The organism is Clostridium sp. 10cd*, from assembly GCF_044336395.1.
Taxonomy (GTDB): domain Bacteria; phylum Bacillota_I; class Bacilli_A; order Erysipelotrichales; family Erysipelotrichaceae; genus Clostridium_AQ; species Clostridium_AQ innocuum.
The window spans coordinates 2,130,696-2,188,366 of record NZ_CP172347.1; the positions used below are offsets into that span (position 1 = coordinate 2,130,696).

Consider the following 57,671-nt stretch of genomic DNA (forward strand, 5'->3'; position numbering starts at 1 on the left):
ATACCTTTTACATGCAGGAAAAGGATTTGGCGGAAGCCGCAGCGATTCATATGGAGGATGCACAGCTTGAGCGGGTTGATCAGGGGATAAAGGCGCATTTTCGTAATGAAAAGGGGATGAATGCCTATCTGCAAGAGCTGCTGCGTCTGCATATTGATATCATGGATATCGTTAAGGAAAATGTGGATATTGAGTCTGTTTACCGGGAAGTATATGGTGATGGTTCATGAAAAAAATCATTCTGGCAGAATTAAGGAAAAGCTGGAGGGGAAAACGGGTTCTCGTGGCTTTTGCGGCCTTTCTCTGCTTTTTCTCGGTTGTGTATGTAAACTGTCTGCAAAAGGGGAAGGCATATGAGGATGATCTCATCATGCAGCTGCACTACCAGAATGCAATCGTAAGTACAAGGTGTGGAGATTTGATGTACACCTTGCAGAATACGCCTGTTGAGAAAGAAAACCCGGGTCAGCGTGAGGAAGCATACGGCTGGTGCAATGTAACGGATAATGTATCCAGCTGGACATATCTTCGACAGGCACCGGAATATTTCGACTGGCATAATACAAATGCCTATGCCATAGGGCGTGCCGAAACCCTTCTTGCGCTGATGGATCGCGGTTACTACCACGATGAGCTGAAGGGCTATGGAATCACAAAGAAAACCCTGGAAACGGACAGGGCGTATTACCGTTATTTTGAAGCACAGGATATACCGCCATACACAACACCGTATGAGCCCAATCTCTTAAACTTCATCCTTCAGATGTTTCAGCATGATACGATGCTGCTGCTCATGGTTGTTGTATCACTGTTAATGGCAGATCAGATTTGTCATGACTATGACAGCGGCACCTATAAAACTATATACAGTCAGCCGATTTCCAGAAAAAAGCTTATTATCGCAAAGGTATCCGCCGCTGCAGCTGTAATTCTGTTAACCCTTCCGGCTGCACTCGCTGTATTTTCCGTTGTGCCGCTGTCGGCCTATGGAATGGGAAGCAGTGCATATCCGTACATTGTACATACCTATGATGTCGTATCATGGACATGGCTGCTGCAGCGGATCCTGCCGTTCTCCCTTCTTGTAATTCTCTTTTATATGACTGTGGCCGCGCTGCTGGCCTCCTGGCAGAAAACGATATCCAACACCATGCTTTGTATCGGCTCTCTGCTGATCCTCATTTACTTCCTCATCCGTATATTCGGATATTCCATACCGCTGTTTTCCTGGATACCGTTCTTCTACATATATCCGATGGAAATCGCTGCGCATGATTTCACGTTGGACTTGCTTCCGTGTACAATTCTCTGCATTGCCGGCAGCCTTGTGTTTTTCCTGCTGCATATCTTTATCATAGAAAAACGGGATTTGGAAGGTGGTGTCCGCTCATGAAGCGGCGATTCTGCGTATACCGGCAGGACAGGGGGACTGCATGAGGGCGCTGCTGTATGCGGAAATACGGAAAAGCTGGAAAGCAAAGCGGTTTCTGGTATCCGTTCTCGCATTTCTATGTTTCTTTGCAGCAGTATATGCAATTGCTTTAAAGAAGGAAAGGGCATATGGGGATGCACTGGTCATGCAGCTGCATTATGAAAATCCTGTCGCAGATAATCAATGTCAGACACTGCTGTTCAATCTGCAGCGTACACCGAAAGAGGAGGAAGCTCCGAAGCAGCGGGAGGAGGCGTATTTGTGGTGTGATATCCAATACGCGACATCCTCCTGGACCAATATGCAGCAATCTCCTGAATATTTTGACTGGCATGATACAATTCGCTATGCGAAGGAGCGTGCACTGGGTTATCAGAATCTGCAGGAGCTTGGTTTATCCATGGACATGGTGAAGGAGCTGGGGATAACAAAGGATACGCTGCACCGAGATCATACCTATTATGCGTATTTTCTCAATCATGATATAAAGCCGTATACCAGTCCCTATGAGCCGACACTGTTAAACTTTCTTATGCAGATAGTTCAACAGGATACCATGCTGTTGCTGCTACTTGTTGTTGGCGTATTGATGGCGGATCAGATTTGCCATGATTTTGAGAGTGGGACATATAAGCTCATATACAGTATGCCAATCTCCAGAGGTACTCTGCTGATTGCCAAACTGCTGACAGCATCCTTTGTGATTCTACTTTCCTTTACGATTGCTCTGCTGCTGTTTTCCATCCTGCCCCTTCTGCAGCATGGACTGGGAAGCATGCAATACCCATACATCGTTCGCTCGTATGAGGTGAGTACCTGGTCATCCTTAATGATCAAAGCGGTGCCGCTTTCCATGCTTGTGGTTTTGTGCTATATGTGTGCGGCAGCATGGCTGGCATCTTGGCAGAAGACGGTGTCCAATACGCTGCTGTGTATCGGCTCCCTTTTGCTTGTGATATATTTCATGATGCGTATCTTTGGAAATTCGTCCCTTCTGTTTTCCTGGATTCCGTTTTTCTATCTGCATCCGCTGGAAATTGCTGCACAGGAATATGCAGCGAACAGTACCCTGTGTATGATGATGTGTGCGCTGTGGCTGCCGCTTTTATTTGTCGGGACCATACACGTGATTAACCGATCCGACCTGGAAGGAGGTATGCGATGATGCTGGAAATAAAAAAAATGCTGCGTAAGAGAAAGCTATGGATTGCCATGGTCTGTGTCCTGCTGTGCGGTGTGCTGAGCGCAGTGGATTTGAATGAGAAGGCGGCAACCGAGCACAGAGCGCTCTACGCTGATGCACTGGAGGCGGAGAACAAAGTGAAGCATCAGCTGTTCATGCTGATGACGGATGACAATGCCGCGTATTTCAAAACCCTGACACAGAAGAGTGAGCGCTTAAAATCAGCCATCCAGAATAAGGACTGGAGGGCTGTGAATAAAAATTATGCCGAAGTGAATCTGCTGCATGCAAGACGTGTTTCCGCTCTGTATGCTACACGGAACTTCGATTTGTATTATCGTGAATATGTAACGAAGGAGGATACGCTGGAGGCATTGCGCAAGGAACGAAAGCTTCCGGAATTTTCCGATCGTGAAATATCAGAGGATTGGGCGAACAGCTACATGGACAATGATGAAACTCAGATGTTTCCGTATTATCAGTTCACCGCCCGGTTTTATGATCAGCTGGAAAAGCAGGGGATTGCCACTTTGACCTATTCCACAACGGACAGCGCTACGCTGATCGTACAGTTCATGCGCTCCCTGTTTCCGATACTGCCGGTTATATTGATCACGCTTCTGTGCTTTGACTCCATTCATGAGGACCGGGATAGCGGGGTTATCAAAACACTGCTGTCACAGCCACGCAAACGCATTTGTTATCTGCACCAGAAAATACGCACCAATCTTGCGGCGCTGTGTGCCATATTCTTTATACCGCTTCTGCTGCTTTCCCTGTGCTTCGGCATCTTTGATCACTATGAGCGTATGCAGGCACCGGTGTTGTCCAATGTGCAGGGATTGACCTCTCTGGAACAGATGGAGAACACCCTGGCAGAAACAGAAGAAAATAATGCAATGACATATACGCTTGGAATTACGCGGTATTTTTCCATTCCTTATCAGACACAGAGTCCGAATTCCAAATTTGATTTTTTGCCGATGTGGCAGTTCACAGGCTGGTGTGTCCTGATGGCGCTGCTTGTCATCCTCTTCTGCATGCTGCTGAATATGCTGTTTAATGCCATTTGCAGAAACAAGATGACATCACTGGTTCTGACGCTTGCCATTCTGCTGCTTGGCATGGGAATTGCACAGCCGGCCAATACCGAGACATGGTATGCATGGCTTCCGTTCACCTATTTCAATCCCGTGGACATTCTCAGCGGCTATACGTCCTATACCTATCTGAATGGTATTCTGACGTTGGGAATATCCTGCGGACTCCTGTATGTTGCAACACGCTGGATCTTCCGGAAAAAGGATGCAGCATAAAAAAATCCGCTCACCTGCGGCAGCATCAGCCAGCTTCAACGTATGCGAAACAACATATCACAGCATACGTTGAGAAGCTTTGGCACAACGGTATCAGGTGTTCGGATTTTTTCTTTTTAAGGCCTCGTATTTATCACGGGCGATTGCGCGGTATATGCTCTCATGGCGGCTTTCCCACATCATCATCGCCCAGCAGCACCATAACAGATTCTGGAAATTCTCCCAGATATCAAGCTGCCTGCGCACGGTAGCATTCATTTCGTCGAAATACACGGCATAGAAGCGCTCCCGCAGGGCCGGATCCTCTATCTGGTTCTCACTCAGGAAAGACATCACATCAAACAGCGGATCGTTGTTAGCTGCATATTCATAATCAATCAGATAGGTCTTATCCTTTGTGAACAGGATATTCCCATCCACCCAGTCGTTATGACAGAGGATGCGGGGATTGTTTAAATGATAAACTGCCTGTATGGCATCTTCATACGGGGTCAGATCATACAGCGGCTGTCGGAGGCGGTTGCGATAGCCCTGCAGTCGACGAATCGGTTCAAAATCGGCATCCACACGCTTCTGCAGCGAATGGAACCGTTTCATAAGGGCAGCTGTCCGCTCCAGCTTGCAGGGGTCTTCGCATTCCCTGTAGGTTCTGGCATCCGGCAGATACCGTGTAACCTTATAGCCGCTTGCTTCATCATAATAAATCGTTTCCACATCGATATCCGCATCCCGTACAGCCTCCAGAGCCATCGTTTCGTGATGTCGGTTCACAATATGCTCGCTGTCTGCGCGGGGAATGCGCAGGACATATGTTTCCTGATTCATTTCCAGAAGGAAGTTCTGATTGGTCAGCCCTTTATGCATATCACGTATCGTAATATCCGGATCGAAAAACAGCGTATCCAGAAAATCCATTGCTTTCATTCATATCACCTGTTTAATCATAGCATATTTAAGTAAAATTTGTTAGAATAAATAGCGAGAAGGTGAAGAAGTGAAAAAAGTTCTGCTGACGACATGCAATGCTAAATATATACATAAGAATCTTGCTTTGCGCTGGCTGTATACGACAGCTCCGCATAAGGAATGCGTCACGATAAGGGAATATACGATAAAAGAGCAGGAGGAGTGGATCGCACAGGATATTTTATCCGTACAGCCGGAGGTGGTATGCTTCAGCTGCTATATATGGAATATCCAGCTGATCCGAAGGGTCATTCTTTTGCTGAAGCAGCAAAACAGCGATCTGCATATACTGGTTGGCGGTCCGGAGGTCAGCTACGAGTCCTATGATCTGCTGGATGAGGGTGTGGATGCCATCAGTATCGGAGAAGGGGAACAGAGTGTATGGGAATACATCACCATGCTGGAGGAAGCAAAAGCGTATCCGGTTTCAGGTATTTACACAAAGCAGTATCCCAATACGGAATATCGCAAAACTGACCTTGCATGGCTGGAGCGCTTTGAAGCACCGTATTTCATGGAAATGGATGAGGCAGGGATGGACAGGCAGTATTTTTATCTGGAGACAAGCAGAGGCTGTCCATACGGCTGCACCTACTGTCTGTCCTCCGCCGATCGAGCTGTCCGCATGTTTTCCATGGAGTATATCATGAGGATACTGCACAAGCTGAAGGACAGCAGGGTAACGCAGGTGAAGCTGCTGGATCGCACCTTCAATGCAGATCCCAAGCGCGCTTTGCAGATTGCACGCTATATGAATGAATACTGCACTCATCAGATTTTCCAATTTGAAATCGTTGCGGAAACACTGAGTGAGGAGCTGCTGCAGTTTTTCTGTGAGGAGGCTGTTCCCGGTCGCTTCCGCTTTGAAATCGGCGTGCAGTCCTTTCACACCAGGACGCTGCACGCAGTTGGACGCACCCAGAATAACGAACGTCTCATAGAGGTCATTCAGCGACTGAAGGCAAGTGGTGCTGTCATGCATGTGGATTTGATTGCCGGTCTGCCCTATGAGGATCTGAATTTGTTTCAGGTCTCCTTTGATACTCTGTTTTCCCTGCAGGCCAGTGAGCTGCAGCTTGGTATTCTCAAGCTGCTGAAGGGAACCAAGCTGCGAAGTCAGCGGGAAAGCTATCACTTCGTGTTTCAGGGAAATGCCCCCTATGATGTCCGGGCCAGTGCGTGGCTGAAGGAAGAGGAGATGCAGCGGATTCATGCGTGTGCAGAGGCGGTTGAAAAATTCTGGAACAGCGCAGCCTGTCGCAGTGTGATTACCGCAATCCTGAAGCTGCACTGGTATGAGAGTGCATTTGCATTATTTATGGATCTGGGACAGGAGTATGAAAAGCTGCCTCGTCCCTATCAGCCCTATGAGCTGTTTCGCTGCTTTTATCCGTTACTGAATACACAGGATGAACGTCTGGTGGATGCCATCCTGCTGATGCAGTATTACCGTAATTTTAAACAGAAGCCGCATCGCTTCACACGGCCATGGGTAACGCTGGAGAAAAAAAAGGAGCTGCTTTCCTTTGCCCTGAAGCAGGGGATTGCCAATCAGGATACGCTGTTTCGCTATGGTGTGGCGGATATCGGCTATTGCGGGGAAGCGGGCTATCAGCTGGTGCTGTACAATCGTCACCAGCAATATCCGAGACAGTGGTTTATCAATGAGAAAATGACAGAAATCAAGGAGATGACACGATGAAAGAAATCATGCTTGCAAGCGCCAATGCGCATAAGGCGCAGGAATTTGAAGAAATGCTCAGGCCGCTTGGATATACCGTGAAGACATTGCTCGATCTAAAGGAGGATATCGAGATTGAAGAAACAGGGACAACCTTTGAAGAAAATGCCCTGATTAAGGCAAAGGCAATTCATGAGCGTCTGGGAATCGAGGTGATTGCGGATGACAGCGGTCTTGCCGTCAATGCGCTGGATGGCGCACCGGGTATCTATTCCGCACGCTTTATGGGCAGGGATACCTCCTATGATGTGAAAAATCAATATCTGATCGATCAATGCAGGCATGCCGAGGATAAGGGCTGTCAGTTTATCTGTGCGATCGCCTATGTGCAGGCAGATGGCAGTGAGCATGTCTTTACCGGAGTCGTAGAGGGCATTGTGGCAGACCATATGGAGGGCGCAAAGGGCTTTGGCTATGACCCGATTTTCTATTATCCGCCTTATGGAACCACACTGGCAAATGTGAGTGAGGAACAGAAAAACCGTGTTTCCCATCGCGGGCGTGCGCTGGCAAAGCTGGTAGCCTTTATGGAAAAGGAGAACTGATATGCTGCACCTTGTACTATATGAACCGGAAATCCCGCAGAACACCGGTAACATGATGCGGACCTGTATGGCAACCGGCACCCGTCTGCATCTGATACAGCCGCTGGGCTTTTCACTGGATGAACAGCATCTGAAAAGAGCAGGTATGGATTATGTGAAGGAGCTGGAGTATACAATCTATAAAAGCTGGGAGGAATTCACTCAGCAAAATCCCAGTGATAATTATTATTATATGACGCGATACGGCAAAAAAGCACCTTCGCAGTTTGACTTTACCAAATGTGAGGGCGATATCTATTTTATTCTGGGCAAAGAGAGTACAGGAATTCCCAAGACGATTCTTTCCCGGCAGCTGGAGCACTGTATGCGCCTTCCCATGGTGGCCAATGCGCGTTCCTTAAACCTCAGCAACTGCGCGGCAATCATCCTCTATGAGGCTTTGCGGCAGCTGGATTATCCGGGTCTTTCCGGTGTTGAGGTTATTAAGGGAGAGGATTGGCTGACAACATGATTGAATGGCTCGATCAATTCGTCGATACACGGGCAAAGCGCCGGCATTTATTGTATTTAATTGCCTTATTCGCATGCATACTGCTCGTGCTGCCCTATCTGTTTCTCGGCCTTCGCCTGCTGCAGCTATCTAATTATCCCTCAGTATTCGCGTTGCTGAAGGAGCCGCTGATTTCACAGACCTATGTATCACGTATTATTCTGGATACGATTTCCCTTGCATCCTTTTCTTTTACAAAGGCGATCACAATTCTGCTGAAGGAGCTGCGTCCATTTGAGGTGGTAACGGCACTGCTGTTTCTGCTCGTCTTCCCGGCTGTAGAGAAAAAGCGGAGTACGACTGTTGTGCTGAGTGCCGCACTGCTTGCGGCAGGTGGTATCTTTTTCTGTACCTGGCAGGGACTTTCCAGCACATCGCTGGCACAGGCAGTCGTCTATATCCGCTGCATCGGCGGAATTTTGTGTGTTCTTGGCGGGTTGCTATTATGCTTTCTATTCTATTATACACGCAGGCAGCTGAAATCCTATTATCTGGCATTGCAGATACGGGTAGAAGAATTGGAAGAACAAGAAACTGGAGGCAGCTTATGATAAAGACAAAACGGCTGAGCATACAGCCCTTTCAGGAAGCAGACTGTACCGGCATGGTGAATCTGCTGTGCAATGAAGAAATTAAGAAAACCTTTATGATTCCGGATTTCGCAACAAAATCCATGGCAGAGCGCCTGTTTCATCAATTCAAGGAATGGTCATATGAGGAAGCGCGTTATGAGCGTGGAATCTATCTTGGTGATCAGCTCATCGGGTTTGTCAATACTGTGGAGGCAGAAAAAAGCTGCATTGAGCTGGGGTATGTGATCCATCCGGCACATCATAACCACGGCTATGCCACAGAGATGTTACAGGCAGTAATAGCAGATCTGTTTGAAAAAGGCTATCATGAAATCTGCGCAGGGGCCTTTCAGGAAAATACTGCAAGCTGCCGCGTTATGGAAAAGTGCGGTATGAAACGGATACAGAAAACAGCAGAGGTGGACTATCGCGGCCATCTGCATACATGTGTCTATTACCGTATTCGAAAATAATGACAGGAATTTTATAAGCGAAGTGATATGCGCAAGAAAACGGCAGACTGCCCATGCGCATCCACTGCTGCTTATATCAGAAAATAAAAAAAGAACATGTGCGATTGCCGATGGCAGCACATGTTCTTCTTTTGTACGCGTTTCTTAGAACTCTTTCAGGTTACGCAGGTTTGTGGATTCGTCTCCATCGTTGATTCCACGAATGTGACGAGCTCCGTCACGTCCTGTGAATGGAAGAGCGTTTTCGATCATACCCTGTTCAACAGCCTCTAAAGCCTGTTCGTAGTCGTAAGTCTTTCCATTGTTGTCCTTGAACTCGCTTAATGTACCATCACTGTTACGACGAGCTGCAACGAAACGTGTCTTTTTGCTTGTTTTTTCTTTTTTCATTTTTTCTTACCTCCTGACATTATTGTGAACACCAATCGCATATTTATACATAGGAGGGATACTGTGAAATTCTGGAAATTAAAAATGAATGACAGGAATTATCTGCTGGTGAGTGTGCGAAGAGAGCACATGCGGGATGTTACACTGTGCAGTGAACAGATGCAGCAGGAGCATCAAAGCTTTGCGGGGAGTATTGTAAGGGAGGATATCCGCTTTCAGATTGTGGAGGATGCAAATCCTGCAAATTTGTGCAGTCTGGAGGCGGTATGCTGTCTGGGGTTCTGGTATATGAAGCAGTTTGAGAAGGATACCTGCAATATCCGGATGCAGGAGCGGGAATGCCGCATGAAATGCTTTCGCAATCTGGTGACTCTTGAAATCCGGGAGCATGATACGTACCGCATGCCCGAAGCCTACGAAATACAGGATGATATGCATTTCAGTACGCCGGAGGGCTCAGAAACACTGATTCCGGTCTATCGCAAGGCATATCATGACGATCTTCTGCACAAAATAGCTGTAGGCGTATCCCGCGGCGGAAAAAGCCTTCTGCGCTGGTCCAACAACAAAATCTACCTTTCTGCACCGGTATATATGGATTATGAGGGCATTGTAAGAAAAATGTGACGGGTTCGGTGAAGATTGAAGAAGAATATAGTCGTTTCCATTGAAATTTTCCGATTTTCGTTTATAATATTGTCTATGGTGAAGAGTCTTTAACCATCTTTTTCTAAACGGACATACGGTAGGGAGTGGTAATTCTTGGATGGATCGCAAATATGTCTTCTCATCGTTTTACTTATACTGGTAGCTTTCAGTGCACTGTTTTCGTCAACAGAAACGGCATATTCCTCTGTGAATATGATACGTTTGAAGCAAATGGCGAAAAACGGAGATAAGCGTGCCCGTACAGCGTACAGCATTTCCAAAAACTTTACGGCTGCAATTACAACAATATTGATTGGAAACAACGTGGTGAATATTCTGGCAACCTCCATTGCGACAGAGCTGTTTACACAGATGTTCGGGAGTGCCGGTGTGGCAGTTGCCACAGGAATCATGACGGTTCTGATTCTGACATTTGGAGAAATTACGCCGAAAATTGTTGCGAAAGCAAAAGCGGAATCCGTAGCTTTGTTTATGGCAAAGCCGCTTTCCATCATGGTGCTGCTGTTTCGCCCGATTTCCTTTGTTGTGGAGTCGATCGAAGCGCACTGGGAAAAGAAAATGGAAATTGAAAACGTTACGGCAACGGAGGATGAGCTTCTGGAGATCGTTTCAACGATTGAACAGGAGGGAGTTCTGGAGCAGGAGGAGCGCGAGCTGATTGAAAGCGTCATTGAGTTTGATGATAAGAATGTACGCGATATCATGGTACCCAAGGATCAGGTTGTTTTTCTGTATGACAATGCCACCTATGAGCAGATGAAGCAGGTTCTTCATGATCACAAGCTGTCCCGGCTTCCGGTGATTTCCTATCAGACAACCGAGGTTGTCGGTATTCTGCGCGTGCGCGATGTACTGGATGCTCTTCTGGAGGATAAGGAAATCGTCATTTCTGAGATGATGCAGGAGCCGGTATTCGTTACACAGCGAAAGAAGCTGCCTGCGGTTCTGGAGGATATTCAGAAATCGAGGGAGCATATGGCGATTGTTGAGGAATCTTTGACTTCCCATGTTTTTGTCGGAATTGTCACGCTGGAGGATGTATTGGAAGAGCTGGTAGGAGAGATCTATGATGAATATGATCCTCTTCCCAATCACGTCGTGGAAATCGGACACCATACCTTTACGATTGACGGGAATGTGTCGCTCGTTGATTTCTTCGATACATATGTAGAAGATCAGGATGCGCCGAAAACAAAGGCGAGAACCTTCGCCGCCTGGATCTTTGAACTGAATAACCATCGCAAGGTCCGCAAAGGCCGTGAAATAGAATTTGAAAACTTTGAAATCAAGGTTCTGGATACCAAGGATGGTATGGCAGCCAGAATCGAAATGCAGATCTTGTCACAAATGGATGACGATTTAGACTAGGAGGAATACTATGAACGTATTTTTGAAAGCAGTAAAGCCTGCAAACGCACCAAAGGCGCTGGGGCCTTATTCTCCGGCAGTGAAGCTGGGAGACTTTGTTTACCTGAGCGGGCAGATTCCCTTAAACCCGGAAACAGGAGAGGTAGAAGGAACGACAATCGAAGAGCAGACTCACCAGGTCATGAAGAACATCAAGGCTGTTCTTGCGGACATGGGGCTTGATTACAAGCACATCGTTAAGACGACGATCTTTGTCAGCGATCTGAATGACTTTGATAAGCTGAACGAGGTATACGGCAGCTATCTGGAGGAACCATATCCGGCAAGAAGCTGTGTGCAGGTAGCACGTCTGCCAAAGGATGTTAAGGTAGAAATCGAATGCATTGTGATTGATACCCTGGTTTATGAACAGCAGATGGCAGCGCAGGAAAGCGGATGCTCAAGCTGTGGCGGCGGATGCGACGGAGGCTGCTGCTAGAAGAGGTCATATGGGAACGGAGTAAATCTGTTCCTTTTTTTATGCAGGAAATTCTCTCGTATTTGATTACTTTTTGTGCATTTTCCGATTTCTGTGATATAACGATTAGGTGAATGCTTTTTGGGAGGCGGGGAAATGGTTTATTATTTGCAAAGAATTGATGAGAGAAGCTGCTTAATGGTGCAGGAGAATCAGCAGCAGGCACGACTGCAGGAGCCTGTACTTGTCATATTACAAAGACTGTGTATGCGTCATGGCTCCACCTTTGAGGGGAGAAGAGCAGCAGCTGCACGCAATCTGGATATTCATCAGAAGGTGCCGATTCTGTTATCGGAGATTTACCGCGATGTATTATTTCCGACAAAAGCAATGCGCAATCCCGATTGTATCTGGATCAATTACCGTGCAGTAGATGAGGTGCGCCGTCTGGAAAAGGGCTGTGTGGTACAGTTTCATGATGAAAGTAAATTGTCTTTATCAGTCGATATCCGCTGTATTCGCAGAAGCATGCGTCTGTGTGAACGCTATTTGTCTTTTCTGAATTCCTGAGGTATATATATGGTATAATGATATCCGCAAGGAGAGATTATAAGATTATAAAAACATAGAAAATGTGTTTGTGAGAAAGGTGTCTTATTATGAACAAATCAAATACCGCAAATTATAAACCGAAAGATTTTGCAGAATTATTAGGTGTTTCTGTTAAAACATTACAACGCTGGGATAGGGAGGGGATATGAAAGGCAAATCGCACTCCAACAAATCGTAGGTATTACACTCATGACCAATATTTACAATTTAAAGAAATACATACATACAATGATATAAGAGATATTGTTAAATATGCGAGAGTGTCTACAGGAAACCAGAAAGACGATTTAAAAAATCAATCTGATTTTTTAAGGCAGTTTTGCAACGCAAGAAAGTATAAGAAGTTATGGAGAATAAAATTTCCAGTAAAGATAGCTTTATACGCTTTGGCTATGATTGGTTTGAAAAGCTCTGCCAAAAATTCAATACTAGAATCATTGTTGTAAATAATGAATCTCTTTCGCCAAACGAAGAATTGGTGCAGGATATGATATTTATCTTATATGGATTAAGGTAATGCAAGAAACAGATAAAGGAGGACAAGGAAATTGCTGAAGAGTTACAAAACGGAAATCAACCCAACTCTGGAACAAATACAGAAAATCAATAAAACGATTGGTACTTGCCGCTTTGTATATAACTTTAATCTGGCCCGTAATAAAGAAGTTTATGAAAAAGAGAAGAAATTCATATCCGGCATGGACTTCTCAAAATGGTTAAACAACATCTATTTAAAAGAAAATCCTGAGTATGTATGGATAAAAGAAGTCAGTTCAAAATCTGTAAAGCAAAGTATTATGAACTTCGAAAGGGAATTCAGGAGTTTCTTCAAAGGACAATCCGGGTTTCCCAAATTCAAGAAAAAAGGCAAATCGGATGGTAAGATGTAGTTAGTGAAAACAGATTCTAAAGTAACCATGCCATGCGATAGACATCGTATGAAAACACAGATGCTTGCATGGGTAAGATGAAAAGAAAAGGGCTGTATCCCTACGGACTCTAGTATTTACATTATTAAGAGCGGCGCTGTTACATGTAAGGCTGGACGATAGTATGTGTCAGTTTTCGTTGAACAACCGGAACAGGTAAGTCCACAGTTAAAAGATATCGGATTAGGAATTGACCTTGGTGTCAAGGACTTTGCCGTTATCAGAAGGGTATTGTAAAGAAGAACATCAATAAAACTGCAAAATTAAAGAAAGTAGAGAAACAGTTAAAACGAGAACAGCGTTGCCTTTCGAGGAAATACGAAAGCTTAAAGAAACGCAATAAAAATGAAGGAGGAAAAGCTACTCGACAAAATATCCGAGAGCAAGTAGTAAAGGTACAAGGACTTCATCATAAGATAGAGAATATCCGTACGGATTATATAAATAAAAGTGTTAATGAGATGGTGAAGACCAAGCCGTCTTATATCACGATTGAAGATTTGAACATATCTGGCATGATGAAGAACAGGCATCTTTCCAAAGCAGTTGCTTCGCAGAAGTTCTATGAATTTAGAGCGAAACTGGGAGCAAAATGCAGAGAATATGGGATTGAATTAAGAATTGTAGATAGATGGTATGCATCCAGTAAGCTTTGTCATGAATGTGGTTGTATCAAGAAGGACTTAAAGCTTTCTGACAGAGAATACGTATGTGAATGTGGCTATCATGCAGACAGAGATTATAATGCAAGTCTTAATTTAAGAGATGCTATATCCTACAAAGTAGCATAACCAGGGACTTGTAGGCATGTACCGATGGCTTTAGTCGGGAATTTACGACTGTGGAGTATACAAGAACTTGTGAGTAGTATCTGGATGTATCCAGTACAAAAGCATATACGGTGAAGCAGTAAGAAAGGTTCACAAGAACTTTCAACATCTCGGTATGGATATATTTGTCCATGTTTTGAGTAGCAGAGATAATTATGGAACTTTACGTGTTGATATTTTTAATTCTGTGTGTTGTACTGCTGTTTATCTTTCTGTTTCTGCAGCAGCGGCCGGCAAAATCAGCAGACAGTGAACGAGTGCTGCGGGAGCTGAACGCACAGCGAGAGGATATGGCAGCCATGCAGCAGCAATTCAACAATCAGCTGATGATGCTGCAGACGCAGATTTCCCAGCTGATGAAAACCGATTTGCAGTCTCTGCATGAAAATGTCGAGCAGCGGATGAGCCATCTGGAGCTTACGCTGAATGAGAATCTGCACCATGGCTATCAGACGACAACACAGGTTTTCGGCAAGGTGCTGCAGCAGATGGGAAGGCTGGATGAAAGTCAGCAGAGCATTAAGGAGGTCTCTGCATCCATCCTGCAGCTGCAGAATGTGTTAAATGATAAAAAGACCAGAGGCATCTTTGGTGAAATAGAATTGTACAGTCTTTTGGAAACGGCGATGGGGACGGATGAGCATCGTTATCAGAAGCAGTATAAGCTGAGCAACGGAACGATTGCCGATGCTGTTCTGTTCGCCAGTGAACCGCTGCGTATGATTTGTATTGATTCCAAATTTCCGCTGGAAAATTATAACCGTCTGATGTCAGCGGATACGGCGCAGGAAAAGGCCAGAGCACATGCTCAGTTTGTACAGGATGTGAAAAGGCATATCCGCGCAATCGCTTCCAAGTATATACTGCCGCAGGAAACAGCGGAATTTGCCTGCATGTTTCTGCCTGCCGAAGCAGTGTTTTCCTATATTTATGCGAGCTGTGATGAGGTCGTGCGTTACTCTTATGAAGAAAAGGTGTATATGGTCTCACCGACGACACTGATGGCATATCTGACCGCAATACGTGCGATCTATCTGGGCGTACAGCGCAATGAGCATGTGGAACAGATTCAGCAGGAGCTGAAGCATCTGCAGGTCGAGTTTGAGCGGTTTCATAAGCGTTATCAGACAGTCGGCAGTGATTTTGAGCGAACCTATCAGGATATGCGGCAGCTGCAGATTACAGCTGGAAAGATCGTGAAGCGCTTTGAAGAGATTCAGGAGGTGCAGCTGGATAAAAAGAAGGATAGCGCAGCATAATCCGCGTTCTCAAAACGGTATGAAAAAAAGAATGACAGATTGATTCTGTAAAGAAATAGCTTAACAGGAAATCTGGAATCGCAAGAGGGCACGGCAGTGACTCCTTTTGGTAGTATCATTGATGTAAACTATATATTGACAAATGTTGAATTCCACTATATGCTAAATCTGAAGAGTTAGAATACAGGAATAACGATATACATATATGAATCAATCATAGCCTGTTTCTTTCGCAATTACAGAGAAATTCAACCATTCGATTGGAAATAGGAGACACTTTATGGAACTACAGGAAGCGATTACCGCAAGATACAGCTGCCGCAGCTTTACAGAGCGTGCGATTGATTCAGCGCTGCTGAAAACATGTGTGGAAACCGCGGGGCTGGCACCATCCGCATGCAACTCGCAGCCTTGGAAATTTCACATCATCCAAGACCCGGCCATGGTAGCCCTGACACAGCCCTTTACAAAGCATGCAGCTTTTATCGTTGTTGAAGAACAAAAGCCGGTGGTTTCTGAGCGAATCGTGAATCGCATGAAGAATCAGGAATTTCATCAGGTGGATATCGGTATTGCGTGTGCATATCTGTGCCTGCAGGCTGCTGAGCTTGGTTTGGATACATGCATGATTGGATATTTTCACGAAAAGAAAATCAAAGAGCTGCTGCAGATACCGGATAAAAAAAGAATACGGCTCGTTATTGCTGTGGGCTACGGCAGTCAACAGAGACGAAAGACTGACAGAAAGACATTGCAGGATATTCTGACAATACATGAATCGCTATAGGAAATCGCGTCTTTTTATTCAATCGCTGTGAGTCTGAAAGGGAGGATGAGGATGGATATACTTGCTTACTGCGCTGTTATCGGTGCCTTGTTTCTGCTTGCTTCCATTGTTGATTTACTGAGAAGCTGTCTGAAGGAATTGCGGCAGATTCGGGACATGCTGCGCACCAGTCAGCTTGTGGAGCTGCAGAAGGTCATGAAGGAGGCAGGGGTGGAAACGGAAGAAGCGGCAGAATGAGATGCTCTGCCGCTTTTCTTATACTATTTTTCAATCGAGATATGCTTGGTAACGATCCATCGGTCAATCTGATACAGATAGGCAAGCAGCTGTGGTCCGCTCATAAGCTGACCGTACCATGGCAGCTGAAAGCTTTCCCCCTTTGTATCAATCAGCTCTTTTAATTTTACATCATCAAACAACTCATGCAGCGGGCTTGTCGGATCCTCATAACGCTCCTGCAGACGTTTGCTGACCAGCTCGGCGTATCGGGGATTGTGTGTCTTTGGAAACGGGTTCTTTTTCCGATGGGCAACACTTTCAGGCAGCTCATGTTCAAATGCCTTTCGCAGAATGCCTTTTTCCTCCTGCTTCAGAAACTTCATCTCCCATGGGATGTTATATACGTATTCCAGCAGCTTCACATTGGCAAACGGGGCACGGATATTCAAATGCGCTGCATCTCCCATGCATACCTGACGGGTAACCAGCGTCTGCATAAACCAGTGCAGACACAGCACGGTGTGAATACGCGCACGGCGGTCCTCATCACTGTCGGTATCCAGATATTCAATATCCTGTATGCTTTCCGCATAACGCTTTGCGATATAGTCCTCATACGGAAGACTCTGCAAATCCGGATGAAGCAAAGAGATTCTCTCTTTTGTGGAGCGCAGCCATGGAAAGGTATCCAAATCCTTTAACTCATCCCGGTAAAACCACGGATAGCCGCCAAAAATCTCGTCCGAGCACTCTCCGCTTAAAATGATCTGTTCCTTTTCAGCAACCTTACGGCACAGCCACAGCAAGCTGGAATCCACATCTGCCATACCCGGTGCCTCTCTTGCCAGCATAGCATCCTCCAGCAGATCACAGAGCTCTTGCTGTGACAGCATAAGCGGTGTATGCTCACATTGACAGAACTCACACATATCCTGAATAAAGGAAGCATCCAGAGAAACCTGATACATATTCCCCTTGAAATTTTCTTTATTCCCTTCATAATCCAGAGAATAGGTACGCCATTGCGGATTCTTTTTTGCGGCAATGCTCGTTATCAGGCTGGAATCCAGTCCGCCTGAGAGAAAGCTTGCCTGTGCACCAGACGCCTGTGCGTGGATAGAGGCACTCATCAAATCGTGTACCTTCGTGATGGTCTCCTGTAAGGTATCCGTATGCGGATGTGCGGAAAGCTTATAATATGTTTTTATCTCCAGCTTACCGGCGGATATACGAAGCAGGGAGCCCATCGGCAATGCATGAACATCCTTATACAGCGTCTGATTTTCACTGATGCTGGGGCCAAAGGCAAACAGCTCCAAAAGTCCCTCGCGATTCAGAACGGCCGGTGTATCCGAAGCATCCAGCAGAGGCTGAATCCGGCAGCTGATCCAAATGCAGTTGTCCTTGATCAGATAATAGATTGGGCGAAGCCCGAGCGGATCCTTGGCACAGAAGAGGGAATCACCTTTCCGTATAATAAAGGAGTAAGCACCCTCCATATGCTCCATCGCTTTTTCGCCCCAGAGCAGATAGGCATACAAGACGGCTTCCTCCAAACTGGAGGGATCAGGAAAACCAGCCTGTCGCAATTCCTCGTGTAATTTTTCAAGCTGATACAGCTCACCATCACACATAACAGAAAATTCCATTGCTTCATGCTGTACAGCTTTGAAGCCCTCGGTATATATCTTGACATCCCTGCGGGTATCGCAGTGCATTTCGACTGCCTCATTTAGGGCAGCTACGGCTAAAAATTGTTTCATAACAACTCTCCTTCCATATGCATTGTATGAATTTTTACAGCACAATAGTATCAGTTCAGCTAAAAAACAGCTGTAAGTGCTTGCGGGAAATCGTGTAAGACCTGATACGGCTGAATGAAAATTTACATAGAAAAAAGTAAACAGGTATCATCCGCAAAACGGTTGCATGTAGAAAAAAAGATAGTATAATTATGCATGACCAGAGGAAAAAGGGAGTAGAAGAATGAGATTAAAACCAAGTGTCAGAGATCTGATTACGGTAGGCTGTGTGATTATCGGATCACTTCTCTGCGCCATCAATATCAATACCTTTATCAATGCCGGGGGCTTATTTCCGGGCGGCTTTACCGGACTGACAGTATTCATTCAGCGATGCGCGGAAAAATATATGAACCTGCAGGTTCCGTATTCTGCCGTCAACTTTGCATTGAATGCCATACCGGCCTACATCGGCTACAAAACAGTAGGAAAGAAATTCACACTGTATTCCTGTGTGATGATTGTTTTAACCGGTGTGTTTGTTGAAATCCTGCCGGTTACCAATATCACGGAGGATATTCTGCTGATTACCATATTCGGTGGAATTTTACAGGGTGTCGCTTTGGGCATCGCCTTACGCGGGAATGCCAGCAGCGGTGGAACGGATTTCATCGCCATGTGGATTTCACAAAGGACCAATCAGCCAGCCTGGAATTATATCCTGGCTATGAATGCCGTAATGCTTGTGGCTGCCGGATATCTGTTCGGATGGAATGCTGCGCTGTATTCCATAATCTTTCAGTTCTGCTCCACACAGGTTATCAATTTTGTGCATACCCGTTACAAGCGGATGACGCTGTTCATCGTCACCAGCAATCCGGATATCGTGATTGAGGAAATTCAGAATTCCACACATCACGGTGTAACGCGGCTGGAGGGGATCGGTACCTATTACGGGCGGCCGAGAACCATGCTGTACACAGTTGTGGATTCTCAGAATGTCAAGGGGCTTGTCACCCGAATCCGTGAAATTGATCAGACCAGCTTTGTCAATGTGACAAAGACGGAAAGTGTTGAGGGGAAATTCTATCAGCGGCCGATTGAATAAAATCAGTTGATTTGCTTACTAAAACACCTGAGAGGGTGTTTTCTTTTGCTCTTCATAGCCTGTTCACAGAGTTATCACATGCCGCCTGTATACTGTAACCGTGAAAGGAGAATACTCATGTACATTTTAAAGAATGCATTGCGGAATATAACCAGGGCAAAGGGCAGAAATATACTGATCGGCTGTATCGCCTTTGTGATAGGTCTGTCAGCCTGCCTTGCATTGTCGATTCGCGAGGCTGCGGACAGGGAGCGTGAAAGCGGCTTATCCGATTTGAACATCACCGCAACCATCCGTGTGGACCGCCAGTCCATGATGGAGGATATGCGTAAGAATGCAGAGGAAACAGAGCAGGGTAGTATGAAGGATTGGATGTCTTCGATGAAAGAGCTGTCTTTGGAGGAATTAAAAACCTATGCACAGGCAAAATCCGTCCATGATTTCTATTATACGGAAAGTGTTTCCCTGAACGCATCCTCGATAGAAGCGGTTTCCACCTCCTCTGATACTACTGATACAGCCCCGGCAGACACATCCCAGGAACGTGGATTTCCCCAACAGGGGAAGGGCATTGGCGGTATGCAACATCAGGGGGATTTCACCATAACCGGCTATAGCAGCTATGCGGCGATGACGGCCTTTGCGGATGGCAGTGCCCAACTGAGTGAGGGAGTCCGTTTTACGGAAGGTGATGATGCGCTTACGTGTATCATCCATCAGGAGCTTGCCACACTGAATAACCTGTCCATCGGGGATACGATTACCTTTACCAATCCCGCTGCTGAGAAGGAAACGTACAAGGTCAGGGTTGTCGGTATCTATACCTCTACAAAAACCGCTGATTCTTTTATGGGGATGAATATGATGGATCCTGCCAATCAGATTTATATGTCCTATGAGGCTCTGCATGCGATGGTTGAAAAGAGTACCGCTGATACGGATACTGCCCTGCATGCCCAGACCCGTGGCACGTATGTGTTTGAAAATGTTGAGGCATATGATAAATTTGAAGCACAGGCCCGAAAGCTTGGGCTGAGTGATATGTATACCGTTTCCTCTGAGGATGTGGCTGCTTATGAACAAAGCCTTGCTCCGCTGGAAAATCTGAGTACGTATGCCGGATATTTTCTGGCGGTTGTATTGCTGGTCGGCGGTGTGATTCTAGTGGTGCTCAATATCTATCACATCCGGGAACGGAAATATGAAATCGGGGTGTTGGCGGCCATCGGTATGAACAAGCGCAGGATTGCTTTGCAGTTCATCTGTGAAATCCTCATAGTAACACTTATGGCGATTATGCTGGGCTGTGGAATCGGTGCTGCCGCAAGTGTACCGCTGACCAACACACTGCTGCAGACACAGACTGTACAGACATCTGCCGCGCAGGAAACCGATTTTCCAAAGGAAGGCGGTCCGCAGATAGAGTTTGGCGGCAGGAGCAAGGGAATGGAGAAAGAAACTGTATCCTATATACAGGAAATCAGCAGTGCCGCCAATGGAAAGGTCCTGCTGGAGCTGGGCGGTATTGCCATATTGCTGACGCTATTATCCGCCGCCCTGGCGGTACTGCGTATTCTGCGTTATGAACCGCTGAATATATTATCGAACAGAGAATAGGAGGAAGCAACATGCAGCTGGAATTACAGAATGTCGGCTACAGCTATAATGGTAAGGAATTGGTGCTGCGCCATGTGAATTATCGCTTTGAAGGCGGCAGAATCTACGCGATTACCGGTCGCTCCGGAGCAGGTAAGACCACTTTGCTGTCTCTGCTTTCACAGCTGACAAAGCCAACGGAAGGAAAGATTCTGTACAATGGATTGGATGTCAGCGAGGTGGATCAGTATCTATACAGAAGTCAGTATGCAGGTGTGATTTTTCAAAGCTTTAATCTGCTGATGCATCTGACTGCCGTTGAAAATGTGATGCTGTCCATGGACATCGCCGGAGTAAAAAAAGAAAACAACCGTGCATATGCAATGGAACTGCTGGAAAAGGTGGGGCTCAGTAAGGAAGAATCCCAACGCCGTATTTTAAAGCTTTCCGGCGGGCAGCAGCAGCGTGTAGCCATCGCCCGTGCAGTATCGTATGATCCCTCAATTCTTCTGGCGGATGAGCCTACCGGAAATCTGGACGAGGATACGCAGGATGAAATCATGGAAATCTTTAAAGGTCTTGCGTATGAGGAACAGAAATGTATCATCCTTGTCACACATTCACCCGTGGTTGCATCCCTTGCGGATGAAGTTTATGCATTAACCGATACAAAAAAAATCAAAAACAGACAAAAAGGTGTATAATGCGCCTTTTTCTTTGAAAAAATTTACTTTTCTTCTTCTATATACTGTATAATATAAGATATATGGACATCGAGGTGAGATTATGAAGCAAAAGGGAATACTGGCATGCATTGTTGTAATGTTTCTGTTTCTGCTATCGGCAGTACCATCAGTGCAGGCAGAGGAAAACAAGCGTGTCATACGAGTAGGCTTTCCTACGCAGCCAGGCCTGACAGTAAAAAATGATGATGGCACCTATACAGGCTACACCTATGATTATCTGAAGGAAATCTCACAATACACAGGATGGACATATGAGTTCGTTGAAATAGAAGGGGATCTGAATGAGCAGCTGACGACCATGCTGGATATGCTGAAAAAAGGGGATTTGGATTTACTTGGAGCCATGAGCTACAATGAGGGACTCTCCAAGATATACGATTATCCGACAGAGAATTATGGAAATGCATACAGCGTTATCGCAGTGCTTTCAAACGATGAGCGCTTCGATGAGTATAATCTGACAGAAAGTAAAGACTTTCGCATTGCGCTGGATAAGGATGCGGAAAATCGTAATATAGCATTTGAGCAGTTTGCGGAATTGAATGGTATGAAATACAAGACGGTATGGTGTGAAAATGCGAAGGAACAGCAAAAGGCCGTTGAGTCTGGAAAAGCCGATGCTCTGATAACCGTCGATCTTTCCATTGATGATAATTTTCGTTCCATTGCAAAATTTTCTCCAACACCATTTTATTTTGCGACCACAAAAGGCAACAGCGCATTGATCTCCGAACTGAATCGGGCCATTGTCAGCATAAGTGAAGTCAATCCGACGCTGCAGTCTACGCTGTACAATAAATATTTCACGAAATCAAGCAATCAGCTGCTCTTAAACAGCAGGGAAAAAGCCTATATCAACGAGCATCCTGCGTTGAAGGTGCTGGTACAGGACGGGTTTGGACCGCTGCAATATTATAACGGCAATCGGGAAATACAAGGTGTGGCAAATGATCTTTTGAAAAGCATCAGCAAAAAGGCGGGCTGGAGGCTGGAATATATATACCGACAGCTATGATGATTTTGCAAAGAAAATTGCAGATAAAGAAGCAGATATCGTATTGAACATACAGTATGATTATGATTTGGTGAGTCACAGTACCCTGCTGCTGAGTACACCATATCTGGAAACGGAGCGTGTGCTTGTCGCAGGGAATGATGTCGATGTAACGACATTGAAAGAGAAAAAGGCCGCAATCTACAAGGGGAATGTGACAGAAAAGTATGAGAATACAAAAAATGCAGTCTATTATGATTCCATCGAGGAAGCACTGCGTGCAGTCGATGAGGGCATATGTGATTACACGTATACGGACAGCTATGCTGCATCCTTCTATCAGTACCGGGATGATTTCACGCATTACATTATTTATCCCCAGGCGAATTCCTCCTCGATGAAATACAGCATGGGTATTATCAACAGCAGTGAGAACACACTTGCGACAATTTTGAATAAGGGTATCCGTACCATTGATACCAGTGAGCTGGAAAGCTATATCTATGAAAATGCACAGCAGCAAAAGCCGTTTACCTTCATGACATATATTCAGGAAAACCCGCTGAAATTCATGATGCTGATCGTGGCAGCAGCCTCGGTTCTGTTGATGCTTGGATATGTGTACTATCGTAATCAAATGAAAATGAAAAAGCAGATCGAGCTGGAAAACACGCGTTACCGCTATCTCTCGGAAATTATGAAGGAAGTAATTTTTGAGTATGATTACAGGAGTGATATGCTGCGTCTTACCAGTGAGGCTGTGGAGATTTTCAAGGTACCTGAAGTGATTGAGCATTTTTCTTCCTATCAATCCGAGATTCTGGTTGTGGATGGTAAGGGGAACAATCCGCTTTATGAACAGCTGATGAAGAAGGTGGATACGGATGCGGACGTAAATCTGATTTTTCACGGGTCTTCCTTATGGTATCATATATATATCAAGGTGATTTATGATGGGGCACAGGCTGTTTCCGCAATCGGACGTGTGCAGAACATCCATGCTGAAAAGATGGAAAAGGAGCAGCTGCGTAAAATAAGCATGCTGGATTCTCTGACGGATATTCTGAATGCAGCATCTGTGAAGAAGCAGATTCAGGGGGTACTGAATGCAAAGAGTACACCGCATGCGCTGTACATTATGGACTTGGATGATTTCAAGGAGGTAAATGATGTACACGGCCATTATATGGGAGATCAGGTGCTGATTCAGACAGCAACCGCCTTGCAGGAGGTCTTCCGTGATTCCGCAATTGTAGGACGGCTTGGGGGAGATGAGTTTGTCGTCTTTATGAAGCATATCAGTGGCAGAGAACAGGTGAAGGAGAAGTGTCAGCTTCTGACAGAGAATCTGCGTTATAAAAGAGAAACCACCAAACTGCCGATTCCAACCATCAGCATCGGGGTATCGCTGAGTCGCACCGGTGATGATTTTGTCAGTCTGTATCAGCGTGCGGATATTGCGTTATATGATGTTAAACATCAGGGCAAGGATAATTATGTCATTGATAAAGAATAAAACAGCAGGCAGAATCATTATGGTGGTTCTGCTTTCTCTTCCGCTGCAGGGGTGCAGGAAGGGACAGGATGAAGTGAAAATACCCTGGAAGGTGGAGCAGCTGGCAGAGCAGATCGATCAGACTCGAAAAACGGAAGCCTACAAACTGCCGGCAATGCCTAAAGAGAAATCCAGCCTGCAGAAGTACTGGAAGGCACTGGACTATGCTTTGGAAAATCAGCATGCCTCCTCACCCTCCCGCACACTGACGAAGAAAGAGGCGCGCGAGGATACAACGGCATTGTTTGCAATGCTGAAGGAGCTGTATGGCTGCTATGCCTATTTTAATCAGAGTGATGCATTTGCGCAGGCAGAGGAGGCAATCCTGCAGGACATCGAGAGAATTCGGGAGCTGGATTATACGGCCTATCGTTCCTGTATTCGAACACATCTGCGCTTTCTTGAGGATCAGCACTTTCTGATTGACCAGATGCCGCTGAAACGTCCCATGGTAACCTTTACGATGCAGGATACGTTTGAAAAGAGAAAAGACGGATTTTATTTCAAAGATAAAAGGGTAACGGCAATAGATGAAGAAACAAAGCTGGAGACTGTTCTGAAGGAGGATGCTCTGCATGCGGGACGCTATGTATATTATCAAAAAACAAACGAGCAGAAAACAGAAGTTACCCTGCATTTTGCCAAGGAAACGGTACAGCGGCAGAAGGTGCTGCCTCTTACCGCACATCCTTCGGATAAAGCCATTCTTGAAAAGGAGATTCAGGGTGTTCCCTATGTTCATACGGCACGGATGTTTTATGCAAAACGTGAACAGGAGAAGGCGGATGCATTTTTTAAAACGGCAGAGAAGTTCAAAGACAGCAAAGCAGCGATTCTGGATTTGCGGGGAAACAGCGGTGGTGATCTGCTGGTGGCAGAAAGCTGGTATCGCAGCTTCTCGGGGACTGCAAAGGGCGGTCATATGCAGACACTGTTGAAGCTTCCTCTGGAAAACCCCTTGCTGGAGGAGAAATTTCATGCAGAAGACTTCGCACAGTCCTTATCGGATTTGCGAAAGAAAGAAGCCTGGAAGCAGCTGGATGAGCTGCATGCTGTGGTGGAGCGCAGAAGCGAGAAACAAATAAAGAATGATACACTGCTGTTCGTCTTACAGGATGATCAGACCGCATCCGCAGCGGAGCATTTGATCGATCGGCTGCACAGCCTTGATCATGTTGTGTTCATCGGTACACCGACGGCAGGCATGCTGCGTGGTTCTTCCTTTCTGACAGTGTATCTGAAGCATTCCAGTCTGGAGGTCAGCTTTGGCAATATGCTGACGCAGTTTTCGGACTCCTATGCTAAAGAATATTACGGTATAGAGCCGGATATCTGGACAAACGATGCCTCCGCTCTTGTAGAGCAGCTGCTGACACAATAGGTCTGTGATCTTATGGAAAAATGATATTGCAATGAAAAGAAGCCTGCGCATATCCGTGGTTCTTCCTCAATTGCGGGTGAAAAAAATAGGGAGAATTCCATTTGAATTCTCCTTTATGCAGGCACCTCTATGTAGGAAAGAATGGTATCTGCAGGTTTTTTATGATATGAAAGAGAGCGCAAAGCTTCCGGAAGAAAGCGGCAGGATATCCCGTTTATGTTTTCAGACCGGAGCGTCCGGATAAATAATTGATGAGCTGCTGTGCGGCACGCCCGCTGTTTCCGCCATGACCAAGCCCCCATTTTCTGGCCTCTGCCTGCAGCTCCTCCTCACTGAGCGTGATTTCCGGATACTGCTTGGCAAGCTCCGTAACGATTTCAAAGTAGTTCTTCTGATTTGGGCGCTCATAGCAGATGCTGAGACCGAAGCGTGCCACAAGCGAGAGCTTCTCCTGCATGGTATCGGAATGATGCAGCTCGTCATCGTCATTGATATCGTTGCGGTCCTTCCATGTTTCCCGTACCAGATGGCGCCGGTTGCTGGTGGCATAGATCAGGACATTATCCGGCTTTGTTTCCACGCCGCCCTCAATGACCGCCTTTAAAAATTTATATTCGATTTCAAATTCCTCAAAGGACAAATCATCCATATAAATGATAAAGCGGTAATTGCGATTTTTGATATGCGATATAATGGTTGAAAGATCCTTGAATTGATGCTTATAAATTTCAATCATGCGCAGGCCATCCTTATAGTACTCATTGACGATGGCCTTGATGCTGGTGGACTTTCCGGTTCCGCTGTCTCCGTACAAAAGAGCATTGTTGGCGTTGCGTCCCTCAACAAAGGCCTGTGTGTTTTCCCGCAGCATATCCTTTTGCATCTGATAGCCGATGAGATCATCAAGAACCACGCTGTCCATATTGTTGATGGGAAGAAATTCCACATCCCCGTTTTCACAGGAGCGGATGCGAAACGCCTTGTTTAAGCCAAACATCCCAACACCGTACTCCTGATAGAAGGTGGTGATGATTTGGAAGATTTCCTCCTCATCGGCGGCAGTCTCAATGCTGCGGGAGATACGTTGTACCATTGCGGAGACATTCCTGTTGTACATGCGCTCCTTTTTGGCAACGGCTTTATAATTGCTGATCGTTGAGAAGCAGTCGATGCCGAGTGCTTTTTCAATCGGGTGAAAGTCAAAATCAAAGAGACGCTTCACTACCCTGAAATCATTTTTGGCGAAATGATGCACACTGCCATCCTGTACCGGACTCTTTTCACTGACGAGGCTGAATGAATTTTCATTCATCAGAAGCAGAAAGGTCAGATAATTGTGCCAGAGATTTTCATCAAAGCCATAGCTGGTCGCCAGATCAAGCAGTGCCTTGATCTGTGTGTATATACGTTCAATCAGCTCTGCGTCCTCTGCCGTTTTTGCATCAAAGTCATGAAATATCTTGGAAAGCTCTGATAAAATGCTGTGATCACCAAAGCTGCGGTATAAAATAAGTTTTGCTGTTTCCTTATACATGGGGATACCTCCGTTGTCTATGCCTTTTATTATAAAGAAGGAATGGCGGAATGAAAAGGGTTTTGTGAAAATAAATATTCGTTTTCCACAGTGTATGTAACAGGATTGTAAAATAAATGAAAATATGACTGAAAACTATTGACAAAAGTGTGAAAAAGTTTTATTCTAATACCATCACAGTTGGAAAGGAAGTGGACAAGTGATGGCACTATACATTATCGTCATTATTATTATTCTCATAGTCCTAAGCAAGTCTGTTTTTCTTTCTAGTGAGTCTCATACGTGAGATTTCCATAACAGAACACTTTCGTTGTATAAACACTAAGGCGTGAGGATAGAAAGAAAAGCAGCTTATCGTTGGATATGCTGCTTTTTTACGAAACAGGAGGAAGAGGAATGGAATGTAAAGATGTAGAGCAGGCGGCCGCCAGACTGCAGGGGCAGATTCACAATGTGAAGGTGACCAGCTCGCGGACATTTTCGGAAATGAGCAGCTGTCAGCTGTTTCTGAAATGTGAGAACCGCCAGAAAACCGGATCTTTCAAGGTTCGCGGCGCCTTCAACAAGCTGGCGAAGCTGAAGGAAGAGGGGAAAACGAGCGAGGTTATTGCCAGCAGTGCCGGCAACCATGCACAGGGCGTCAGCTATGCCGCAAGCAAGCTGGGCATGCATGCGACCATCGTGATGCCGAAGAGCACACCGATCGCCAAGGTGCTGGCAACCAAGGGCTATGGTGCCGATGTGGTGCTGGCAGGGGATAATTATGATGAGTGCTATCAGGAAGCGCTTCGTCTGCAGGAGGAAAAAGGGGCAACCTTTATTCATCCCTTTGATGATGAGGATGTCATAGCCGGTCAGGGAACAATCGCCTATGAGATCTGTCATGATCTGCCCAATGTGGATATGATCGTCGTACCGGCCGGGGGAGGCGGACTGCTTTCCGGAATCAGCTTTTATGCCAAGCAGATCAATCCGCGTATCAAAATCGTTGGGGTTCAGGCGGAGGGAGCCAATGCCATCGTGCAGAGCTTTCAGAAGCAGAAGCACTGTGCGATTAAACATGTAAATACGATCGCGGATGGAATCGCGGTGATGAATCCGGGAAAAACCACGGTAAAGCTTATTCAGGAAAATGTGGATGAGATGGTAAGTGTCAGTGACAGTGAAATCGCAGCGACGATTCTGCTGCTGCTGGAAAGAGAAAAGCAGGTCGTGGAGCCGGCGGGGGCAGCGAGTCTGGCAGCTGTGCTCAACGGAAAAATCAATGTTGCGGGAAAACGTGTTGTCTGTGTTCTGTCCGGAGGAAATATCGATGTTTCCTTTATACACAAGGTTGTTGAAAAGGGACTGGTAAGCCGCGGCAGAAACATGAAATTCAAAACACTGATGCTGGATGTACCGGGTGCTCTGGAGCATTTCACGCATATCCTGTGTGAACAGAATGCGAATATTATTGAAATACAGTATGACCGTATCCAGGCTGATTTGAATCTGAATGAAACCATACTCCATCTGGCTGTTGAGGTCAGCAGCAAGGAACATGGGGAGGCACTGATTAAGGTGTTAAAGCAAAAGGGATATGAAATAACGATGGAATAGGGAGGCTGTTTTATGAAAATGAATGGTTCGCAGATACTGATACAGGCATTGATCGACCAGGGTGTGGATACCATCTTCGGATATCCCGGAGGATCGGTGCTGAATATCTATGATGCGTTATATGAACGAAGTGAGGATATCCGTCACATTATCACCTCACATGAGCAGGGGGCAGCCCATGCGGCAGACGGCTATGCGAGAAGCACCGGCAAATGCGGGGTCTGTCTGGCAACCAGCGGACCGGGCGCTACCAATCTGGTTACCGGTATTGCGACAGCCTATATGGACTCCATTCCCATGGTGGCCATTACCGGCAATGTTCCCAATGATCTGCTGGGACGTGATTCCTTTCAGGAGGTTAATATCACGGGGATCACCATGCCGATCACCAAGCATAACTTTATCGTGCAGAATGTCGAGGATTTGGCGGCGGTGGTACGCAAGGCGTTTGTCATCGCCAATTCCGGACGAAAGGGTCCTGTTCTGATCGATATACCGAAGGATGTTACCGCAGCGCACAGCGAATATGTCAAGCTGCCGCGCTATCGCATCCGCAAGCTTCCAAAGGTGGATGATGTCGTATTTGAACAGGCGCTGGAGGTCATCCGCAGGGCCGAGCGTCCGATGATCTATGCCGGAGGAGGGATTATTTCCTCCAATGCGACCAGAGAGCTAATGAATTTTTCCAGGCATATGGATATTCCTATCTGCTGTTCCATGATGGGACTTGGCAGTGTGCCGTATGACTATGATTTATATATGGGTATGCTGGGGATGCATGGGACACCGGTCTCCAATTACGCAACCCTGAATACCGATCTGATTATCGCAATCGGCTCCAGATTTTCCGATCGTGTTGCGGGAAACCGGGAAGAATTCGGCAGAGAGGCGAAAATCATCCATTTCGATATCGATGCCTCTGAAATTTCCAAGAATGTGGCCAGTGACATTTCCATCGTCGGAGATGCCCGCTATATTCTGAAGAAAATGATACAGCGCATGCCGGAAACCAAGCATGATGACTGGACGGGAACACTTAAGGATTTTAAAACCAAGCTAGGGCTGCCAAAGCCGAAGCCGGGAGAAAATGTCGATCCCAGAGATCTTGCCCTGACCCTGCATGAAATCGTCGGAGAGGATGCGATTATCGTTACCGATGTCGGACAGCATCAGATGATCATGGCACAGTATTATCAGTTTTCCCGTCCGCGCAGCTGGATCAGTTCCTGCGGTCTGGGGACGATGGGCTATGGTATGGGAGCGGCGATCGGTGCCAAGGTTGCCAATCCGCACCGTCCGGTTATTCTGGTTACGGGGGATGGAAGCTTCCATATGAATATGAATGAGATGGCAGCGGCTGTCAGTGCCAATATTCCCATCGTCGTGCTTGTCTTCAACAATCATGTTTTAGGCATGGTGCGGCAGTGGCAGACTCTGTTCTATGATCACCGCTATTCTCATACGACGATTGACCGGCAGACGGACTTTGTGAAGCTGGCAGAGGCGTTTGGCGGAAAGGGATTGCGTATCCAAACGAGGCATGATATTAAAGGTGTCATGAAGGAGGCGCTGTCCAGCAGGGTTCCCTGCATTGTAGACTGCTGGATTGACAAGGATGACTGTGTCTATCCGATCATACCTCCGGGAAAAAGCGGTAAGGATATTATTCTATATGGCAACTAGGGAGATGAGAGCATGAATCGAGCGGTATTATCCATTCTGGTATCCAATCACTTCGGGGTACTGACAAGAGTGACGAATCTGTTTTCCCAAAGAGGATTCAACATAGATTCTCTGGCTGTAGGAGAAACGGAAAATGAAAATTATTCCCGTATCACGATTACGACGAGCGGGGATGCAGCGAGTGTCAATCAGATCAAGCTGCAGCTGGATAAGCTGGAGGATGTGAAAATCGTGCAGGAAATACCGGACGAACAGCTGTTTATCCGGGAGGTCATGCTCGTTAAGGTGGCCCCGCGCGTCAATCAGATGGAGGCATTTGAAAAATGTGTGGAGGACTTTAACGGACGGACGCAGATTATCGAGGATGGCTGCTGTATCGTGGAGCTGACGGATACACCGGCTTCTGTAAATTATTTTCTGGAGGAGCTGCGCGAGTATCACATTAAGGAAATCAGCCGCACAGGCGGAGCTGCGCTGCAGCTGAGTACGGAAACTGTTTATTAAACGTAAGCACTTACGTTTTGATAGAACTGGAATTACCAAAAACAAGGAGGAAAACGAAAATGGTAAAAGTTTATTATGATGCAGATTGCAATATGGATCTTCTGAAAGGAAAGACCGTGGCAATCATCGGGTATGGAAGTCAGGGACATGCACATGCACTGAACCTGAAGGACAGCGGAGTGAATGTGGTAGTCGGTCTTCGTCCGGGCTCCAAGAGCCGTGCAAAGGCAGAGGAAGCAGGATTAACGGTATTGGATACGGCAGAGGCTGCAAAAGCAGGTGATGTTATCATGATTCTGACACCGGATCAGGATCAGCCGGATATCTATAAAAAAGATATTGAACCAAATTTGGAAGAAGGAAATATGCTGATGTTTGCACATGGCTTCTCCATCCATTTTAATCAGATCGTGGCACCGGCTGGTGTCGATGTTACAATGTGTGCACCAAAGGGTCCCGGACATACCGTACGCAGTCAGTATCAGGAGGGCAGAGGTGTTCCATCACTGATCGCCGTACATCAGGATGCAAGCGGAAAAGCACATGATTATGCTTTGGCATATGCCGGAGGTATCGGTGCCGGACGTGCCGGAATCATTGAAACAACCTTTAAGGAAGAAACGGAAACCGATCTGTTCGGTGAGCAGGCTGTCTTATGCGGCGGTGTCTGCGAGCTGATGCAGGCTGGCTTTGATACGCTGGTGGAAGCAGGCTATGAGCCGGAAATGGCATATTTCGAATGTATCCATGAAATGAAGCTGATTGTCGATCTGATCAACAGCGGTGGCTTCGCAATGATGCGCTATTCCATCTCCGATACAGCAGAATACGGTGACTATGTGACTGGAAAACGTCTGATTACAGAAGAAACGCGCAAGGAGATGAAGAAGGTTTTAACAGAGATTCAGGATGGAACCTTTGCCGGAAACTGGATTACGGAAAACAAGGCCGCAGGACGCTCCCACTTCCTGGCAATGCGTCGCGTTCATGCAGCACACCCATCGGAAAAGGTTGGCGAGAAGCTGCGTAAAATGATGAGCTGGCTGAAAAAATAAGGAGGCATTCAATATGGGTAGACCAAGTGATTCTGTCGTTCGAGGAGATGCCTGTGCACCGCAGCGTTCGCTGTTCTATGCACTGGGACTGACAGAAGAAGAATTGAATCAGCCGCTGATCGGTGTGGTCAGCGCCTATTCCGAGATTGTTCCGGGGCATCTGCATCTGGATAAAATCACAGAAGCGGTCAAGGCGGGAATCCGCATGGCCGGCGGTACCCCGATTATGGTGCCTTCCATCGGTGTGTGCGATGGTATCGCCATGGGACATATCGGTATGAAATATTCTCTTGCATCCCGTGAGCTGATTGCGGACAGTGTGGAAACAATGGCAAAGGCACATGGCTTTGACGGTCTTGTGCTGGTGCCAAACTGTGATAAAATCGTTCCGGGAATGCTGATGGGAGCCTTGCGTGTCAATGTGCCAAGTGTTGTCATGAGCGGCGGTGCCATGCTGCCGGGAAATGACAGAGGAAAGGCGATGAGTCTTTCCACCATGTTTGAGGCGGTCGGTGCAAAGAAAGCAGGTCTGATCGATCAGGCGGAGCTGACGCATATCGAACAGAATGCCTGTCCGGGCTGCGGCTCCTGCTCCGGTATGTTTACTGCCAATTCCATGAACTGTCTGTGTGAGGTGCTGGGGATTGCATTACCCGGCAACGGTACGATTCCTGCAGTGTATTCCGCACGAACCCAGCTGGCGAAGAAGGCCGGTATGGCGGTTATGGATATGGTGGAAAAGGATATCCGTCCAAGGGATATCGTAAACGAGAAATCATTACGTAACGGACTGGCCTGTGATATGGCACTGGGCTGTTCCTCCAATACGGTACTGCATCTTTTGGCGATTGCCAAAGAAGCCAAGGTGGAGCTTGATCTGGATATGATCAATGAGGTTTCACAGAAAACGCCGAATCTGTGCAAGCTGGCTCCTGCCGGACCGGATCACATTGTGGATCTGTATAATGCAGGCGGAGTGCAGGCTGTCATGAAGGAGCTGTCAAGAAAGCAGCTGATTGATACCGGCCTGATGACCGTTACCGGAAAGACAGTCGCAGAGAATATCGCGACTGCCGTGAATATGGATACGAATATCATCAAGGATATCGAGCATCCGAATTCTGCCACCGGCGGTATTGCCGTATTGTTTGGAAACATTGCACCGAAGGGCTGTGTTGTAAAGCGCTCTGCTGTGGATCCGAAAATGATGACTCATACCGGACCTGCCCGTGTGTTTGACAGCGAGGAGGCTGCGATCGAGGCAATCTATGCCGGCAGTATTGTAAAGGGGGATGTTGTAGTCATCCGCTACGAAGGACCGAAGGGTGGTCCTGGTATGCGGGAAATGCTGAATCCGACAAGTGCACTTGCCGGTATGCAGCTGGATAAGGATGTGGCACTGATCACAGACGGACGCTTCTCCGGGGCAACCCGCGGTGCTGCCATCGGGCATGTTTCTCCGGAAGCTGCGGCACAGGGACCGATTGCCATTATACAGGAAGGGGATTCCATCACAATTGATATTCCCAACGGCAATATCAGCCTGAATGTGGACGCAGCAGAAATCGAGCAGCGCCTGCAGGCATGGGAAAAGCAGGAGCCGAAAATCAAAGAGGGATGGCTGTACCGGTATTCCCGTCTTGTCGCCAGTGCGGATGAAGGCGCTGTGCTGAAATAAGACATGCCTGAATAGAAAAATATAAAAAGATACGAGGAAATGAGGCAGCTCTGATACCTTATCCAATCGTATCTTTTTTGCATCTTATATGTCAGTCAAAAAGAAATAGTCATTCTCCAATATACGGTAAACGCCTATATAAGCCTCAATGAAAGCTTTGCTTCAGCACAGTATCAGAATAAGCTCTGTAACCGCATGTCATTCCGGCTTTTGCTCATCAGTCGCTCATAGCGCACAGGCTCCTCGAAGCCGGAAACAAGTCTTCTATTTGCATAGCATGCTTCTATGACGGTATCATGGTCACGATACAGCTTCATAACGACATGCAGTGTTATGCCAGAAGTGATTTCACTGGTACCCTCACTTGCAAAGACATCATGTTCAAAGGAATAAAGGATGGGGGTGAAGGCCTGTTTTACAACAAGCTCATCATACAGCAGCTGCTGTACATGCTGACTGTCGAATGTATGCTTTGCGTATTCGCAGGGGATTTCATAGGACACCAGTTGAATTCTGCCGTTCGGTTGTGCATGATAACGGTAAAGGTGATGCAGCTGGGTGACATGATCATCATAATGGTAATAGGTTTCATCGATAACAAAGACATCTTCAAAATTCTCGGGCAGATTTTTGATACGTTCATTCACCGGTGTGGTGATATGGACAGCCTGTGGCAGCAGGGGATTTTCGGTATGCTGAGCTTTATTCGAATAGGTTTTGTTGATACGGCTTAAAAATATATCCAGTGTATTCATGTGAATTTCCTCTTTTCTCATGCACATAGTATAGAGCATTTCAGGTAAACCAGAATACTCATATGCTCATGGATCGTAACCTACGTATTCCAATTTCTGTATCCGAATTTTTATGAAAGTACTCGCTGCATACGAATATGGCTGCATGTGGCCATGCAGGCTTCAACGCTTCAACATTTTTCAAATGTAACCGTTGACAAACACGATATCCATCTGCTATACTTTGGGTAAAGTAAGGATAGTTATTGTGAAAACAAGCTCGACCTGCTAATCAATAGATCACGGATTTCGTGTTTTTTGATATGCAGGTCTTTTCTTATGAGGAGGCGAGAAGTATGATTTTCAAGAAACGGCTGAATAACAACGTGGTCATTGCTCTGGATGAAAACGGACAGGAGAAAATATTATGCGGGAAAGGCCTTGGCTTTCAGATGAAGGAACAGGACACCGTAGAGGAAAGCCGTGTTGAAAAGGTGTTTGCATTAGCGGATCAGGTAATGAACCGCCGCCTGCAGGAGCTGCTGGAAACGATTCCCATGGAGCATTTGGAGCTGGCGGAGGAAATCATGAACTATGCCAGAATTCACATTGATGAAACTGTGAGTGAAAACGTAATTGTGGCGCTTTGTGATCATATGTATATGGCGGTGGAGCGGAAAAAACAGGGGATTGAAGTGAAGAATGTACTGCTTTGGGATATTCAGAAATTTTATCGGGATGAGTATAAGGTTGGACGGTATGCGATAGCACTTATCCGGGAGCGCTTCGGTGTGGAGCTGAGTGAGGATGAAGCAGGCTTTATTGCATTGCATATCGTCAACGGACAACTGCATCTGGAAACAAAATCCGTCAGGGAAATCACAACCCTGATGCAACAGATTGAAACGATCGTCCGCATGCGCTTCGCGATTACGCTGGACCCGGATTCTGTTTATTATTATCGGTTCATCACACATTTGAAATTTTTTGCGGAACGAATTTTCTCGGAAAAGCAGATTCCAACAAAGGAAATGGACGGACTGCTGGAGCTGATCAGGGAAAAATATCCGCAGGATGTGGAATGTGTGTTGGATATTGCTGCCTTCTTAAAGCAGCGCTATGGCTATACGCTGAGTGAAGAGGAGATTCTGTATCTCAGTATTCACGTATCAAGGATACACCAGGTATCTGTGAAGGGCGGTGAGGCCGTTTAACAGGACGTTAAGAGCTTTAAAAAACAGGATAAAGGATAGTTACATTTAGTTGGCTTGACCTTTGTTTCACGTATGCATAAGCATCAGAAATGGAGGACGAAAACATGACTGTTTATGAAACTTTAGCAAAAGAAATACTGAACTATGTAGGTGGAAAGGATAATGTAAATTCGCTGACACACTGCATTACACGGCTTCGCTTCAAATTAAAGGATGAATCCATAGCACAGGATGAGGCGCTGAAAAACCTGGAGGGTGTTGTTACGGTTATGAAGAGTGCCGGACAGTATCAGGTGGTTATCGGCAATCAGGTACAGGATGTATATGAGCAACTCGTGCCGTTATTACATGCAGAGCAGCCGCAGACGGTGCAGGATGCTGAGAAAGAGAAGCTGCTGGATCGCTTTGTGGATATCATATCCGGTATTTTCCAGCCGATTTTAGGTATCATGGCTGCGTGTGGTATGATCAAGGGATTGAACATGCTGTTTATGACACTGGGTCTGTACGCGGAAACCAGCGGCGGCTATATGATCATCAATGCGATTGGTGATGCATTGTTTACCTTCCTTCCCCTCTTTCTGGGATATACCTCTGCCAGGAAGTTTGGTTTGAAGCCGATGGTGGGACTGGTCATCGGCGGAATCATGTGTTATCCGGGCATTCAAAGCAGTGCGCTGTCCGGCAGTCTAAAACCCCTGTATACCATGTTTGAGGGAACGATGTTTGCATCGCCGGTATACATTGATTTCTTCGGTATTCCCGTGATATCCATGGACTACACCAGCACCGTAATTCCTGTGATCTTTATTGTATATTTTGCCAGCAAATGCGAGAAGCTGTTTTCAAAATTCGTACCGGATCTGGTGAAATTCTTCTTTGTACCGATGCTGACGCTGCTTGTGGCACTTCCCATTGGCTTCCTGCTCATTGGACCTGTCGCAACCTTCGGCTCGAAAATAATCGCGGAAACCATCATCAGCATCCGAAATGTATCCCCGATGCTGGCGGGCGGTCTGGTTGGTCTGACATGGCAGATACTGGTGATTTTCGGACTTCACTGGGGCTTTATTCCTGTCTATATCAATAACATTGTGACAAACGGCTATGATAATGTCATGATGCCGTTCTTCGCCTGTACCTTTGCGACCTCAGCGGTGATTCTGGTCATCATGTTGAAAACCAGAGACCGTAAAATGAAGGAGCTTTGTCTGCCGAATTTCATTTCCGGTATCTTCGGTGTGACGGAGCCCGGTATTTATGGGATCCTGCTGCCTTTGAAAAAACCATTCATCATCAGCTGTATCGCCGGGGGAATCGGCGGGGCATTTTATGGCTTCTGTAATTTCCGTAAATTCAGCATGGGAGGTATGGGAATCTTTGAATTTCCTGCCATGATGGAACCAGACGGCTCCTGGGGAAACCTGCTGGTAGCGGTATCCGGTGTTCTTTTAACCATGATTGTCGCGGTCATCTTAATGCTTCTGTTTTATAGGGAAAAGGAAGCAGGTCAATCGGACAAAACGATGTTGGATACAAAGGAACAGGAGGAATCCGTTGAGGATACGCCTGCCCTGCTGGAGGACATTGCGATCTGCTCACCCCTGAAGGGCGATGTTCTGGAACTCGCACAGGTAGAGGATGCAGCATTTTCTGCCGGTATTCTTGGGAAGGGGTGTGCCATCGTACCTGCCGAGGGTGAGGTTTATGCACCGGTTGACGGTGTCCTGACTACGCTGTTTCCTACAAAGCATGCTCTTGGCATCACCTCGGATGATGGTGTGGAGGTACTGATTCACATCGGATTGAATACCGTGCAGCTGAACGGTGAGGGCTTTACAGCTCATGTTCAGCAGGGAGAGCGGGTAAGTCGTGGACAGCATCTGTTAAGCTTTGATCTGGCTGAATTAAAGGACAAGGGCTATTGTCTGCAGACACCGGTTATCATTACGAATACGAATGACTATCTGGAAATACTGAGTACCATGCAGAAAGAGGTCATGTCGGATGATGTGCTGCTGCATGTCATGAATTCCTAGGAGGCTCGCGCATATGAAATTTCCTGAAAACTTTTTATGGGGAGGCGCACTCGCGGCAAATCAGTGCGAGGGGGCCTGGCAGACAGCGGGAAGAGGGCTGGCCAATGTGGATGTGTGTCCGCGCGGTGATCACCGCAGTGCCATAATCACAGGGAGAGAAAGAAGGACGAGCTGCCTGCTTGATGAGGTATACCCATCTCATGAGGGAGTGGATTTCTACCATCATTATAAGGAAGACATCGCACTCTTTGCGGAAATGGGCTTCAAAATGCTTCGTATCAGCATTTCCTGGACACGTATCTATCCAAAGGGAGATGAGATGGAGCCCAACGCTGCAGGGCTGCAGTTCTATGACAATGTACTTACAGAATGTGAGCGGCATGGAATGGAAGTAATGATAACGATTGCACACTTTGACTGTCCGATGCATCTGATCCAAACGCTGGGCGGCTGGAGAAGCCGTGCTATGATTGAGCATTATCTGCGTTTGTGCAAAACCCTGTTTCTGCATTTTAAGGGACGTGTCCGCTACTGGCTGCCGTTTAATGAAATCAACATGATACTGCATGCTCCCTTTCTCGGTGCAGGCATCTGCTTTGAAGCAGGAGAGAACAAGGAGCAGGTCATGTATCAGGCTGCACATCATGAGTTGATTGCAGGCGCACTCGCAACAAAGCTGGCATATGATATTGATCCGAAGAATCAAATAGGCTGCATGTTCGCTGCGGGCAGTGTCTATCCTTACAGCTGTCATCCGCAGGATGTATGGCAGGCACGTATGGAGGATCGCAAAAGCTATCTGTTCTGTGATGTACAGGTGCGGGGAGCCTATCCCTCCTATTTTCATCAGCTGCTGAAGGAGAAGCAAATCGACCTGCATATGGAAGAGGATGATGTGAATATTTTGAAGAATACCGTAGATTTCATTTCGTTCTCCTATTACAACAGCCGCTGTGTATCTTCCCGGCAGGAGGCGAAGAAGCAGAATAAGGGAAATCTGTTTGCTTCGGTAAAAAATCCATATCTGACATGCAGTGACTGGGGCTGGCCGATTGATCCACTTGGATTACGCATTACGATGAATGATATATACGAACGCTATCAGAAGCCGCTGTTCATTGTTGAGAACGGCTTGGGAATGGCGGATGAAATAGAAGAGGACGGAAGCATTCGTGATGATGGGCGGATTGCTTATCTGCATGATCATATCAAAGCGATGCAGCAGGCGGTATGTGAGGATGGAATCGAACTGCTAGGGTACCTTGCATGGAGTCCGATCGATCAGGTCAGTGCCTCGAGTGGAGAAATGAAAAAACGCTATGGCTTCATCTATGTTGACCGACAGGATGATGGCAGCGGCAGCTTTGTACGCAAAAGGAAGAAGTCCTTTTCCTGGTATGCCCATGTGATAAACACGAATGCTGTTGAATCATAGAATACCGCTGTGCGTTCATGTGTTCATCTCATCATATTGCAGGAGAATGTATGAAGCGGATACGCGCGAAGGCAAGGAAAGGCAAGTGTACAAATTATTCAGACAAGGTGGTATCATGTAGCAAGCAGGGCAGAGAATACAGGTTCTCTGCTTTTCTTGTGCTGCCATACCTTGCATAGTAGAATCAGACAAATCGTTTTGCTGAAACAGGAGCCATACACCGATCCCTGTAAGCAGTGCTAACAGAAAGCTTAAGAAGAATGAACGGTGTTCATTGACTGCGGTCATGAAACTGTTATACTATACCTGTAGGTGATGTTATGGGACAAAGAATACGGACAAGGGTTGTGAAGGACCCGGCAGAAAGAAAACGGGAAATACTGGATGGCGCAATGGAGCTGTTCGCTACAAAAGGATACGAGCAGACATCCATGCGTGATATTGCCCGCCATCTTAATATTTCACTGGGCCTGTGCTATCGTTATTATGACAGCAAGCAGAAGCTTTTTCAGGAGGCGATGCAGCAGTATGTAGAGGATATTTGCGCGGCGTATTTCACCATACTCCATGATGAAACAAGGGATTTGACGGAAAAGCTAGACCTGCTGTTTCACATGCTGAAAGAGGAGGAACAGCAGATGCGCTACCATGATTTCTTTCATCAACCGGAGAATATCGGCTTTCATGAAGAACTGGCGGTGAAGCTGTGCAAGTACATGCAGCCTCATCTGCAGCAGGAACTGCAACGGTATGCAAAACAGAATCATCTGAAGATACAGCATGAGGAATTGCTGCTCAGCTTTCTGACCTATGGACAGATTGGTAGCCATGCATCTGTGAGCTCACCGGACACACAGCAGCTCCATCAGCTGCGGGTGTATATTGATTTGCTGCTGAAGCAGGAATGTATCCCTGATGATACCATTTGATCAGGGATTGCTTTTTAATATATGAATGAACATTGTTCATTAAGGAGGCCTTTTATGAATAAAACTGAACAATCAAGAATTGCATTTGATCAACAGGCGGACACCTATGATAGCGATTTTCATGGTAAGCATGCAAGGGAACTGTATCCGTTCATGCTGGAGCTGATGATACAGCTTCCTGTGCGGGATGTACTGGATCTTGGGTGCGGTACCTGCGCACTGATGAAGCAGCTGTATGATGAGGATTGCGGACGCCGGTTTACAGGAATCGATCTGAGTGAAGGCATGCTGCATATCGGAACACAGGTCATGAAGGAGCGAGCCACTCTGCTGTTGGGGGATGCGGCAAATCTGCCCTTTGCCGATGCGAGCTTTGATCTGGTGTACTGCAATGATTCCTTTCATCATTATCCGGATCCCTGTAGGGTATTGCAGGAAGTGGTGAGGGTATTGCGATACGGAGGCTATTTTGTAATTGGTGATTGTACACAGGGGACAGTGTCCCGGATGCTCATGAATCTGTTTTTCCATTTTCAAAAGGAGGGGGATGTGCATATGTACAGTGAAAAGGAGATTCGTATGCTGTTACAGAAGCAGCTGCATGATGTACATGTTCAAAGAGTGAATGAGCGCAGCTTGATTGCATGGGGTGTGAAATGATGCTCACTGTCTCGCAGCAGAAATATCTGCAGGTCATCGATATACTGGAACAGGAGCAGGGGGTCGTACGCCAGATTGATGTCGCTGTCTATCTTGGATATTCCCGTGCCAGTGTCTGCCGTGCGGTTAAAAGCCTGAAAGCAAAGGGGCTGATTGTGCAAAGGGCGCATGAAATCGAGCTGAGTGCATATGGCAAGGCACTTGGGAGGCAGTTGAATGAAGTAAGAACCCGTATGCAGGAGGCCCTGTATGCGTCTGGATTTCCGAAAGGGCTTGATCCGGTGTCAGCTTTGCAGCTTCCCATCTGCTTCAAGGAGGAACTGTCAACGATTGCTGGTCAACTGCCTGCTGCTTCTGGTATAATAAAGCAAAAGAAATGAGGATGAGAAGATGGAGAAAAAACGCTGTTTCTGGGCAGAAAATGTCCCTGAGATTTATGTCCGTTATCATGATGAGGAGTGGGGAAGAGAGGTACATGATGACCATAAGCTGTTTGAAATGCTGCTTCTGGAATCGTTTCAGGCTGGTTTGTCATGGCTTACCATTCTGAAAAAGCGGGAGGCGTTTCGGGAAGCCTTTGATGCCTTTGATGTCGCGAAGGTCGCAGGCTATACCGAGGAAAAGCAGAAAGAGCTTATGCAGAATCCCGGCATTATTCGCAACCGTCTCAAAATCAGGGCCGCAGTGAAAAATGCTGTTATTTTCCAGCAGATACAACGGGAATACGGCAGCTTTTCCGCTTATCTTTGGGGCTTCACCGAGGGTAAGGTGATATACAGAACACAAAAGGAGCTGCCAACCCACACCGCGCTTTCCGATGAAATCAGTGCAGACCTGTATAAGCGTGGAATGCGGTTTGTCGGAAGCGTTATTATCTATTCCTATCTGCAGGCAGTCGGTATTGTGAATGACCATGAGCCGGACTGTTTTCTGCATACCAGTTCAAAAGCATGCGGATAAGAAAGAGCTAACCATATCAGCACCAGCCGAGCTTGAGCTCCTGAAAAAGAAAAGCTGTATCGTCCGTGAAAATCTTACTTCTTTGGATTCATTCAGAAGCAAAATGATAAGAAGCATCAGCTTGCTCAACTTTCTTCTACGGATGATTCACCCTGTAAGAACCTTAGGAAGCTATACAGCTTTTTTTGTATTATTCGATGCGGTATACAGAGGTATGCAATGTAAAGATATCTGAAGGCCGGCAGGGCAAGATTGATAACGCAGAAATGCAGGAAACCTGCTATACTTTTGCAGAAAAGCTAGGAGGTAACGACATGAATGAAAAACAGGAGCTTGTCATAAGGACGCTTTCCTATCTGGAGGAGCATCTGCAGGAAACGCTTTCCCTGCAGACAGTAGCTCAGCTTATGCAATATTCCCCCTATTATCTGCACCGCAGCTTTACACAGCTGTGCGGCATGCGGATGCATGATTATGTGAAGCGAAGAAGAATAAGTGAAGCAGCACGATGTCTGTGTGAAACAGATGCATCTGTACTGGAAATCGCCATATCCTACGGTTATGAAAGCTCACAGGCATTTTCTCAGGCCTTTAAGCAGCTATATAAGATGACATGTACACAGTTTCGCAGAGAACAGCAGTATTATGCGCTACAGCATCCTCTGCAGCTGCATGAGCTGAATCAGACGGAATCTGCAATGCGGGAGCTGCAGATCCGACAGGCAGTACCAAGGGATATGGACACATGGATGCAGCTGATGCGTCAGGCTGTGGATTTCTTTCCTTACCTTGAGGAAGCAGCATATGAACAGCAGCTGCTGAAGTGTATGAAGCAGAAGGAAGCATTTCTGGCTTCCTTTGAAAAGACGGCGTTTGCGGCGATCCAGCTGCAGCTAAAAAGCGGGCAGATTGATGTTCTGGCAATTCATCCGCAGCTGCGCTGTCTGGATGCTGTGAAACAGCTGATCGAATGGATGCAATGTACCTGTGCCCCGCATACCGATCTGGTAATTACCTGTTTCCGCGCTGCTGATCGAGCAGATGCCGGATATCGCAGGCTTTTGCTGGAAGCCGGCTTTGTATGCGGTGAAGAGCTGGTGGAGCTTGGCTATCCGGTGCAGAGGCTGTATTACAGGAGAACACAGGATGCGTGAGAATACACTGGATACGACCCGTACGCTGCCGCAGCTGCTTCGCTTTGTGGCTCCATCTATTGTGATGATGCTGGCGATGGGTATTTACACGATAACCGATACCCTGTTTGTTTCGCGTCTGGTGAATACCGATGCGCTTTCCGCGATCAATATCGTCTGTCCCATGATCAATCTGATCATCGGTTTATCCTCAATGCTGGCAAGCGGCGGTGTTGCTGTGCTGTGCCGCGACATGGGGGCGGGTCTGCTGGAAAAGGTGCGCAAAAATGCGGCCTTGCTTTGTGTCTGTACGATCGGTCTTGGCTGTGTGCTTGCTATTGGCGGTCTGCTGTTTACGGATGAACTGCTGCAGCTGCTTCATGCCAAGGGTAGAATATTGCCATATGCAAGAGGATATCTGTCCATGCTTCTTCTTTTTACTCCCTTCTGCATGCTGCAGGTATTGTATCAAAGCATGTTTGTAGCGGCGGGACGTCCGCTGCTGGGAATGCTGCTGGCAATGTGTGCCGGGGGAGTCAATGTTGCATTGGATCTGGCCTTCATGTCCGGCTTTCATATGGGAATCGAAGGCAGTGCCCTTGCAACCGGGATTGGCTATATGGTTCCGGCTATATATGGAACGCTGTATTTCCTGCAGAGAAAGGAAAGGGAGCTGCATTTCGCACGGCCAGCTTGGGATGCTTCCATGCTGAAGGAAAGCTGTCTTAACGGCTCCAGTGAGATGGTGAGTCAGCTGGCATCAGCACTGACAACTCTGCTTTTGAACACGATTCTATTTCGTCTGCATCAAGAGGATGGTGTTGCCGCAGGAACGATTATCGTTTATACACAGTTTCTGCTCACCAGTTTGTATATCGGATTTTCCATGGGCGCTGCCCCGTTGATCAGCTATCAATATGGCAGAAAGGATACTGCGCGTTTATTGCAGCTTCTACGTAAATGCATCGGAATTGTGGTAATCAGCTCCCTTGCCATCTTTGTCACAACCATTCTGTTTCAAAGACCTCTTGTCACTTTGTTTACCGACAAGGATACCAGTGTATATAGGATTGCCCTGCAGGGCTTTGCCATATTTACCTTCAGCCTGCTGTTTAGCGGCTTCAATATATTCTCTTCGGCAATGTTTACCGCATTGTCACAGGGCAGATTATCCGCCTTGATCTCATTTTCCAGAACCTTTGGCTTTTATCTGCTGTTTCTGCTCATTCTGCCACGCTGGCTGGGAAGCAGAGGCGTGTGGCTGGCAATCGTGCTGGCAGAGGGCTGCTCCCTGCTTGTATCTCTGCTAAGCATACAGCGGCATACGCTTACCTGTCACCTGGCAGATAGAAAAAAGAACCGTCTGTATTAGACGGTTTTATGATGCATATCCGGATGCCTGTGCATCCTTTTTTGCAGGAGAGGATAGGCTGCCAGTGCAATGACATAGCCTGCTGCGGCCTGTACCAGATTCCCCGGGATACCGGTCAGTGAAAGCTGCCAGCTTTGATTGATATATGCATCCGCAAGAAAATATCCGCCAACCATCAGTAAACCACCCAGTATATAGGCAACATAGCGAAATGAGGATCGTCCCCTGCAGACAAGCCAGGAAACAAGAACAGCCTCCATCCCTTTAATGAGCAGGGTGAAAAGGGCATACATGCCATATCCGCCGGTGATATCTGCCAGCGCACTGCCGACACCGCCCACCATAAAGGCAAGAAAGGGGTTCAGTACTGAGGCGAACAGCAGAAGAAAGCCGTCACCCAGATTGAAATATCCCTGTATGCCGTTTGGCACCTTAAGCAGCCATGTTGCCAGAAATACAAGGGCTATACCTAGTGCGGCTGTCACGATATCGTTTACCTTCATTGTTTTCATATGTGCTACTCCCTTCGTTTCTGCCGTTATTCTATCAGCTTTCTGTTCATTTAAAAATATACAGATTTATTATAAATTTAAGGTACAGTATGCTATACTGAGGATGGTGATAACAATGAAATTAAAAACGATAAATTTTGAACGAACCACAGGTAAGGCATTGTATCTGCAAATTTATGAAAAACTGCGCTCGGATATCCTTTCCGGCTATCTGGTAAAAGGTGACCAGCTGCCTAGCATACGGAAATGCGAGGCTTTGATGAAGGTGTCCAAGACGAGCATTGAGCGTGCCTATGAAAAGCTGTTGGAGGAGGGCTATATCCTGTCAGTCCCGCAGAAGGGTTTTTTTGTGGATGTCGAGCCGGAGAATGTTCAACTGCGTAAGGCGGTGCTGGCGCAGGGGGCGGCGCTGCAGGATGAAAAAATCCGCTATGACTTCCGGTCGCAGACAATGGATGTCAGCTCATTTGATCTGACTTTGTGGAAGAAGTACCTCAAGGAGGTCCTGGACGGTCATTATGAGATAGCGACATACGGAGAGGCAAGAGGAGAGCTGCGGCTGCGGATGGCACTGCAGAAATACGCCTATACCGTGCGGGGTGTATTGTGTACAAGCGATCAGCTTTTCATCGGCTCCAGCTTTCAATCGCTGCTGTATGTATTGTGCGGCTTGCTGGATAAACCCGTCGTGATCGGGTTGGAGGAGAGTGGCTTTCCGCAGGCAGAAGCCGTCTTTCATGATTATGCATTTCCTGTACGCAGATTAAGCAGGGAAGCAGATGGTATCTGCTTGCAGGAGCTACTGGCAAGTGATGTCAATCTGCTGTATGTAAACAGCGCGTCTGCGGGATACAACCATCAGCCTCTGGATAAGAAAAAACGCAGGGAGCTGCTGGCCTGGGCGGCACAGCGAAATGCCATGATCATCGAGGATGACCATAACGGGGAGCTGCGCTATCATACGCGTATGACGCCTGCCATGCAGGGCTTTGATACCGGGGGACATGTCGTATACATCGGCTCCTTTTCAAAAATTCTGTTGCCGTCTCTGCGAATCAGCTATATGGTGATTCCACAGGCTTTGCAACACCGCTATGATCAGCGCGCAAACAGCTATTCACCAACCTCCAGCAAAATCGAACAGCTGGCTTTGGCAAGATATATTGCGGATGGGCATCTGGAGCGACATGTACGGCGTCTGCGCAGACACTATGAACAGAAGAGCAGTCATATGCGGACACTGCTGGAACAGTGGTTTCCACAGGCGGATATATTGCTGGAGGAGGCCGCTTTGCAGTTTATACTGCGCTTTCCGTATTTGCTGCCGCTGGAATCGCTTATACAGGAAGCCAGAAAGCACAGCATGATGCTGCAGAGAAATGCGCAGGGAGAGCTTGTTCTTTCTTTTGCGGCAATCAAAATGGAGGATATGGAGGAGGCTGTGCGGCTGCTGCATTCCCTACTGGAAGCTGCGACGGGAAGGAATCACTGAAACAAAGAGCTGTACCGTAAGAAAATTGTAAGGTGCGCATAAGATTTCTTAAGATTCTTGGTACTGTGCGGGTGATATACTGGTGTTGTAAAAGATTATATTCTGAAGGGGGCTATGTCATGAAAAAGAAAATCGCCATTGCAGTCATCTTTGTTTGCGGAATCCTCGCTTTCTTCGTACCGTATTTCTTTTCCAATTCATGGAGAAATGTCGAACTCAAACGGGAAGTGATACAGTCTGATATCTATGAAAGAAAGGATGTTGAACACGCTATGACACTGGTGGAGCACACATTTTCTCAGGAGCTGCAGGAGTGTAAACTGACAAGGATCAGCTATGATGAATCAGCATACAGGCAGTTTGCGGACGGCTTTAAGAAACAGAAATCCGATGAGGTGATGGTTATTTATACGGATTTTATTACGGTGTCCAATGTATTCCATGCGGGGGATCATACGCTGGAGCCCAATGCGGAGTATACTGCGTATCCATGGGTATTGCGGCGCTCATCCGCTCAGAAGGAGTGGACTATCATCGGTTCGGGATATGGTTTTTTATATACCTGAGAGGCATCGAGAGATAGACGTTGATAAAGCTTTTCGTTTGCCGTTTTTCTTGCGTCAGCATATACGATTCACACAAGGTGTTGTATAATATAAAGAAGGATACAGAAGAAAGAAGATGATAGTATGATGAACATCATGCAGCTGGAAACACAGATGGAATTTCTTGTTCGGATCCTGCTTGCGGGAATCTGCGGAGGTATCATCGGCTATGAACGGAAAAGCCGCAATAAGGAGGCTGGCATTCGCACGCACCTGATAGTGGCGAGTGGCGCTGCCTTGATTATGATCGTATCCAAGTACGGATTTTCTGATATTCTGGGAGATAAAGGTATCGCACTGGATCCCTCCCGTATCGCGGCACAGATTGTGACCGGAGTCGGCTTTCTTGGAGCCGGTATGATTTTCATGCGGAAAAACACGATCAGCGGACTGACGACGGCGGCAGGCATATGGGCAACCAGTGCGATCGGAATGGCGATTGGCAGCGGCCTGTATGCACTTGGGATTCTTACAGCAGTGCTGATTGTATTTGTGCAGATCATCCTTCACCGGAATCATCGCTGGCTGCGGGAGTCATATAAGGAGGAGCTGTCCTTTGTGATTGACCAGAATAAGGAGGCCTTGCAGGATTTGCAGGAACGCTTGAAGCGTATGCAGATTGAGATACTGAATGTGAGTCTGACACAGGAGCATAGCTGCTATCAGGTGGATTTGATCGTTGTTCTGCCGGATACGTATCAGGCTGCCAAGCTGCTGGATATGTTTCATGATGTGGCATATATTCATGAAATTGATGCATAGGGTATTGCCAAATCCTGATTTTTATATTAGAATGATGTCAACAACCAAATAGGTTTGAAAAACCTCCATTTTTTCTATTTTCATGTTTCCAAAATAGATGAATGGAGGTTTTTTGTGAGAAGAGGAGGTTTGTCATGCAAACAATTGAACAAAACAAAATGGGTTATAAGCCTGTTTTACCATTGCTGATGTCAATGGCTTTTCCTCCGATGCTGTCCATGCTGATACAGTCGCTGTACAACATTGTAGACAGTATGTTTGTGGCACAGATTGGAGAAGATGCACTTACGGCTGTTTCCCTGGCTTTTCCGATACAGACGCTGATTGTAGCCTGTTCCGTGGGAATCGGTGTAGGGGTGAATTCCTATATAGCAAGAAAGCTTGGAGAGCAGAATCAGAAGGAAGCAAACAGTGCTGTGGCCCATGGTCTGCTGCTGTCGCTGATCGGATATCTGCTGTTTGTCGCAATTGGCAGCTTTACGATTCGTCCGTTTTTTGAAATGTTTACAGATTCTGCGGCAATACTGGATGACGCCTGCATGTATACGTATGTCTGTGTATTTCTGTGCTTTGGCTGTTTCTTTCATATTTTGATTGAAAAGGTATTTCAGTCCATGGGAAAAATGATCTTCCCCATGGCGATACAGGCGGCAGGAGCAATCACAAACATCATCCTGGATCCCATCATGATTTTCGGTCTGCTGGGCTTTCCTGCAATGGGGGTAAAGGGAGCGGCAATCGCAACGGTTATCGGACAGATTTTCGCTATGTCGCTATCACTGTTTATATTCCTGACAAGAAAATTCGATGTGAAGCTGGATTTGAAGCAGTTTCATTTCTCCTGGGATACCATTCGCCGCATTCTTTCTGTGGGGATTCCCAATGCCTGCATGAATGCACTGGGCAGTGTTCTTGTGATTGGTTTAAATTCCATTCTGATTCAGTTTTCCAATACGGCTGTTTCCGTATATGGGATTTATTATAAGCTGCAGACCTTTGTCTTTATGCCGGCGAGCGGTCTGACGCAGGGAGCGATGCCGATCATGGGCTACAATTACGGAGCAGGCAGCCATGAACGTCTTTTGCAGACATTGAAGTATGCCATCATGGTGACGCTTGCCATCATGGTTTGCGGCTGTGCGATTTTCCTGCTGTTTCCAACACAGCTGCTGATGCTGTTTCATGCCAGTGAGGATATGCTGCGTATCGGTGTTCCGGCCCTGCGTATCATCAGTATCAGCTTCCTTCCGGCAGCCCTTGGGTTTATTCTGCCGACATTATTTCAGGCAATGGGGCTTGGCTTGCAGTCCCTGATTGTTTTCCTGCTTCGTCAGCTTTGTATCACTCTGCCGTTATCCTGGCTGTTTGCGGACTGGTTCGGTCTGGATGGTATATGGTATTCCTTCCTAATCGCTGAAAGTATCGCTGCCGGTGTGGCGGTTCTGCTGTTTATACGCATTCGCAAGAAGGATAAGGTACTATCCAGTACCTTTGTACAGCAGCCATCCGCTTCGCAGGAAGCAGTGTGCTGAAACAGACACCGTGGTTTGTAAAAATTGCGGTGTTTTCTTTCCGCGTGTAATTTTGTGCGTTTTTCGGTTAATATTTTCCATTTTTTTATGTTACTGAACAATGAAATATGTTACACTTGATTTGGATAAAAAGAGTAGAGGAGATTAGCGTATGAAACAAGATATGATTGTTATTCTGGATCTTGGCAGCAGTGAGAATACAACACTTGCCAGAGAAATTCGTGCATTGGGTGTATACAGCGAGATTTATCCGCATGATATCACAAAAGCGGAGCTGCAGAAGCTGCCGAATGTAAAGGGTGTCATCTTAAACGGTGGGGAACACCGCAATGTCGACGGTAAGGATATCGATGTCTTGCCGGAAATTTATGAAGCGGGATATCCGGTGATTGCGATTGACCATGCACCGGCATTATGTGAACAGAAGCTGGAGGAATGGCCGTCAGAGGAAGTGTTAAAAACGTTTGTTTTCACTGTCTGCAAGGCAGAGGCAAACTGGAATATGAAGAATTTTGTGGCAGATCAGGTGGAACTGATTCGCGAACAGGTGAAGGATCGCAAAGTGCTGCTTGCATTGTCCGGCGGCGTGGACAGCTCTGTAGTGGCAGCATTGCTGTTAAAGGCAATCGGTAAGCAGCTGTATTGTGTGCATGTCAATCATGGGCTGATGCGCAAAGGGGAATCGGAAAGTGTAATTGAAGTGTTTAAGAATCAGATGGATGCGAATCTGATTTATGTGGATGCAAGCGAACGGTTTCTTGGAAAGCTGAAGGATGTGGCAGAGCCGGAACAGAAGCGTAAGATTATCGGTGCGGAGTTTATCCGTGTGTTTGAGGAAGAGGCTCGTAAGCTGAAGGGTATCGATTTCCTGGCACAGGGGACCATTTATCCGGATATCGTGGAGAGCGGCACCAAGACAGCAAAGGTTGTCAAATCTCATCACAATGTCGGTGGATTGCCGGATGATCTGGCGTTTGAGCTGGTAGAGCCATTGCGTCAGCTGTTTAAGGATGAAGTACGTGCGTGTGGACTGGAGCTGGGATTGCCTCATGATATGGTGTTCCGTCAGCCGTTCCCGGGACCTGGTTTGGGTGTGCGCTGTCTTGGAGCTATTACAAAGGATCGTCTGGAGGCGGTGCGTGAGTCGGATGCGATTTTACGCGAAGAGTTTGCGACAGCGGGTCTGGATCAGAAGGTTTGGCAGTATTTCACCATCGTTCCGGATTTCAAGTCTGTCGGTGTGAAGAATAATGCGAGAAGCTTTGAGTATCCTGTGATTCTGCGTGCGGTGAATACGATTGATGCAATGACGGCTTCGATAGAGGATATTGACTGGCCGGTGCTGCATAGGATTACGGATCGTATTTTGAAGGAAGTTGCGAATGTGAATCGTGTGTGCTATGATTTGACACCGAAACCGTGCGGAACGATTGAGTGGGAATAATACTAAAAACCTCAGAAAACCCTATTGATAAAGGGAATTCTGAGGTTTTCTTTTTTCTAAGATTCTCAAATGATACTATAATCTTTTTCCTTAATTCAAGTGATGTCATGTGTCGAATAAAAAATGAATACTTGTTTTTTGAATCAAAATCGCAAGTTCCATAAATTGAGGTCCGACAGTTCAGTAAAATAGCATTTGAAAAAGAAATCAAGAGGATGGCTTAAGCTGTCGTTCAATACTTGAATCTTCTGATCATAGCAATGAGTTTATATATACTGAGGCTGCTGAGATTTTGAATTTAAAATTAGAGTCAGATGAGATGCATTGGTTAATCACTCATATAAAAGTAGTTGATTTAACATCAATAGAAAGTTTCTGTTTTGATTCATTAGATTTTGTTTTAGAAAATGAGTAAATCTTATTCAGTGATACTATGTTTTTGTAGAAATAGATATAATGCTAGTAATTTATATTAAAGAATTAGTGAAGAATGATTTTGATAAAAATGGTTTCCAAATCGATACATTTCAACGAGATTGGATTGAAACTTTGAATTCAATGAATAATGAAGTTGATGAATTTATAACAAGTGATCCAAATGTCACAAAGAATTTTAGTGAATCATGACTTTATTATTGAAGCCATTTATATTTGTATGAATGCGTAAAATATTCCTTTTTCATACAGGTGTTTATATCCGATAATAAATCAAGCAAAAAGAAATAGTTGATACGTATAAAAGTCTTGCCGCTTTCGAAAAAGGAACGAATCCATAAACAGGATAAGGTATTTTTTAATATGCTTCTAAATATACAGGGATGCGCCTATATCTTAAATTTCACAATCTTCCCAAATAAATTAGTGATATCATATTACAGAAGCAATATCTATCAAAAGCGTCCGTGAATCCTATGATGGAAACAGACACAATTTGTCCAGTTTATACAATTACATCACAAATCTTGCGATATAATAAAGAATATATATAATTGAAAAAGGAAGGAAATTAGGATATGAAATTCAAGGAAACGACGATTCGTGTACTGGTACGGAAGAATTATGGAGAATGCTTTGATTTTTACACACAGAAGCTGGGACTGCATGTAGTTTGGGGAGACCGAAATGGTCCCTATACTTCCTTTGCGGCAGATTCGCAGGAGGAGCCCTGCTTCGCTATCTTTTTAGGTGATGCCATGCCGATGTTTCAGGGATATGTGCAGCCGGATACAAATAAGCAGCCGGACACGGTAACTGCAGTCATACCTACAGATGATCTGGATCAGGATTACTATCGTTTACAGGAAGCCGGTGTGGAATTTCTTGGAGAGCCGCAATTTATAGAAGCATGGGGCATGCGGTGTACTTACTTCAGAGACCCGGAAGGAAATCTATTTGAACTAAACGATGCCAGCGTGTAATGTGTCAGCTATACATAAGATAATTTAATCAAAGCTGCAAACCGAAACATATATGCAGGAAAACTTCAGTCTTTATGGAAGCTGCTAGTATGCATGTAAAAATTCAGGTAAAACAATATTTGAAAGTGAGGAAGCCGTATGAACTGGGAACCATGGACAGGGTGCTATAAAATCAGCGAGGGCTGTACAAATTGCTATTTTTACGGTCCTCATGCAAAACGGTATGGTCAGAATACCATACAGAAGACGGATAAATTTGACTGGACGATCCGAAAGAACGCAAAGGGTGAATACAATATCAAAGGAAACAAGATTCTTGCGACCTGCTTTGCCACGGATTTCTTTCTGCCGGAAGCCGATGCCTGGCGTGAGGAAATCTGGGCGATGATCAAGCAGCGGACGGATATAGAATTTTTGATTCTGACAAAGCGAATTGATCGTTTTCCTGTCGCCTTGCCGGATGACTGGGGAAGCGGATATGAGCACGTGAATATAGGATGTACCGTCGAAAATCAGGAAGCAGCCGATTACAGACTGCCCTTATTTCTATCCTATCCCATGAAGCGTCGGTTTATCGCCTGTGCCCCGTTACTGGAAGCGATTGATTTAACACCATATCTCGATGGTGTTGATCATGTCACTGTAGGCGGAGAAACCGGAAGAGAGGCACGCATATGTGATTATGAGTGGGTGCTTGACCTTCACAGGCAGTGCGGGGAAGCCGGTAAAACCTTCTGGTTTAAAAATACAGGCTCTTTTTTCAGACATGACGGTATCATAGAACGAGTGAATCCATTCAAACAGACAGGAAAAGCGAAGCAATGCGGGATTGATATAACAGACGGAAGAAGATTGTTCTGATCATGGTTATGTATTTTACCATGATCAACGATTAGAATTATGCAGCCTTCTTTGACTGAGTCGGATAATTAAAACTGCGTAATTTGGACTGTCTATAATAAGATAAACAAATAAAGAAATGAGAGCAATCTCATTTTTATTTTACTAAAAAATCATTGTGAGGTAAGCAGATGTGCATAGCGGGTAAACATAGCCCCTTTCCTCATGATAAACATGGGAAAATAGTATCCATGTTCATCAGGTAAGCTGTTATATCCAGTATTCAGTCCTATAAGGAGCTTGCAAATGCTAACTCTTGTATTGACAATCCTGTTAAGTGTATTATAATGTATATGTACAATAAGTACATTTAAGTACAACGGAGGTGGCCTTGTGCAAATACTGATCAGTAATCATACCACAAAACCGATTTATGAGCAGATAACCTCACAGATCAAGCATGCCATTATGAACGGAGAATTAAAGAGCGGCGATCCGCTTCCATCCATGCGTGCATTGGCAAAGGATCTGCATATCAGCGTTATTACGACACAAAAAGCGTATGAGGATCTGCAGCGGGATGGCTTTATCGAAAGTGCTGCGGGCCGTGGAACCTTCGTATCCTCACAAAACAAGGAATTCATCCGTGAGGAACAACTGCGTCTGGCGGAAGCAAAGCTGCAGGAAGCCGCAGAAATCGGACGGTTAAATGGAATATCGCTTGAAACATTAACGAAGCTGCTTACGATGTTTTATGATGAAGGATAGGGAAGGAGTATCACTATGGATGCACTCATGCTAAAAAATGTATCAAAAGCATATGAGAATTTTCAGCTGAAGGATATCAGCTTTACACTGCCGGAAGGAACCATTATGGGACTTATTGGTGAAAACGGCGCAGGCAAATCAACCATTATCAACTGCATTATGGATTTGGTAAAGCGGGACAGCGGGGAGATTACGGTTCTTGGACAGCAAATGGATAAAGACAATCTGGCACTGCGCGAAGATATCGGAATCGTTTTCGATGTCAGTGATTTCTATGACAGCTTCAGTATTGAGCATACGGAAAAAATTTTACAGGATGTTTATAAAAACTGGGATCATGAAACCTTTCAAAGATACAAACAACAGTTTGCATTACCTGATAAAAAGCGTATGAAAGAATTCAGTCGTGGTATGAAAATGAAAACAGCGATTGCTATTGCATTATCCCGCAAGCCGCGGCTTCTCATACTTGATGAGGCAACAAGCGGTCTGGATCCCGTCATGCGGGATGAAATTCTGGAAGTATTCATGGAATTTGTTCAGGATGAGCATCATTCTATCCTCATATCCTCCCATATCTCTACCGATTTGGAAAAGGTGGCTGATTACATTACATTTGTTCATAATGGAGAGCTTGTACTGTCTGCTCTTAAGGATGAATTGATTTATCAATATGGTATCATGAAATGCCGTGAAGAAGATTTTAAACAGCTAAACCCGGATGATATTATTCGCTACCGCAAACAGCCTTATGAAACAGTGGTGCTTGTCGAAGATCGCGAGGCGGCTGCACATAACTATCCAAATTGCATTGTTGAGCGTGCAACACTGGATGATATCATGCTGCTGTATGTGAAAGGAGAACGGATATGATCGGGTTGATACGAAAGGATTTATATTATTTAGCCTCCAGCTGGAAGCCGTTGCTGCTGTCTGTCTTCATCATTGGCGGATTTTCTACATGGAAAGGCTTTGGAGCGATTCTAATCGTGATTTTGCCAACCTTTTTCGGATTGAGCATTATGGGATGTATTCAGATGGATGCACAGAACAAATGGTATGACTATTACCGGGTTCTTCCCATTTCCTTTCGAAATGTTGTGGCAGCTCGTTATTTCGCATATCTGGCTTTTACGGGCATTGGTTTTCTGATAACCGTTGTATATGGTTATGTGATTCAATTTACAATGGGAATTACTGCTCTTGGAACCCGGTTTGCTATGTGGCAGGGATTCTCAATGGGCATTGCACTGGCATTGAGCTTTGCGGCTGTCTTTATTCCTGCCACCTATTACAACAAGGGCGAGAAAATGGAGGTATCCATGATGATGAGCGGTTTTGTATCCTTTGGAGCTGTATATCTTGCCAGCAAGCTGCTGATGCTGTTTGGTATTCAGCTGATGGATTATGCAGATATGTTTCTTCAGATTCTATTAGGTTCGTCTTTGCTGCTGTTTGCAATCTCATGGACTGCATCAAATATCATAGTTCAAAAGCGTGCCTCATAACCAGCACACTGCAAGTAATAGAGCAGGAACCGGATAAAATCCATAGCTAAAAGCAATAAGGAGAAGAGAATGAGGAACATTACAAAGGAGCAGCTGGAATCTGCGCACAAGGAAATCGTGGCGATTATCAGAAAATGTGAGAATATGGAAGGGAAATTCGCAGCAGGGACCTCGCAGCATACCTTACTGAAAAATCGGCTGTTTTCCATGCGTGTGGCAAAGCAGCTGATCGAAGAAAAGCTGACAGCACTGCAAATGAATGCTGCGATAGAAAACGCAAATATAGTTTCCCTTCAGGAATTGGCTTCCGCCATAGAGCCGGTTCGCTCCATCATCAGAAAATGCAGAAAGGCACAAAGTAAATATGAAAAGGAAACCGCCCATTATAATCGCCACGAGCCAATGATTCATGCGATGCAGATTGCAGAGCAGCTGCTTGAGGAACAGCACCAGTTGCAGCAGGAGGCAGAAGCTCGCTAAAACAGACATACACCTATTATATAACGAAGCACATAAAGCGAAAAGAGGATTCGAGGGTAGGAGTTCTAAGCAGCTATATGTGTTTTTCTGTCTTTTCATAGGAAAAAAATTCCTGATAAAATTTTGTTGACTCTCCCCCGACAGGAGCATGTAAGCTGAAGGTGAAAGGAGGAATTGCAATGAAAAGTATTGAAGTTTCGGATATAACGAAGACATATAACGGAAGAACAGTCGTAGACAGACTGAGCTTCTCCGTTGACAAAGGAGAGGTGTTCGGACTGCTGGGACATAACGGTGCCGGCAAGAGTACGACGATTGACTGTTTACTGGGTCTTACAAAGCCGGACAGCGGCAGTGCACGTATCTTAGGACAGAATGCAGCCAAACACAGAAAAACGTTGTTTGAGCATGTCGGTGTCCAGCTGCAGCATGCGGCACACGCAAACAATATTCGCGTTTGTGAGGTATGTGAGGAAACCGCGGCACTTTACCATGAGCCTGCGGACTATCATGCGCTTTTAAAGCAGTTTCAGCTGGAAGCGTTCACCAATCAAAAGGTGGAACAGCTGTCGGGAGGTGAGCGGCAAAAGCTATCCGTAGTCGTGGCACTGATTCCAAATCCACAGGTGATTTTTCTGGATGAGCTGACGACCGGACTGGATGTGGCAGCCCGTCGCGAGGTATGGCATATTCTGAAATCACTGAAGCAAAAGGGAATGACAATTTTCCTGACAACGCATTATATGGAGGAGGCTGAGAATTTATGTGATCGCCTACTTATTTTGAAACAGGGCAGAAAGCTGTGTGAGGGAAGCGTTGAAGAACTTATCGAAAACAGTCCCTATGAAAATCTGGAAGAGGCATATCTATGGTACAGTGAGGAGGAAGTGAGCATATGAAACGATTTCTGACATTTTTAAAGGTGGAAGGGAAGCTGAGTCTGCGCAGTCCGGACGGCATCATTTTCGGAATCGGTATGCCGGTCGGTGTCCTGCTTCTGATTGCAGTCGTAGCCGGTTCGCAATCCGCAGGAGGTGCTGATTATTCCTTTTTACAGAGTGCATTTGCGTCGCTGTTGACGGTCGGAATCTGTGCGACTGCCTTTATGGGACTGCCGCTGACGATCGCAGATTACCGTGACAAGAAAATCCTGAAGCACTTCTTTGCGACACCGATTCGCCCGTTTATGATTCTGTCCGTTCAGGTGGTGATTGGCATGCTGACGTCATTCTTCTCAGCAGCGTTGGTTACCGTTTTGGCTGTGTTTGGATTCGGATACCGCATGGAAGGGGATCCGTTCCTTTTCATCGGTGCATTTCTGCTTGTCATGTTGTCCATGTACAGCATCGGCATGATTCTGGCAAGCTTGTGCAAGACGGTGAAAATTGCGAATGTCGTTACAACCTTCGTCTATTTTCCCATGCTGTTTTTATCGGGGGCAACCATCCCCTTCGAGCTGTTTCCGGACACTGTGCAAAAGGTATGCAATGTCCTGCCGCTGACACATGGTATCAAGCTGTTAAAGGCGGTTTCTTTAAACATGTGGAGTCAGGAGATATGGATATCTGTCGCCCTTTTGATTGTATTCGCAGTTGTCGGCTGTATCCTTTCTGTTGTATCATTTAAATGGGATTAAGAAAGGTGGAAACCACTATGAACAAAGATTTTTTCTGTCATCAGGATGAACCTGAAAAGCTGTATCGGATCGGGGTATTTTCACAAATGAACCATATAACAGTGAAAACACTACGCCATTATGATGAAATCGGTTTACTGAAGCCTGCTTATGTAGATGAGGACAGCGGGTATCGCTACTATACCTCGAATCAGCTGCTGCCGCTGCATAAGATACTGGCTCTTCGGGATATGGGATTCTCTCTGGAGGAAATACGGCAGGTGTGTAATGGCGCTTCGCAGGAACAGCTGTTGAAGAAAAGAAAACAGCAGCTGCTGAAAATCATGGCGGAAACAGGCGAAAAGCTGGCGCGTGTGGAGGGCTATCTGAGTGGTGGACATCTGGATGATGAATACCGTGTCATTCTGAAATCACTGCCAGCGGTTACCATTGCCTCTATGCGGGTACATCTCGACAGCTATGCGGATCTGTTTTATAAAATGCCGGATATGGGGCTGGAAATGGAGAAGGCAGGCTGTGAATGTAAGGAGCCGGAATACTGCTTTACCATGTATTACGATGATGAGTACCGGGAGCAGGATGTGGATGCGGAAATCTGCGAGGCGGTTACTGAAATGAAAGAGGATCGCGGTGATTTGAAATTTCGTGAGCTGCCGGCTGTTGAACTTGCTGCATGCGTCATGCATAAGGGGGCGTATCGTACACTGCCGCTGGCATATCGTGCC

General features: G+C 46.1%; 55 protein-coding genes and 3 pseudogenes (2 of these 58 cut by a window edge). 52 read left to right on the plus strand and 6 right to left on the minus strand.

Annotated features, from left to right (window positions below):
* The 4 genes in view from ACG3M1_RS10535 to ACG3M1_RS10550 are tightly spaced (each overlapping or abutting the next) and all read left to right on the plus strand, a layout consistent with a single transcriptional unit that may run on beyond the window.
* Positions 1 to 230: the final stretch of an ABC transporter ATP-binding protein gene (locus tag ACG3M1_RS10535; protein WP_008819389.1), read on the plus strand. Its footprint begins 664 nt before the window's first position; only the last 230 of its 894 coding nucleotides appear in the window; the start codon falls outside the window, past its left edge; its stop codon occupies positions 228 to 230.
* Positions 227 to 1,393, plus strand: coding sequence for an ABC transporter permease subunit (locus ACG3M1_RS10540; protein ID WP_055200597.1), 1,167 nt, complete (start codon positions 227 to 229; stop codon positions 1,391 to 1,393). The genes ACG3M1_RS10535 and ACG3M1_RS10540 overlap by 4 nt, the downstream gene beginning before the upstream one ends.
* A complete protein-coding gene (locus tag ACG3M1_RS10545; RefSeq protein ID WP_082420130.1) occupies positions 1,380 to 2,597 on the plus strand; it encodes an ABC transporter permease in 1,218 nt (405 codons plus the stop codon). Before ACG3M1_RS10540 ends, ACG3M1_RS10545 begins: the two co-directional genes overlap by 14 nt.
* Positions 2,594 to 3,931, plus strand: coding sequence for an ABC transporter permease subunit (locus ACG3M1_RS10550; RefSeq protein WP_242410445.1), 1,338 nt, complete (start codon positions 2,594 to 2,596; stop codon positions 3,929 to 3,931). The genes ACG3M1_RS10545 and ACG3M1_RS10550 overlap by 4 nt, the downstream gene beginning before the upstream one ends.
* A gap of 93 nt (positions 3,932 to 4,024) precedes the next feature.
* On the opposite strand, the gene ACG3M1_RS10555 is transcribed toward ACG3M1_RS10550, so the two are convergent.
* A complete protein-coding gene (locus ACG3M1_RS10555; protein ID WP_008819386.1) occupies positions 4,025 to 4,855 on the minus strand; it encodes a choline kinase family protein in 831 nt (276 codons plus the stop codon).
* 70 nt (positions 4,856 to 4,925) lie between these two features.
* On the opposite strand from ACG3M1_RS10555, the gene ACG3M1_RS10560 reads away from it, so the two are divergent.
* The 5 genes from ACG3M1_RS10560 to ACG3M1_RS10580 are packed head-to-tail and all read left to right on the plus strand — an operon-like array spanning position 4,926 to position 8,778.
* Positions 4,926 to 6,599, plus strand: a complete 1,674-nt coding sequence (locus tag ACG3M1_RS10560) for a B12-binding domain-containing radical SAM protein (RefSeq protein WP_008819385.1) — start codon at positions 4,926 to 4,928, stop codon at positions 6,597 to 6,599.
* On the plus strand, positions 6,596 to 7,183 hold the full coding sequence (gene rdgB, locus ACG3M1_RS10565) for an RdgB/HAM1 family non-canonical purine NTP pyrophosphatase (protein ID WP_008819384.1): 588 nt from the start codon (positions 6,596 to 6,598) through the stop codon (positions 7,181 to 7,183). Before ACG3M1_RS10560 ends, rdgB begins: the two co-directional genes overlap by 4 nt.
* Position 7,184: 1 nt before the next feature.
* Complete coding sequence (locus ACG3M1_RS10570) at positions 7,185 to 7,694, plus strand: tRNA (cytidine(34)-2'-O)-methyltransferase (RefSeq protein WP_002608686.1); 510 nt, start codon at positions 7,185 to 7,187, stop codon at positions 7,692 to 7,694.
* Positions 7,691 to 8,284: a hypothetical protein gene (locus ACG3M1_RS10575; RefSeq protein ID WP_008819383.1), complete on the plus strand. Its 594-nt coding sequence runs from the start codon at positions 7,691 to 7,693 to the stop codon at positions 8,282 to 8,284. Before ACG3M1_RS10570 ends, ACG3M1_RS10575 begins: the two co-directional genes overlap by 4 nt.
* Positions 8,281 to 8,778 carry a GNAT family N-acetyltransferase gene (locus ACG3M1_RS10580; protein WP_008819382.1) on the plus strand — a complete coding sequence of 166 codons (498 nt, stop codon included), beginning with the start codon at positions 8,281 to 8,283 and terminating at the stop codon, positions 8,776 to 8,778. Before ACG3M1_RS10575 ends, ACG3M1_RS10580 begins: the two co-directional genes overlap by 4 nt.
* 144 nt (positions 8,779 to 8,922) lie before the next feature.
* Here the strand turns inward: ACG3M1_RS10580 and ACG3M1_RS10585 are convergent, their stop codons facing one another.
* Complete coding sequence (locus ACG3M1_RS10585; RefSeq protein WP_002608689.1) at positions 8,923 to 9,168, minus strand: DUF3892 domain-containing protein; 246 nt, start codon at positions 9,166 to 9,168, stop codon at positions 8,923 to 8,925.
* Positions 9,169 to 9,231: 63 nt separating this feature from the next.
* Here ACG3M1_RS10585 and ACG3M1_RS10590 point away from each other — a divergent pair, with 63 nt between their 5' ends.
* The 9 genes and pseudogenes from ACG3M1_RS10590 (at position 9,232) to ACG3M1_RS10630 (ending at position 16,316) form a co-directional block, all read left to right on the plus strand.
* Complete coding sequence (locus ACG3M1_RS10590; protein WP_008819381.1) at positions 9,232 to 9,795, plus strand: hypothetical protein; 564 nt, start codon at positions 9,232 to 9,234, stop codon at positions 9,793 to 9,795.
* A gap of 135 nt (positions 9,796 to 9,930) precedes the next feature.
* Positions 9,931 to 11,205 (plus strand): hemolysin family protein, encoded by a 1,275-nt coding sequence (locus tag ACG3M1_RS10595; protein WP_002608691.1) that lies wholly within the window; start codon positions 9,931 to 9,933, stop codon positions 11,203 to 11,205.
* Positions 11,206 to 11,215: 10 nt separating this feature from the next.
* Entirely contained in the window at positions 11,216 to 11,683 is a 468-nt protein-coding gene (locus ACG3M1_RS10600; RefSeq protein ID WP_008819380.1) for a RidA family protein, read from the plus strand.
* Between the two features lie 135 nt (positions 11,684 to 11,818).
* Positions 11,819 to 12,232: a competence protein ComK gene (locus ACG3M1_RS10605; RefSeq protein ID WP_008819379.1), complete on the plus strand. Its 414-nt coding sequence runs from the start codon at positions 11,819 to 11,821 to the stop codon at positions 12,230 to 12,232.
* Between the two features lie 89 nt (positions 12,233 to 12,321).
* A pseudogene (locus ACG3M1_RS10610) lies at positions 12,322 to 12,884 on the plus strand (IS607 family transposase).
* Positions 12,823 to 13,994 (plus strand): annotated as a pseudogene (locus ACG3M1_RS10615) (RNA-guided endonuclease InsQ/TnpB family protein). The pseudogenes ACG3M1_RS10610 and ACG3M1_RS10615 overlap by 62 nt, the downstream one beginning before the upstream one ends.
* Positions 13,995 to 14,188: 194 nt before the next feature.
* Entirely contained in the window at positions 14,189 to 15,292 is a 1,104-nt protein-coding gene (locus ACG3M1_RS10620) for a DNA recombination protein RmuC (RefSeq protein ID WP_008819376.1), read from the plus strand.
* Positions 15,293 to 15,572: 280 nt separating this feature from the next.
* Entirely contained in the window at positions 15,573 to 16,079 is a 507-nt protein-coding gene (locus tag ACG3M1_RS10625) for a nitroreductase family protein (protein ID WP_008819375.1), read from the plus strand.
* 51 nt (positions 16,080 to 16,130) lie between these two features.
* A complete protein-coding gene (locus ACG3M1_RS10630; protein ID WP_002608698.1) occupies positions 16,131 to 16,316 on the plus strand; it encodes a hypothetical protein in 186 nt (61 codons plus the stop codon).
* Between the two features lie 23 nt (positions 16,317 to 16,339).
* Here ACG3M1_RS10630 and ACG3M1_RS10635 read toward each other — a convergent pair whose 3' ends face one another.
* Complete coding sequence (locus ACG3M1_RS10635) at positions 16,340 to 18,061, minus strand: asparagine synthetase B family protein (protein ID WP_217752643.1); 1,722 nt, start codon at positions 18,059 to 18,061, stop codon at positions 16,340 to 16,342.
* Positions 18,062 to 18,284: 223 nt separating this feature from the next.
* Between ACG3M1_RS10635 and ACG3M1_RS10640 the strand changes: the two genes are divergently transcribed.
* From ACG3M1_RS10640 to ACG3M1_RS10665, 6 genes are all read left to right on the plus strand, one after another.
* Complete coding sequence (locus ACG3M1_RS10640; protein ID WP_002608700.1) at positions 18,285 to 19,148, plus strand: YitT family protein; 864 nt, start codon at positions 18,285 to 18,287, stop codon at positions 19,146 to 19,148.
* Positions 19,149 to 19,265: 117 nt separating this feature from the next.
* A complete protein-coding gene (locus ACG3M1_RS10645; RefSeq protein WP_175627821.1) occupies positions 19,266 to 20,765 on the plus strand; it encodes an ABC transporter permease in 1,500 nt (499 codons plus the stop codon).
* 11 nt (positions 20,766 to 20,776) lie between these two features.
* Complete coding sequence (locus ACG3M1_RS10650; RefSeq protein WP_008819372.1) at positions 20,777 to 21,448, plus strand: ABC transporter ATP-binding protein; 672 nt, start codon at positions 20,777 to 20,779, stop codon at positions 21,446 to 21,448.
* Between the two features lie 82 nt (positions 21,449 to 21,530).
* Positions 21,531 to 22,505 carry a transporter substrate-binding domain-containing protein gene (locus tag ACG3M1_RS10655; RefSeq protein WP_008819371.1) on the plus strand — a complete coding sequence of 325 codons (975 nt, stop codon included), beginning with the start codon at positions 21,531 to 21,533 and terminating at the stop codon, positions 22,503 to 22,505.
* A gap of 43 nt (positions 22,506 to 22,548) precedes the next feature.
* Entirely contained in the window at positions 22,549 to 24,000 is a 1,452-nt protein-coding gene (locus ACG3M1_RS10660) for a transporter substrate-binding domain-containing diguanylate cyclase (protein WP_009269310.1), read from the plus strand.
* Positions 23,981 to 25,420, plus strand: coding sequence for a S41 family peptidase (locus ACG3M1_RS10665; protein ID WP_224720969.1), 1,440 nt, complete (start codon positions 23,981 to 23,983; stop codon positions 25,418 to 25,420). Before ACG3M1_RS10660 ends, ACG3M1_RS10665 begins: the two co-directional genes overlap by 20 nt.
* A gap of 214 nt (positions 25,421 to 25,634) precedes the next feature.
* On the opposite strand, the gene ACG3M1_RS10670 is transcribed toward ACG3M1_RS10665, so the two are convergent.
* On the minus strand, positions 25,635 to 26,954 hold the full coding sequence (locus tag ACG3M1_RS10670) for an ATP-binding protein (RefSeq protein WP_008819368.1): 1,320 nt from the start codon (positions 26,952 to 26,954) through the stop codon (positions 25,635 to 25,637).
* A 396-nt stretch (positions 26,955 to 27,350) separates the two neighbouring features.
* Here ACG3M1_RS10670 and ilvA point away from each other — a divergent pair, with 396 nt between their 5' ends.
* The 5 genes from ilvA to ilvD are packed head-to-tail and all read left to right on the plus strand — an operon-like array spanning position 27,351 to position 33,473.
* Positions 27,351 to 28,553 carry a threonine ammonia-lyase gene (gene ilvA, locus ACG3M1_RS10675; RefSeq protein ID WP_008819367.1) on the plus strand — a complete coding sequence of 401 codons (1,203 nt, stop codon included), beginning with the start codon at positions 27,351 to 27,353 and terminating at the stop codon, positions 28,551 to 28,553.
* A 12-nt stretch (positions 28,554 to 28,565) separates the two neighbouring features.
* Positions 28,566 to 30,236 (plus strand): biosynthetic-type acetolactate synthase large subunit, encoded by a 1,671-nt coding sequence (gene ilvB, locus ACG3M1_RS10680; RefSeq protein WP_002608707.1) that lies wholly within the window; start codon positions 28,566 to 28,568, stop codon positions 30,234 to 30,236.
* A 12-nt stretch (positions 30,237 to 30,248) separates the two neighbouring features.
* On the plus strand, positions 30,249 to 30,740 hold the full coding sequence (gene ilvN / locus ACG3M1_RS10685; protein WP_008819366.1) for an acetolactate synthase small subunit: 492 nt from the start codon (positions 30,249 to 30,251) through the stop codon (positions 30,738 to 30,740).
* Positions 30,741 to 30,799: 59 nt separating this feature from the next.
* Entirely contained in the window at positions 30,800 to 31,795 is a 996-nt protein-coding gene (ilvC, locus tag ACG3M1_RS10690) for a ketol-acid reductoisomerase (RefSeq protein WP_002608709.1), read from the plus strand.
* Between the two features lie 13 nt (positions 31,796 to 31,808).
* On the plus strand, positions 31,809 to 33,473 hold the full coding sequence (ilvD, locus tag ACG3M1_RS10695) for a dihydroxy-acid dehydratase (protein ID WP_008819365.1): 1,665 nt from the start codon (positions 31,809 to 31,811) through the stop codon (positions 33,471 to 33,473).
* A gap of 173 nt (positions 33,474 to 33,646) precedes the next feature.
* Here the strand turns inward: ilvD and ACG3M1_RS10700 are convergent, their stop codons facing one another.
* Positions 33,647 to 34,228: a hypothetical protein gene (locus ACG3M1_RS10700; RefSeq protein WP_008819364.1), complete on the minus strand. Its 582-nt coding sequence runs from the start codon at positions 34,226 to 34,228 to the stop codon at positions 33,647 to 33,649.
* Positions 34,229 to 34,563: 335 nt separating this feature from the next.
* On the opposite strand from ACG3M1_RS10700, the gene licT reads away from it, so the two are divergent.
* The 9 genes from licT (at position 34,564) to ACG3M1_RS10745 (ending at position 43,949) form a co-directional block, all read left to right on the plus strand.
* On the plus strand, positions 34,564 to 35,421 hold the full coding sequence (gene licT, locus ACG3M1_RS10705; protein ID WP_008819363.1) for a BglG family transcription antiterminator LicT: 858 nt from the start codon (positions 34,564 to 34,566) through the stop codon (positions 35,419 to 35,421).
* A gap of 104 nt (positions 35,422 to 35,525) precedes the next feature.
* Positions 35,526 to 37,460: a beta-glucoside-specific PTS transporter subunit IIABC gene (locus ACG3M1_RS10710; RefSeq protein WP_008819362.1), complete on the plus strand. Its 1,935-nt coding sequence runs from the start codon at positions 35,526 to 35,528 to the stop codon at positions 37,458 to 37,460.
* A 13-nt stretch (positions 37,461 to 37,473) separates the two neighbouring features.
* Positions 37,474 to 38,895 (plus strand): 6-phospho-beta-glucosidase, encoded by a 1,422-nt coding sequence (locus ACG3M1_RS10715; RefSeq protein ID WP_009269309.1) that lies wholly within the window; start codon positions 37,474 to 37,476, stop codon positions 38,893 to 38,895.
* A 320-nt stretch (positions 38,896 to 39,215) separates the two neighbouring features.
* Positions 39,216 to 39,824: a TetR/AcrR family transcriptional regulator gene (locus ACG3M1_RS10720; RefSeq protein ID WP_008819360.1), complete on the plus strand. Its 609-nt coding sequence runs from the start codon at positions 39,216 to 39,218 to the stop codon at positions 39,822 to 39,824.
* A gap of 54 nt (positions 39,825 to 39,878) precedes the next feature.
* The gene (locus ACG3M1_RS10725; RefSeq protein ID WP_008819359.1) at positions 39,879 to 40,484 is read left to right on the plus strand and encodes a class I SAM-dependent methyltransferase; all 606 of its coding nucleotides are present in this window, start codon (positions 39,879 to 39,881) and stop codon (positions 40,482 to 40,484) included.
* Positions 40,481 to 40,864 carry a metal-dependent transcriptional regulator gene (locus ACG3M1_RS10730; RefSeq protein ID WP_008819358.1) on the plus strand — a complete coding sequence of 128 codons (384 nt, stop codon included), beginning with the start codon at positions 40,481 to 40,483 and terminating at the stop codon, positions 40,862 to 40,864. The genes ACG3M1_RS10725 and ACG3M1_RS10730 overlap by 4 nt, the downstream gene beginning before the upstream one ends.
* 10 nt (positions 40,865 to 40,874) lie before the next feature.
* Positions 40,875 to 41,444 (plus strand): DNA-3-methyladenine glycosylase I, encoded by a 570-nt coding sequence (locus ACG3M1_RS10735; protein ID WP_002608719.1) that lies wholly within the window; start codon positions 40,875 to 40,877, stop codon positions 41,442 to 41,444.
* 314 nt (positions 41,445 to 41,758) lie between these two features.
* Entirely contained in the window at positions 41,759 to 42,598 is an 840-nt protein-coding gene (locus ACG3M1_RS10740) for a helix-turn-helix transcriptional regulator (RefSeq protein WP_008819357.1), read from the plus strand.
* Positions 42,591 to 43,949 (plus strand): MATE family efflux transporter, encoded by a 1,359-nt coding sequence (locus tag ACG3M1_RS10745; RefSeq protein WP_009269308.1) that lies wholly within the window; start codon positions 42,591 to 42,593, stop codon positions 43,947 to 43,949. Before ACG3M1_RS10740 ends, ACG3M1_RS10745 begins: the two co-directional genes overlap by 8 nt.
* Here the strand turns inward: ACG3M1_RS10745 and ACG3M1_RS10750 are convergent.
* Positions 43,946 to 44,461: an ECF transporter S component gene (locus ACG3M1_RS10750; protein ID WP_002608722.1), complete on the minus strand. Its 516-nt coding sequence runs from the start codon at positions 44,459 to 44,461 to the stop codon at positions 43,946 to 43,948. The two genes, ACG3M1_RS10745 and ACG3M1_RS10750, sit on opposite strands and share 4 nt — an antisense overlap.
* A 115-nt stretch (positions 44,462 to 44,576) precedes the next feature.
* Here ACG3M1_RS10750 and ACG3M1_RS10755 point away from each other — a divergent pair.
* The 14 genes and pseudogenes from ACG3M1_RS10755 to ACG3M1_RS10820 all read left to right on the plus strand — a co-directional run.
* Positions 44,577 to 44,801, plus strand: a pseudogene (locus tag ACG3M1_RS10755) (GntR family transcriptional regulator); the annotation flags it as partial.
* Between the two features lie 1,271 nt (positions 44,802 to 46,072).
* Complete coding sequence (locus ACG3M1_RS10760; protein WP_008819353.1) at positions 46,073 to 46,519, plus strand: hypothetical protein; 447 nt, start codon at positions 46,073 to 46,075, stop codon at positions 46,517 to 46,519.
* Positions 46,520 to 46,642: 123 nt separating this feature from the next.
* The gene (locus ACG3M1_RS10765; protein ID WP_008819352.1) at positions 46,643 to 47,320 is read left to right on the plus strand and encodes an MgtC/SapB family protein; all 678 of its coding nucleotides are present in this window, start codon (positions 46,643 to 46,645) and stop codon (positions 47,318 to 47,320) included.
* A gap of 134 nt (positions 47,321 to 47,454) precedes the next feature.
* Complete coding sequence (locus tag ACG3M1_RS10770; RefSeq protein ID WP_008819351.1) at positions 47,455 to 48,852, plus strand: MATE family efflux transporter; 1,398 nt, start codon at positions 47,455 to 47,457, stop codon at positions 48,850 to 48,852.
* Positions 48,853 to 49,003: 151 nt separating this feature from the next.
* On the plus strand, positions 49,004 to 50,296 hold the full coding sequence (gene guaA, locus ACG3M1_RS10775; RefSeq protein WP_008819350.1) for a glutamine-hydrolyzing GMP synthase: 1,293 nt from the start codon (positions 49,004 to 49,006) through the stop codon (positions 50,294 to 50,296).
* A gap of 1,013 nt (positions 50,297 to 51,309) precedes the next feature.
* Entirely contained in the window at positions 51,310 to 51,714 is a 405-nt protein-coding gene (locus ACG3M1_RS10780; protein WP_008819335.1) for a VOC family protein, read from the plus strand.
* A 138-nt stretch (positions 51,715 to 51,852) separates the two neighbouring features.
* Positions 51,853 to 52,575: a DUF5131 family protein gene (locus ACG3M1_RS10785; protein ID WP_161128979.1), complete on the plus strand. Its 723-nt coding sequence runs from the start codon at positions 51,853 to 51,855 to the stop codon at positions 52,573 to 52,575.
* Positions 52,576 to 52,947: 372 nt separating this feature from the next.
* Positions 52,948 to 53,322, plus strand: a complete 375-nt coding sequence (locus ACG3M1_RS10790) for a GntR family transcriptional regulator (protein ID WP_074748051.1) — start codon at positions 52,948 to 52,950, stop codon at positions 53,320 to 53,322.
* A 15-nt stretch (positions 53,323 to 53,337) separates the two neighbouring features.
* Positions 53,338 to 54,195 carry an ABC transporter ATP-binding protein gene (locus ACG3M1_RS10795; RefSeq protein WP_074748054.1) on the plus strand — a complete coding sequence of 286 codons (858 nt, stop codon included), beginning with the start codon at positions 53,338 to 53,340 and terminating at the stop codon, positions 54,193 to 54,195.
* Positions 54,192 to 54,830, plus strand: coding sequence for an ABC-2 transporter permease (locus ACG3M1_RS10800; RefSeq protein WP_009269221.1), 639 nt, complete (start codon positions 54,192 to 54,194; stop codon positions 54,828 to 54,830). The genes ACG3M1_RS10795 and ACG3M1_RS10800 overlap by 4 nt, the downstream gene beginning before the upstream one ends.
* A gap of 69 nt (positions 54,831 to 54,899) precedes the next feature.
* Positions 54,900 to 55,310, plus strand: coding sequence for a hypothetical protein (locus ACG3M1_RS10805; RefSeq protein WP_008819330.1), 411 nt, complete (start codon positions 54,900 to 54,902; stop codon positions 55,308 to 55,310).
* A 179-nt stretch (positions 55,311 to 55,489) separates the two neighbouring features.
* The gene (locus ACG3M1_RS10810) at positions 55,490 to 56,209 is read left to right on the plus strand and encodes an ABC transporter ATP-binding protein (protein ID WP_008819329.1); all 720 of its coding nucleotides are present in this window, start codon (positions 55,490 to 55,492) and stop codon (positions 56,207 to 56,209) included.
* Positions 56,206 to 56,946 carry an ABC transporter permease gene (locus ACG3M1_RS10815; RefSeq protein ID WP_008819328.1) on the plus strand — a complete coding sequence of 247 codons (741 nt, stop codon included), beginning with the start codon at positions 56,206 to 56,208 and terminating at the stop codon, positions 56,944 to 56,946. The genes ACG3M1_RS10810 and ACG3M1_RS10815 overlap by 4 nt, the downstream gene beginning before the upstream one ends.
* A gap of 17 nt (positions 56,947 to 56,963) precedes the next feature.
* On the plus strand, positions 56,964 to 57,671 hold the 5' portion of the coding sequence (locus tag ACG3M1_RS10820) for a MerR family transcriptional regulator (RefSeq protein ID WP_395815388.1). 144 nt of this gene lie beyond the right edge of the window; 708 of the gene's 852 nt are visible here — the first part of the coding sequence; it begins with the start codon at positions 56,964 to 56,966; the stop codon falls past the right edge of the window.

Excerpts from the sequence above, each read along its gene's own strand:
- ACG3M1_RS10770 (WP_008819351.1), top strand. The coding sequence starts at position 47,455 with ATGCAAACAATTGAACAAAACAAAATGGGTTATAAGCCTGTTTTACCA.
- ACG3M1_RS10655 (WP_008819371.1), top strand. The coding sequence starts at position 21,531 with ATGAAGCAAAAGGGAATACTGGCATGCATTGTTGTAATGTTTCTGTTT.
- ilvD (WP_008819365.1), top strand. The coding sequence starts at position 31,809 with ATGGGTAGACCAAGTGATTCTGTCGTTCGAGGAGATGCCTGTGCACCG.
- ACG3M1_RS10665 (WP_224720969.1), top strand. The coding sequence starts at position 23,981 with ATGTCATTGATAAAGAATAAAACAGCAGGCAGAATCATTATGGTGGTT.
- ACG3M1_RS10715 (WP_009269309.1), top strand. The coding sequence starts at position 37,474 with ATGAAATTTCCTGAAAACTTTTTATGGGGAGGCGCACTCGCGGCAAAT.
- ACG3M1_RS10805 (WP_008819330.1), top strand. The coding sequence starts at position 54,900 with ATGAGGAACATTACAAAGGAGCAGCTGGAATCTGCGCACAAGGAAATC.
- ACG3M1_RS10700 (WP_008819364.1), bottom strand. The coding sequence starts at position 34,228 with ATGAATACACTGGATATATTTTTAAGCCGTATCAACAAAACCTATTCG.
- ACG3M1_RS10575 (WP_008819383.1), top strand. The coding sequence starts at position 7,691 with ATGATTGAATGGCTCGATCAATTCGTCGATACACGGGCAAAGCGCCGG.
- ACG3M1_RS10550 (WP_242410445.1), top strand. The coding sequence starts at position 2,594 with ATGATGCTGGAAATAAAAAAAATGCTGCGTAAGAGAAAGCTATGGATT.
- ACG3M1_RS10650 (WP_008819372.1), top strand. The coding sequence starts at position 20,777 with ATGCAGCTGGAATTACAGAATGTCGGCTACAGCTATAATGGTAAGGAA.
- ACG3M1_RS10570 (WP_002608686.1), top strand. The coding sequence starts at position 7,185 with ATGCTGCACCTTGTACTATATGAACCGGAAATCCCGCAGAACACCGGT.
- ACG3M1_RS10710 (WP_008819362.1), top strand. The coding sequence starts at position 35,526 with ATGACTGTTTATGAAACTTTAGCAAAAGAAATACTGAACTATGTAGGT.
- ACG3M1_RS10730 (WP_008819358.1), top strand. The coding sequence starts at position 40,481 with ATGATGCTCACTGTCTCGCAGCAGAAATATCTGCAGGTCATCGATATA.
- licT (WP_008819363.1), top strand. The coding sequence starts at position 34,564 with ATGATTTTCAAGAAACGGCTGAATAACAACGTGGTCATTGCTCTGGAT.
- ACG3M1_RS10815 (WP_008819328.1), top strand. The coding sequence starts at position 56,206 with ATGAAACGATTTCTGACATTTTTAAAGGTGGAAGGGAAGCTGAGTCTG.
- ACG3M1_RS10760 (WP_008819353.1), top strand. The coding sequence starts at position 46,073 with ATGAAAAAGAAAATCGCCATTGCAGTCATCTTTGTTTGCGGAATCCTC.
- ACG3M1_RS10600 (WP_008819380.1), top strand. The coding sequence starts at position 11,216 with ATGAACGTATTTTTGAAAGCAGTAAAGCCTGCAAACGCACCAAAGGCG.
- ilvC (WP_002608709.1), top strand. The coding sequence starts at position 30,800 with ATGGTAAAAGTTTATTATGATGCAGATTGCAATATGGATCTTCTGAAA.
- ACG3M1_RS10785 (WP_161128979.1), top strand. The coding sequence starts at position 51,853 with ATGAACTGGGAACCATGGACAGGGTGCTATAAAATCAGCGAGGGCTGT.
- ACG3M1_RS10540 (WP_055200597.1), top strand. The coding sequence starts at position 227 with ATGAAAAAAATCATTCTGGCAGAATTAAGGAAAAGCTGGAGGGGAAAA.
- ACG3M1_RS10555 (WP_008819386.1), bottom strand. The coding sequence starts at position 4,855 with ATGAAAGCAATGGATTTTCTGGATACGCTGTTTTTCGATCCGGATATT.
- guaA (WP_008819350.1), top strand. The coding sequence starts at position 49,004 with ATGAAACAAGATATGATTGTTATTCTGGATCTTGGCAGCAGTGAGAAT.
- ACG3M1_RS10630 (WP_002608698.1), top strand. The coding sequence starts at position 16,131 with ATGGATATACTTGCTTACTGCGCTGTTATCGGTGCCTTGTTTCTGCTT.
- rdgB (WP_008819384.1), top strand. The coding sequence starts at position 6,596 with ATGAAAGAAATCATGCTTGCAAGCGCCAATGCGCATAAGGCGCAGGAA.
- ilvB (WP_002608707.1), top strand. The coding sequence starts at position 28,566 with ATGAAAATGAATGGTTCGCAGATACTGATACAGGCATTGATCGACCAG.
- ACG3M1_RS10720 (WP_008819360.1), top strand. The coding sequence starts at position 39,216 with ATGGGACAAAGAATACGGACAAGGGTTGTGAAGGACCCGGCAGAAAGA.
- ACG3M1_RS10735 (WP_002608719.1), top strand. The coding sequence starts at position 40,875 with ATGGAGAAAAAACGCTGTTTCTGGGCAGAAAATGTCCCTGAGATTTAT.
- ACG3M1_RS10620 (WP_008819376.1), top strand. The coding sequence starts at position 14,189 with ATGGAACTTTACGTGTTGATATTTTTAATTCTGTGTGTTGTACTGCTG.
- ACG3M1_RS10795 (WP_074748054.1), top strand. The coding sequence starts at position 53,338 with ATGGATGCACTCATGCTAAAAAATGTATCAAAAGCATATGAGAATTTT.
- ACG3M1_RS10640 (WP_002608700.1), top strand. The coding sequence starts at position 18,285 with ATGAGATTAAAACCAAGTGTCAGAGATCTGATTACGGTAGGCTGTGTG.
- ilvN (WP_008819366.1), top strand. The coding sequence starts at position 30,249 with ATGAATCGAGCGGTATTATCCATTCTGGTATCCAATCACTTCGGGGTA.
- ilvA (WP_008819367.1), top strand. The coding sequence starts at position 27,351 with ATGGAATGTAAAGATGTAGAGCAGGCGGCCGCCAGACTGCAGGGGCAG.
- ACG3M1_RS10625 (WP_008819375.1), top strand. The coding sequence starts at position 15,573 with ATGGAACTACAGGAAGCGATTACCGCAAGATACAGCTGCCGCAGCTTT.
- ACG3M1_RS10670 (WP_008819368.1), bottom strand. The coding sequence starts at position 26,954 with ATGTATAAGGAAACAGCAAAACTTATTTTATACCGCAGCTTTGGTGAT.
- ACG3M1_RS10580 (WP_008819382.1), top strand. The coding sequence starts at position 8,281 with ATGATAAAGACAAAACGGCTGAGCATACAGCCCTTTCAGGAAGCAGAC.
- ACG3M1_RS10810 (WP_008819329.1), top strand. The coding sequence starts at position 55,490 with ATGAAAAGTATTGAAGTTTCGGATATAACGAAGACATATAACGGAAGA.
- ACG3M1_RS10750 (WP_002608722.1), bottom strand. The coding sequence starts at position 44,461 with ATGAAAACAATGAAGGTAAACGATATCGTGACAGCCGCACTAGGTATA.
- ACG3M1_RS10745 (WP_009269308.1), top strand. The coding sequence starts at position 42,591 with ATGCGTGAGAATACACTGGATACGACCCGTACGCTGCCGCAGCTGCTT.
- ACG3M1_RS10645 (WP_175627821.1), top strand. The coding sequence starts at position 19,266 with ATGTACATTTTAAAGAATGCATTGCGGAATATAACCAGGGCAAAGGGC.
- ACG3M1_RS10605 (WP_008819379.1), top strand. The coding sequence starts at position 11,819 with ATGGTTTATTATTTGCAAAGAATTGATGAGAGAAGCTGCTTAATGGTG.
- ACG3M1_RS10585 (WP_002608689.1), bottom strand. The coding sequence starts at position 9,168 with ATGAAAAAAGAAAAAACAAGCAAAAAGACACGTTTCGTTGCAGCTCGT.
- ACG3M1_RS10635 (WP_217752643.1), bottom strand. The coding sequence starts at position 18,061 with ATGAAACAATTTTTAGCCGTAGCTGCCCTAAATGAGGCAGTCGAAATG.
- ACG3M1_RS10800 (WP_009269221.1), top strand. The coding sequence starts at position 54,192 with ATGATCGGGTTGATACGAAAGGATTTATATTATTTAGCCTCCAGCTGG.
- ACG3M1_RS10740 (WP_008819357.1), top strand. The coding sequence starts at position 41,759 with ATGAATGAAAAACAGGAGCTTGTCATAAGGACGCTTTCCTATCTGGAG.
- ACG3M1_RS10780 (WP_008819335.1), top strand. The coding sequence starts at position 51,310 with ATGAAATTCAAGGAAACGACGATTCGTGTACTGGTACGGAAGAATTAT.
- ACG3M1_RS10725 (WP_008819359.1), top strand. The coding sequence starts at position 39,879 with ATGAATAAAACTGAACAATCAAGAATTGCATTTGATCAACAGGCGGAC.
- ACG3M1_RS10765 (WP_008819352.1), top strand. The coding sequence starts at position 46,643 with ATGATGAACATCATGCAGCTGGAAACACAGATGGAATTTCTTGTTCGG.